The organism is Salegentibacter sp. (assembly GCF_036568425.1).
Classification (GTDB): domain Bacteria; phylum Bacteroidota; class Bacteroidia; order Flavobacteriales; family Flavobacteriaceae; genus Salegentibacter.
Genome location: NZ_DATCSO010000025.1, coordinates 1 through 50,252, shown reverse-complemented (window position 1 = coordinate 50,252; position 50,252 = coordinate 1). Strand labels below are relative to the sequence as shown.

Genomic DNA, 50,252 nt, shown 5'->3' with positions numbered 1-50,252 from the left:
GATTTTTGTAACATAAGTATTCGTTTTTTGATTAATGAATGATTGAAAAATTGATTGATAAATGAAATATTCCGGGTGTTAAAGGCGGTGTTGAGCAACTGCTCATAATAATTTCGCTTTTTAGTGGTTTTCACCACACTTGCATCGGCGATGAACTCGTGCAGGATTGCAATTCTATGCTGAAAAATATAAACCAGGGGATTAAACCAGAAAATGATCTTTAGTAGTTCGAAAAAAACCAGGTCCAGGCTATGTTTTTGCTTTACGTGAACCAATTCGTGCGAAAGGATTTGCTGCTTTTCTTCTTCGGAAAGCTGATCGCCCAGGAACACCGTTTTATAGAAAGTACAGGCAATTTTAGAGTTGGGGACTTCAACGATACTGAAGTCTTTTTCTTTTGAGATTCTCCTGAAACTGAAAAGTCGGCTAAGATTTTGATATTTCTTAAAAAACAGAAGGGTACTTAGTAAAACTCCGCTAAAATAAGCCACCAGCCACCAATTGATCTGAAATCCCTGCTGTTGGATCATCACTCCCGGTAATTGCACCTTTGCCTGCGGCTGACTTCCTATAAAAACCTCCGGTAACCATACCGTGGTAATCCCCTGCACAGCTTCAGTCGGAAACAAATTTTCCAAACCTTCGACTTTCAGGAAGGGAAGTAAAAGAGAAAGCACAGGCGTAAGCAGCAAATAAGCCCGGTTCGCATTGAAAAAGGTTTCTTTTTTCAGCAATAATTCGTAGGCCAGCAAAAAGACTAATTGAAATATTATTACCTGTAGGATATAATGTGTCATTAGTCCTCTTTTTTATCGATTTCCTTTAAGATTGCCTCCAGATCTTTAGTACTCATATCGTTATTTTTCATAAAAAACGAAAGCATACTTTTAAAAGACCCGTTAAAATAAGAGTCCATCAGCTTGTTGATGCTTTGATTGCTGTATGTTTCCCGTTCCAGCAACGGAAAATATAAATAGCCTTTCCCTTTCTTTTCGTGATCTACAAAACCTTTGTCTTCCAGGATGCGCACTATAGTTGAAACCGTATTGTACGCAGGTTTAGGTTCAGGCATTTCTTCAATTATCGCGGCAACATTGGCTTTTTCCAGTTTCCAGAGAATCTGCATGATCTCTTCTTCTGCTTTGGTAAGTTGTTTCATATTAATACTTTAGTCATTTCCGCCCCGATTTTTCATCGGGGCGGAAATCTGTTTAATTTATCCTATCGGGTTCAAGCTGTTTAATACATTCCAACCCTAAATTTTGAACCTTCTACTTATTCAATACTGCTAATATAAAACTAATTTATTAGTTCTACCTAAATTTTTAGTTAAAAATATTTTCTGCATACTTTCTTTTAATTTGTAACTTCACCTACAAATAGCATAAACCCTATGGATTTACTCTTTGTTATTCTTGGAGGAATTTTAATTATTACAGGGATTCTGGGAAGTTTTCTTCCAGTATTACCGGGAGTTCCGGTTAGCTGGGCAGGCTTATTACTCCTGTATCTAGCACCATCGGTGCCTGTAAATTATTTTTTTCTGGGGCTTACTCTGGCAATAGCTATCCTTATATATGTACTTCAGTTGGTGATTCCTGCTATAGGCACAAAAAGATACGGCGGAAGTAAAACCGGAATGTGGGGCGCTACCATAGGCCTGCTGATTGGAATCTTCGCTCCTATCCCTTTCGGAATTATTATAGGAGCTTTTGTGGGGGCTTTTATTGGCGAAATTATAAACAAGAGTGATTCAAGATCGGCAGTGCGGGCCGCTTTTGGATCTTTTGTGGGCTTGCTGGCCTCTACTTTTATGGAATTTCTTGTCGCTGTAGGTTTCTTATTTTTGTTTATTTATAAAGTATGGGAATATAACCATCTTTTGTTCTGATTATCCTAAAAGAAAGAACCCGGCTCTCACCGGGTCCCCAAAAAAATTAACACCTAAATTGATTAATGATGTTGAAAAACTGCTTTTCGTTTTTTAAGTTGTTGCTCCAGCTCGGTTACAGTATTTTTAACGGCTAATTCAAAATTGCTGGCCCTTGCTTCTGCAAAAATTCTGGGTCCCGGCGCACTAAGCTCTATTTCACAGATCTTATCCTTACCGATTGCCTGGCTTTCCCATTTGATAAAAACCTCAGCCCGGATAAGCCATTCATATTTATTCTGTAATTTTTCAAGTTGTTGGTTAATAAATTCAGCTAAAGCATCGCTGTTTTTAATCTTCACAAACTGTATATTGATTTGCATAGTAGATGTTTTAATGATCACTCTAATTTACGTTCCACTTCCCAAAATTAATATGACCGGCATCAGCTATAATTCATTTTGAGGTGAAGCTTTTTAACAAAAGATTATTGCAGGCTAAAATATATAACTTGATAAATATCATAGCTTTAGCGTTCAACTTTACTCATCTTTAATGGAGTTAAAATCAGCCTAAGAATGCCACCGGAAGTAAAAAAACATGGAATAATCCTGGAGAAGACTCCACACAACTTTGAGAATGAAGGAGTGTTTAATCCTGCAGTAATAAAAGAGGATGATACTGTGCATATTTTCTATCGGGCCGTGCGCATTGGAAACTATTCAAGTTTAGGCTATTGCCAATTGAAGGGGCCACTGGAGGTTATAAAAAGGAACACCTCTCCCATATTTTTCCCAACAGAAACCTATGAATTCCAGGGAACGGAGGACCCGCGTATTACCAAAATTAATGACACCTATTACCTTACCTATTCGGCCTATGACGGCATTAATGTTTGCGGAGCTTATGCTACCTCCCAGGATCTTAAAAATTTTACCCGCCAGGGAATACTCACTCCTGTATTTAATTATGAAGAATATGCAGAACTCATAAGGGAAAACTTCGAGAAAATAAGTGAAAAACACCTGCTGTTCTACGAGCTGTTTGTGCGGTATAAGTTCAACGAACTGATGAAGGGTAAAATCTATGTGTGGGACAAAAACGTGATATTCTTCCCGAAGAAAATAAATGGAAAATTTGTGGTACTCCATCGTTTGTGGCCTTCCATACAGATCTTTTATTTTAAGGAGAAAGAAGACCTCAGTCGGGCTTTTTGGCGGGATTATGTAAGGAATCTGCGCGACCATATTGTCATACGGCCGCGATACCATTATGAATCCAGTCATATTGGAGCCGGCTGTCCCCCCATTGAAACCGAGGATGGTTGGCTGCTTATTTATCATGCAGTAGAAACCACTCTTACCGGGTTGATCTACCACGCCTCGGCAGCATTACTGGACCTTGAAAATCCTGGCAGGCTTATTTCTAAACTAAAAACTCCCTTATTTTCCCCTTCCGAAGAGTATGAAAAGAAAGGAGTAGTAGACAATGTGGTATTCCCTACCGGAACGGCAATCTTCGGAGAAGATCTGTATATCTACTATGGAGCCGGAGATAGTTGTATTGCAGTGGCTTCGGTTAAGTTGAAGGATCTGCTAAATGAATTAAAACAATAGTCAAAATGAAAGCTTTAAACAATTCTTCCAAAGTCCTGTTTATGTCAACTTTTCCGCCTACCACCTGCGGAATAGCAACATATACCACCGACACTATGCAATCTATTCAGCGTAAATTTGGAAAAAGCTTTGTTTGTGAAGAACTTGAAATTGTAAAGAATCACAAGCCGGGGTTTTCTTATTATTTCAAACCGGAAGAAAAACCGGAGTATATACGTATCGCTGAAGAGATTAACAGGGATTCCGAAGTTAAACTGATCCATATACAGCATGAGTTTGGACTCTTTGGAGGAGATTATGGCAGCTACCTCTTTGAATTTCTCAAGAGGACTATTAAACCGGTAGTAATGACTTTTCATACGGTACTTCCCCGCCCGAATCCTGAATTGAAATCGGTGGTTCAGAAACTGGTGGAATACTCTCACCAAATTTTTGTTATGACCCAGCAATCAATAAAGATTTTAGTAAGCGATTATAATATCCCGAAAGAAAAACTTGCACTCATTGAGCACGGGACTCATATGGTAGCCTGGAAATCTCCGGAAGAAGTTAAAGAAAAATATGGCTTACAGGGGAGATTGGTCTTATCTACTTTTGGTTTACTGGGTGCAGGAAAAAGCATTGAAACAGCCTTATATGCTTTACCGGAAATTATAGAACAACATCCGGACGTGTTATATCTCATTATTGGAAAAACTCACCCGGGAAATATTAAAAACAACAAGGATGATTACAGGAAGTTTTTAAAAAGCCTGGTAGATCAGTTAGAACTTTCAGCCTATGTCAAATTTTACGATTCCTACCTGGAGTTAAATCAGCTTCTGGAATTTTTACAGGCTACAGATGTTTACCTGTTTACGTCCAAAGACCCGAACCAGGCAGTAAGCGGCACTTTTTCTTATGCAATGAGTTGCGCCTGTCCCATAATTGCAACCATCAATCCGCATACTATGGAAATCCTTAATCACGAACTCGGAATCCTCATAGAAATTGGAAATCACAAGCAATTAGCAGAAGCCGCTATAAAATTACTTTCAGATAAAAAATTACGGGAATTTATGGCAGTGCAGGCTTATACCAAAACCAGTTCCAGTGTATGGGACAATATTGCCATTAAACATGCCAGGGTATACCAGGATGTTTTAGACAAAAATGAACCGCTTAAATTTTCCAGACCAAAAATTAAGCTGGATCACCTTAAAAGACTTACCACGGAAAAGGGAATAATACAATTTTCAAAAATAAGTACCCCCGACCCGGCTTCGGGATATACCCTTGATGACAATGCCAGGGCACTTATTGTCATGTTGATGCATTATAAAATTTTCAGGAACAGCGAGAGTCTTAAATATATAGATCTCTATTTGTCATTCATAGAAGGATGCCAGACCAAAACCGGCAATTTTGTTAATTATATTGATAACCACAACAAGGTTCACATTAAAAACGATTATGTCAACCTGGAAGACTCCAATGCCAGAGCCATTTGGGCTCTTGGTCAGGTGGTTAGTGAAGCACACAATCTTCCTCCGGAATATATTAAAAGAGCAAAAATCTGTATGGATAAAGCCCGAACCTGGATACCCGGTGTTTTATCTCCCCGTTCAATTGCCTTTACCATAAAAGGCCTGTATTTATACCTTGAAAATTTTGAAGAAGACGAGTTTAAAAATACAATAGAAGACTTAGCCCAAAACCTTATAAGCAGGTATGACCTCAACAGGGAAAAAGATTGGGAATGGTTTGAGGAATACCTTACTTATGCAAACAGTATCCTTCCTGAGGCTATGCTACTTGCCTTTTTGACCACCGGGAAAAAAGTTTATAAAAAAACTTCTCTGGAATCTTTTGATTTCCTCTTATCCAAAATGTACAAAAACGGCGAATTCAGGCTGATCTCTAACAAAGGTTGGCACCAAAAGCATACGAAGCCCGAAAAATATGGAGAGCAGCCCATAGATGTTGCCTACACCATACAGACTTTGGATCTTTTTTATCAGCATTTTAAAAATCCAACCTATAAAATAAAAATGGAAAAAGCTTTTAATTGGTTCCTGGGAGACAATCATCTTAACCGCATCGTCTACAATCCCGTTACCGGAGGATGCGGGGATGGGCTCGAAAAAGAGAATGTGAATTTAAATCAGGGGGCTGAGTCTACCGTATGTTACCTTATGGCCAGGCTAACCATGGAATCGTATCCTGAAACCTCAATTTCCAGGCCTTTACCGGGTAATTCTTTAAAAACGATAAGGAGAAGAGTAAAAAAAACTTCGAGACCTGAGTTTCGTTAAACAATACATCCCATCAAATTATGGGACGTATTGCTAAGTTTAGTTTAATTAATTCCGGAAAAATCTTCGGTGTCTTTAAGGTATTCGGTAATCTTAAAAATATCCATCCTGTTTTTTCTGAAAGACTTCACGAAATCGGTCACCTCATTTTCAAGGTGTTCGTGTTCCAGCCGAAAAATCCTGGAATCTTCACTGTCTTTTTCAATCATTACTCCAAGCTGCTCTCTGTGTTTTCGTGTTTTATCGAGCAAGTCTTCACATCGCGAACGAATATTTTGAAGTTCAGACCTAAGTTTGGAAACTTCATTTATACTCTCATCATTGTCTATCCAGATAAAATATTTATCGAGAAGCTTATTGAGAAATTGTAGATCGTCTCTAAAAAATTTCAGATCAGATTCCCAGTGTTTTGTGAGCAAATAGAGTTGATCCCAATCGGCCTGGATCATAAAATCCCCTTTTGGTCTTTTCCTAAAATTTTCCATAATACAGCAAATTAGTTATTACTGAAATTAACTCATTCAACTCTAAAAAATAATGATTTTAATCATACAGCAGCAAGATTGACTTTTATCATTTCAGGACAGATGTTTTTATTTTAACTTCAAATCAAAACCATAGTAATGTTCACTAATAGGATAGATGCAGCCAAACAATTGAGCCGTGAATTAGCAGATTACAGGGACAAACCCGTGGTTGTTTTAGCTATTCCCAGAGGCGGACTTCCCTTAGGGTCGGTTATCGCAAAAAGCCTGGGAGCTCCTCTTGATGTAGTTTTATCCAAAAAAATAGGTCATCCCTACAATAAGGAATTTGCAATAGGTGCGGTGAGTTTAGAAGATATTACCCTAAGTCCTACAGAAAAAATCTCAGAAGAATATATCAATACTGAAACCGAAAAAATAAGGGATTTACTTCGCAAAAGAGACAGGGAATACCACAAAAACTCAAATCCGGCAACATTAAAGGATAAAATCATAATTATAACCGATGATGGGATCGCTACCGGGAATACGCTTTTAAGTACGGTTATGTTGGTCCAGCAACAAAAACCCCGGGAAATTATAGTGGCTATACCGGTAGCTCCTCCTTCCTCGGTAGAAAAGTTATCGAACACTCCCGAAATCAGTAAGGTGATCTGCCTTGAAACTCCATACAACTTTAGCGCAGTGGGACAGTTTTATGAAGATTTCAGAGCGGTGAGCGATGAAGAAGCTATAAAAATACTAAACGAAACAAACCGGAAATAGCAGAAATACTAAAATTTAGGGATTAATTCAATACAAATAATCATGAAAAAATTAGAGAACAAAGTCGCTTTGATCACCGGGGGAGCCGGTGGGATTGGATTGGAAACAGCCCGAATATTCCTGGCTGAAGGCGCAAAAGTATTTTTAACCGACCTGGAAGAAGAAAATCTCAAAAAAGCTGCTGAAAGCCTGAAAAGTGACAAGGTAGCCTGGTTGGCTGGCGATGTATCTAAAGCAGAAGACACAAAGAAATACCTGGAGAAATGTCTTTATAATTTTGGGAAGATCGATATTTTCTTTAGTAATGCGGGGATTGAAGGCAAAACAAGCCCTATCACCGACTATCCTGAAGAAGATTTTGATCGTGTTATAGCTGTTAACTTAAAAGGAGTATGGTTGGGTTGCCAACAAGTTATTCCCAGGATGGAAAATGGAGGCAGTGTCATTATTACCAGCTCGGTGGCAGGATTAAAAGGTTTTCCTAATCTAGGCGCCTATGTAGCTTCTAAACATGGGATTATTGGTATTATGCGAACTGCCGCCCTGGAGTTTGCTGAAAGAAAAATCAGGGTGAATTCCATACATCCCGGTCCTGTAGACAACCGCATGATGCGTTCGATAGAAGACCAAATGGGTCCTGATAATCCTGACAAGGTTAAGGGGGATTTTGAAAAATCAATTCCTTTTGGCCGCTATGCCGAATCAAACGAAATAGGACATCTGGCTCTTTTTCTTGCCAGTGATGACAGCAAATACATGACCGGAACCCAACAGGTTATTGATGGGGGAATGTTTATCAAATAAAACAAGGACTAATTTGTTAAGCCTATTTTTTTAAAAAGCTGTGATAACAATAAGGATGCAAAGGCGAAGACCCCAATTATCAGGAATTGCTCTTCATTTAAAGCTACCAGGGAAAGGGCCTCCTGAATAATGGGAATAAAATAGGCCATTACCATTATAAGAATTGAAAATACGAGAGCTGCCCAAACCCAGGGATTTTTGGTCACTTCATTTATCAGGAAGGAGGCGTTCCTACGCGGTAGGTTAAAAACATTCAGCAATTGGGCTAATATCAGGGTATAAAAAGCCATGTTATTAACTACAAGCGCAGAATAAGATTTACCTAAATGGGCGTAGACCACAATCCCTATCACTGCTGCAGTAATACTAAGTCCATACAAAACAGTAGAGGTCCATAATTTTTTGGTGAGAATAGGTTCCTGCGGATCCCGGGGTGGCTGCTTCATCACCTGAGGATCTCCCTTCCCTACTCCCAGAGCCAGGGCCGGAAAAACATCTGTTATCAAATTTAAAAAGAGAATTTGTAAGGGCAGGAGTGGCAAGGGTAGATTACTGAACGATGCCAATGCAACAGAAATGATTTCTGCAAGATTACAGGAGAGCAAAAAGACCACAAATTGTCTGATATTTTCAAAGATGGTTCGTCCCTGCCGTATAGCAAGCTCGGTTGAAGTAAATTTATCGTCCATAAGAATCACATCTGCCACTTCCTTGGCAGCCTCTGTTCCTCGTATTCCCATCGCTATTCCTATATCTGCTTTTTTAAGGGCGGGAGCATCATTTACCCCATCTCCAAGCATACCGACTACTGCTTTGTTTTTTTGGTAGAATTCCACCAGATCAAGTTTTTGCTTCGGAACCATTCTGGCAAATATCCCGGCGTGCATCAGTTTTTCTTTCTTTTCGGGTGACCAGGCTCCTAAATCTTCCAGTTCCCGCCCCAGAATCACATTAATTCCAGGAACATTTTCTTCAATTAAACCTATTTCCTCGCCAATTTTTCTTGCTGTATCCGGATGATCCCCTGTGATCATTACCACCCTGATGCCAGCATTTTTATAAGTTTCTATGGCCTGTCGGATATCTTTTCGTGGCGGATCTATAAAACCGAAAATTCCCAAAAAAACCAGGTTCTTCAACAATTGTTCATCTTCTGGTTTTTCCTGAACTTCCCGGTAAGCAAAGGCTAACACCCTAATCCCTTCAGCAGCGATCTCAGCAGCTTTTTTCAACCAAAATTTCTTATCGGTGAATTCTTTTTCTCCTTCCGGAGTTAAAATAAGATCACAATCCGGAAGCAATGCTTCCAGGGCGCCTTTTACAGTAATGAGATAATGATCTTCATAGTTTTGAAGTGTAGACATTTTCTTTATTTCTGCATCGAAGGGAATTTCCGCTACCCTGGAATATTCTTCCCGTAGTTTTTCATAACTAATACCTTGTTCCGTGAGGAATTCTACTAATGCGATCTCTACAGCGTCTCCCGTTTGTTTTCCATCACTTAGGCTGCTATCATTGCACAGCCCAGCTACTTCAGTGATCTTTTGAAAAGCTTTATCATCTTTAAGATTCTCTGCATTTATGTCACCGATAAGGTATTCTCCGGAAGATAGCACCATATAATGAATACTCATCTTATTTTCGGTAAGCGTCCCCGTCTTATCGGTGCAAATAATTCCGGTTTCCCCCAGGGTTTGAACGGCCTCCAGTTTTTTGATCACCACATTACGTCGGGAGAGCCTCAACATTCCTCTGGCAAGGGCTATGGTCGCCACAATGGGGAGTCCTTCAGGGATAGCCGCTACGGCCAGAGCGATCCCTGTTTTAATCATAAGAGGAAGATCTTTACCCTGGAAAAATCCGGTTATTACAATTATTAAGGCGAGTCCCAGAGTTAACCAAATCAACCAGTAACTCAGTTTCTTTAGCTTTTTCTCCAGCGGAGTTGTGTCCTTCTTTGCCTCCCGGGTGAGTTCACTAATCCTTCCGATCTCGGTTTGGGTACCTGTTGCCACAATTACCGCTTTGGCTTTACCCCGGGCTGCAATTGTTCCTTTATAAAGCATATTTCTCCGGTCTGCAAGCGGCGTGTCTTCAGGAAGTTCATCATCAATTTTTTCGATCTGGTTGCTTTCCCCGGTAAGAACTGCTTCCTTTACTGCAAAACTCCTGGATTCCAGTACACGGGCATCGCCAGGAATTACGTCTCCTGCTTCTAATTCTATAATATCGCCGGGAACCAGCAACATCGCTTTTATCTTTTCAGTACTGGAGTCTCTCAGGACATTTGCTACAGTTTGCACCATTTTTTGCAGGGCTTCTACCGATCTTATCGCCTGCCATTCCATAAAAAATCCGATGAGTGCCGTTATAAGGATTACTATTAACACGGCAAATCCTTCTAACCAATCGCTAAAAGCAAAGGCCAGCAACATCGCCGCAGCAAGTATGTAAATAATAGGATCAAGAAATTGTTCGAAGAGAATTAACCATATATTTTTGGACTTCGCATCCCGTAATTTGTTATGTCCATATTGTTTCAGGCGTTTACGAACCTCGGATGCAGACAGGCCCTTTACAGGATCTACAGAAAATTCAGAAAGAATCTCCTCTTTTGATCGCGCATATGCTTGTTTGGGCATTCTACCTGGGTTTAATTAAAAGTACGCATTCAATTTCCTTCTGCCTTATTAATATTTTCTATCCCTTTCAGCAGCGCATCGGGGTTAAAGGAAATACTACTAATACCTTCTTTCACCAGGAATGACGCATATTCGGGGAAATCGCTGGGCGCCTGGCCACAAAGGCCAATCTTTACTCCGGCCTTCCTGGCTTTTTTTATTGCTGTTGCAATCATTTCTTTGGCTGCCGCATCATTTTCATCAAAAACCTCAGCCATTACTTCAGAATCCCTATCTACCCCAAGGGTAAGTTGGGTAAGGTCGTTGGAGCCGATAGAGAACCCATCAAAAATTTCAGCAAATTCTTCAGCCAGAATCACATTAGAAGGAATTTCTACCATCATATAGATCTCGAGACCATTCTCACCCTGGACCAGTCCGAAATTCTTCATCAATTCTACCACGTTCCTTCCTTCCTCCAGGGTTCGGCAAAACGGAATCATCACCTTCACATTGGTAAGTCCCATCTCGTCTCTTAGTTTTTTAATAGCCTTGCATTCCAGTTCAAATCCATCTTTATAAAAGGGATGGTAATATCGTGCAGCTCCCCTAAACCCCAGCATCGGGTTTTCTTCTTCTGGTTCAAATTGATTTCCGCCTATGAGATTTGCATATTCGTTACTTTTAAAATCACTCATTCTTACAATCACCTCTTTGGGGTAAAAAGCAGCTGCCATAACTGCCAGGCCCCGGGATAATTCCTCTATAAAATAGTCCTTCTTATCCTTGTATTGCCAGGTGAGTTCTTCAATGGTTTTTTTTGTTTGAGAATCACTTATCTCTTCAAATTTCACCAGGGCCATTGGATGCACTTTAACAAGATGAGTGATTATAAACTCCATTCTTAACAAACCGATACCGTTATTAGGATAAAACGAAAGCTGAAAAGCCCTGTCGGGATCTGACAGGATTAATTTAACCTCAGTTTCCGGCAGATTGATTTTTCCAAAATCTATTTCAGTTTTTTCGAACTTCAGTTTTCCTTCATATACAAAGCCCGTTTTACCCTCACAGGAAACGGTTATTTCCTGTCCGTCTTTAATAACTTCGGTGGCATTATTAGTACCAACCACCGCAGGTACACCAAGCTCCCTTGCAACTATAGCTGCGTGGCTGGTGCGACCGCCACGGTCTGTTACTACCGCAGCCGATCTTTTAAGTAGCGGGTCCCAGTCCGGGCTGGTGGTTGAGGTCACCAGGATATCACCGGGTTTTAGTTTATTTGCTTCAGAGGGAGATTTAAGATAACGTGCAATACCCGTCGCGATACTGGAACCTATGGCATTCCCGCTTACCAACATTTCAGAATGCTCGGTGAGGTGGTACTCCATGTGATATCTACCTTCCTTCTCTCTATGAACGGTTTCGGGACGGGCCTGGGTAATAAAAAGTTGGCCGGTTTCACCATCCTTAGCCCATTCTACATCCATAGGTTTTGAATAATGATCCTCAATCACCAGGATCCATTTCGAAAGCTGGATTACTTCCTCATCGCTTAAAACATAAGAATCCTGTTTTTTCACAGGGGTATCCATTGTTACGGTAGAAGAATGCCCATTGGATTCAGAATAAACCATGGTGAGTTCTTTTCTACCCAGTTTTTTCTGAACTATAGGATTGTTATCTTTTTTCAGGGTGGGTTTAAATACATCGAATTCATCGGGGTTTACCAGCCCCTGTACTATAGTTTCTCCCAGGCCCCATACTCCGGATATATGAATAAGGTTTCGAAAGCCTGATTCCGGCTCCAGGCTAAAGCCTATCCCAGAGCAGCCCGTATCTGATCTCACCATTTTTTGAACTCCTACCGACACCGCAATATCGTGGTGTATAAAACCGTGATCTTCGCGGTACTTTATAGCGCGGTCTGTATACAGGGAGGCAAAGCAGTTTCTAACGGCTTTCAAAAGTGCTTCTTCACCGGTAATATTTAAAAAAGTATCGTGTTGGCCGGCAAAACTGGCATCGGGAAGGTCTTCGGCTGTGGCACTGCTTCTTACTGCCACGGGAATATTCCCCGATTCCCCTAATTCGTCATAGGCCTTACTGATTTTATTGGCAAATGCTTCTGAAAACTCTGAAGATTTTATAATTTTTCTGGCTTCTGCCCCAATTTCAGGAAGGTTATTAAAATTTTCTTTATCCAGATTCTTAATAAGATCTTTGAGTTTTTGTTCCAGATTATTTTCCTTCAGAAAAGACCAGAAAGCTTCTGAGGTTGTCGCAAAACCATCGGGCACCAATACGCCTTCTGAAGAAAGCTCATTAAACATTTCGCCCAGGGAGGCATTTTTACCTCCTACCTGAGAAAGATCGTCAAGAGATAAGTCGCTGAATTTTTTTATAAACTCCATAATTCATGAATTTTAATATAATACCAATTGGTAGCCCATATTCAATAAAAATATTCCCATTAGGAAGAGAATGATATAGACTACCTGAACAAGCCTGATGTTAAGGGTAGTTAACCGGCGGGTTGTAGAATCGGGAAATACAAAAAGCCCCAGTCCTATAAAAAGAGATACCCATCCCAGACCAGTTATAAGAAAGCGCCAATCGGGTACCCAGATATTATGAAAAAGAATGTTTAACAAGCCCAAAATTATTGCAGCAAAGGCGGCAAGAATCAGAAACTTTTGATCCTTCAGATCTTCAAAGATCTGTTTTATCCTTTGTGGATTGAAACTAAGGATAAAGAAAAAAATAAGCAGATACCAGCCCCAGAATTTGGCAAGAAAGACAGATGTTTCCATAACCTAAAGCGCATTGGTTTAATCCAAATTTACCAGTTATAAGCCAGAATTAATATGACAAATATCAGTGCAGCATGGCTAAATTTGAGTAGAAATGAGCAGTATTATAGTCTATCTCTATTATTTCCAGCTCCAACCAGGTAAAATCTCCCTCTGCCAGGTTCCAGGTAATTGTACATTTATTAGGAATTCTATACCCAGAAAACTCCTTAAAACCAAGCATCTCGATATGCCAGGTTTCTTCCCTGGCATCTTGTTCTCCACCATAAAAACGTTGGGTTTGGAAAGAAAGTAATTCCCCATCCTCAGAAAAATTAAAGATACCAGAAACCTTTTTTCCATATATTTCAAGTTCGGCCCGGGCGGCATTCCCATCTAAGGCAGACCAGCTAATCTGACTACTTAAGGCTGCTGTAGGAAACCAACAGATCTCGGCGAGAAAACGCTGCATAGCTCCTGAATCTATTTTATGGTTATTATATTCATTTACCAGAGGAAACAGGGAAAATAATTTGATAAGCATTTCTCCCTGGCCGTTTATCAGCTTATCTCTACCTTCAAAATAGATGAGAGAATCAGAGTTAACACGGGCGGCCCAGATAAAAGACTTCGCCTTGAGGTTAAAGTATTGGTTGGCTTGAAAAGGCATCCATTCTCCTTCGGGTTTAATCTTCATTCTGCCCTGCTGCTTAAGCCGAACAAAAGCAACTTCAGGCTTATCTTTTACTCCTGAATTCAACAACCATTTCCTGACGATTTCCGGAAGTTGGGTATTATTTTCCAGAATTACAGGCATCTCTGTTGAATCTTCAGTAAGTTGAACCAAACGCCTCACTTCTTTTTCTGTCTTCTTCTGGAAATAAAAACTCCCCAGGGCAGGAAGACTTATAAGCAAAATAATCAGGTTAAGCACACTGCCAAATTTGGCGTCCTGCCAGGAAAGAATAATAAGACTCTGAGAAATTATTACAGCCGCAATGGCAAAAAACGCCCACCAGAACTTACCCTGAAGAACCAGGTATAGTACAAACAAAAAAAGAAGTGCACAGAACAACCATAAATATCCCAGGGGCCTGGAAATTTCCAGTTGAAGCTGTCGTATTTCGGCCAAGTTGAAAGCCTTGAAAAAGCCAAGCAGATGAATGAGAGCATGAAGCAGTATAATTATACCAACAATAATTTTCATCTTTCCTGGATTACATCTTTTAAATTTACCGAAATATGATGAAAACCAACCAATTAAATCCATAAAAAACTACTCCTGCATCGCTTATTTTCTTTAAGTGTTAGTCTTTTGTGAAAGTCTGAAGACATCTTCCCTCCAAAGCAAAAATTCTATTATTTTTATTAACCTATGAAAGACCATTACCTTATCCTGGCAGGATTAGGGCTAGCCACCCTGGTTATGGCCTGGCTCCCCTCGATTTCGCGTAAAATCAAAATAAGCTCCCCCATTATATTACTATTAATAGGTTTTTTACTTTTTCACATCAACATTCCATTGAGTTGGCCAGATCCCTTATGGAATGATCGTAACCTGATGTATTTTTCTGAAATAATTGTGATCATCTCATTAATGGGGGCAGGATTAAAGATTGGTACCGAGTATAGCCTTAAAACCTGGAAACGCCCCCTCTTACTGGTTTTTGTCACAATGCCTCTCTGTATGCTCTCGGCCTACCTTCTGGGTAATCATTTCTTATTACTAAGTGTTCCATCTTCTCTGCTACTGGCGGCGGTTCTAGCGCCAACAGATCCGGTGCTGGCAGCTGAGACCCAGTTAGACGACCCAAAACGGGAAAAAAAGTTCAGGGAGCGGGTGAGATTTTCCTTAACCGCAGAAGCTGGTTTAAATGACGGGATGGCTTTTCCATTTACCTATATGGCACTGCTCGTAGCCCAGGCCGGTGGATGGGCTATGTTCGATTTCAGCCAATGGTTTTTGGATAAATTCCTGTTAAAAATTGCTATAGGTATTATTTGCGGAATAGCCATAGGCAGATTTATAGGTTTTCTTCTTGATAGGCTCCATCTGTGGACAAACATTAAAACTTTTGATGGATTCCTGGCATTATCGCTCACCATCTTTAGTTATGGAATTACAGAACTTTTGCATGGTTATGGTTTTCTTGCCGTATTCTTTGCCGGACTTAGCTTAAGATACTATGAAAAAATAAGCGGAGATTTTAAGAGAAAAATGCATGATTTTGTTCACGAAATCGAACGTTTATTGCTGGTGGTATGGATTATTTTATTTGGAGGCTCGCTCATGAATGGAATGCTGGAATTAACCGACTGGAAAGGAATATTTTTTGCTTTTATATTTGTTTTGATCATACGCCCTCTTGCAGGCTTAATTGGACTTATTGGGATTAAGGAATCTTTTAAAAGCAAACTGGCAATAAGTTTTCTGGGAATAAAAGGAATTGGCTCGGTCTTTTATCTTTCCTGGGCCTTTGTACAATTTGAAGGTTTTGATAATAGGAATGAGCTGCATTCTATCACGGCATATATTATCCTAATTTCAATGGTTATTCACGGCTTCACCGCTCCATCTATTATAAGGTATTTCAAAAAAGACAGATTTGGAAATGATGTTGTAGAAGAAGAGGAAAACGGAATTACAAAGGAATCAAAAAATTAATTCTATAAAATAAGGAGTTATCAAAGCGGTAATAATTCCATTAAGACACATCGCCAGGCCACTGTAAACCCCTTGAAGTTTCCCTTCTTCAAAAGCTCTCGCGGTTCCAATCCCGTGAGCTGCAGTTCCAAGGGCCGTTCCGATAGCAACTTTGCTTTTAATTCCCGATTTTTTTAGAATAAATGGCCCGAAAGCATTGCCAAATATCCCCACGGCTATGACTATTCCGGCAGTAATTTCCGGAATTCCATTCAGGAGCCGGGTTATTTCAATCGCGATTGGTGTGGTTACCGATTTTGCTGCAAGAGACCTGGTAATCACTTCAGGGGCTTTCAACAATATAAGAAAACCGGCAACACTTAGCACCCCTGTAACCCCTCCTGCCACCACTGACAGGATAAATATTTTTAAATTTTGTTTTACCTCTTCATATTTTTCATAAAAAAATACGCCTAAAGCTACCACCGAAGGCCCGAGGAAAAAACTAATGAATTTTCCTCCCACATTGTAGGTTTCAAAATCTATACGGAATATTAGCAGGAAACAAATAATTCCTGTTATGGCGATGAGTACCGGATTCAAAAGAATATAATTCCACTTCTTTTTGAGTTTTACCGCAAGGAAATATGCAATTAGAGTTATAAAAACCCCAAATATCGGAAGCTGGAAAAATTGCTGCATCATTTCCCTGATTTTTCGAGAATTATAGCTGTTACATACAGCGTAAGAATACTGCTAAAGATCACAGCCAGGGTAATGGGAAGCCAGAATTCAGCTATCATATTAAAATGAACCATCAAGCCAACGCCATAGGGTATAAAGAAAATCACGAGGTATTTAATCAGCTTATCTGATGCCGGTTTCACATCTTCCAAACTAATTAGTTTTAATTTTAAAGCGATAAAGATGAATAGCATCCCAAGAATATTCCCCGCCACAGGAAGTTGGAAAAGCCAGGAAACCAACTCACCAGCAATCAGAAATCCAAATATATAAAGCAGACTTTTCAGCATAAGAAACAGGGCTTATTCGTACATATCATCCAGATCGGCATGATGCAACTCCACTAGGAAGTCGGCGATCATATCGGTAGTTTTTTCAAAGAATTGTTTACCTTTTTCTGTGGTAGCTTTTTTAGGATTCCCTACCCCGGTATCTTCTGTAACCTTTGTCCAGGCTCTTTGAGAAGTGACCCACCCTTCTTTGAGTCCACGAATTTTAAATGTTTTTGACGCTCCATTACCGGCTTGTTCCAGGGGGAGCACCAGATTTGGTGTTAGGTGCATGACTGTAGCGGTTTCAAGTTCTCCCGCGTGATCTCCAGGCTCATCAAAATACTTTTTTGAATCTGAAAGTTGCCACCAGTTAATGGCACAAATAAAAACATTGGGATATTCCAGGCTTAGTTCCCGAATCATCTGTTTAAAATTATTCCCGCCATGGGCATTCAGAATAACCAGTTTATAAATATTATGAGTATCCAGCACCTGCACCACATCTTTTAAAACAGCATACTGGGTAGATGGGCTCATATTTATACAAAGCTTTACATCCATTTGGCCTGTGTTAACACCAAAAGGAATGGTAGGCAAGACAATGGGTTTTGCATTTTGCTCCCAGGCTTTAGCGGCCGCCTCGATGGCATTGGCTTCGCCTAAAATATTATCGGTGGCATAAGGGAGATGATAATTATGAGCTTCAGTAGCTCCCCAGGGAAGGATGGCTAATGTATAATTCTCATCTTTAACCTGTTTCCAATTGGTTTCGGCCAATACGTAAGGCCTTATTTTACTACTCATCACTTTAGCTTTTTTGGATCTGGATCAGTAAAATTAAGCAAAGCATAAGGTTTCAACCATCTGAAGCCTAAGAAAAAATGAATACGCTACTCCAGGTTATTTTTCAGATTTTTGGAATATTTACGCCATTTTTCAATACAATCCTGCATATCCTGAGGGATCTCGGTATCAAAACTCAGTTCTTCCCCGGTTTCGGGATGAATAAAACCAAGGGTCTTGGCGTGTAAAGCCTGCCGTGGAAGCACTTTAAAACAATTATCTACAAACTGCTTGTATTTAGAGAAGGTAGTACCCTTAAGAATCTGGTCTCCCCCGTAACGTTCGTCATTAAAAAGCGTATGCCCAATGTGCTTCATATGAACCCGAATCTGGTGAGTACGGCCTGTTTCAAGTTTACAGGAAACCAGGCTAACATAGCCAAAACGTTCCAGAACTTTATAATGGGTCACTGCCGGTTTTCCCTTAAGTTCATCTTCACCTTCATATACTGTATTCTGCAACCTGTTTTTGGGATGACGGCCTATATTACCTTCAATTTTGCCTTCATCTTCTTCAACATTACCCCATACCAGGGCCACATATTCCCGGTCGCTGGTTTTGTCAAAAAATTGTTTAGAGAGGTGAGTCATCGCATGTTCGGTCTTGGCAACAACCAACAGGCCACTGGTATCTTTATCTATACGATGTACCAGCCCCGGGCGCTCACTACTGTTATTTGGCAGGTTATCGATATGGTATATCAGCGCATTAATAAGGGTGCCACTGTAATTACCGTGACCGGGATGCACCACCATACCAGCGGGCTTATTAATAACCAGCAAGCTATCATCCTCATAAACAATATCCAGGGGAATATTCTCGGGGGTAAGTAGGAATTCATAAGGCGGGTGTTCAAACATCACCTGTACAATATCGCCTGCTTTCACCTTATAGTTTTGCTTTACCGGCTCGTCGTTAACATAGATATTACCGGTTTTGGCTGCTTTTTGAATTTTATTTCTGGTGGCATTTTCTATAAAATTCATCAGAAATTTATCTACCCGTAAAGGCTTCTGACCAATTTTTGCTACAAATTTGTGATGCTCATAGAGAGTTTCATCCTGTGCTTCAACTTCGTTGTTATCGCCTTCTTTCTTCATTAAAATTCCTGTTCTTCCTCATTCTCATCATCTTCTTCACTAACCGAATAACGGCCAGAGCCATCTCCCAACACAAGATCTATTTTTGAGGTCTTCATCAATTCGTCTCCAGCTTCTATTTCCTGGCCCTCATGTCTTAATTCCAGGACCGCATCTTTGGCGATGTCCGGTTTATAGGTAATGTCTCCTATTTCAAAGCCGAGGGAACGCAGGGTAGGCTCTACCTGGCGGCGGGTTTTCCTGATAAGATCGGGAATAATCACTTTTCTGTAACCCGAAGGATTAAGTGTTAGGTATATTTTTCGATTTTCTTTTACAAACTGTCCGGGTTCGGGAACCTGTTCGATCACCGAAAAGCGCGGGAAATCGGGATTGAAATTAGCCGAATCCAAAATTTCATACTGTAATTCCAGCGTAGCCAGGCGATCGTCTACTTTATCCAGTGACATTTTGGAAAGATCGGGTACCTCGATGCGCTGGTCCTGATTGGTAGAATAGTCAAGCCATTTTAATGCCAGAAAAGCGAGCACGATTAAGACGATCACAGCCAGTGCCAACTGAATTAAAAAAGTTTTGCTAAAGATAAATTTAAATAATCCCATACATTTGTTTGTGAGCGACAAAGATATAAAACCCGGGCTTTTGGTTGCAGGCCTTATTAATGATATTTTTGTTTAACGGAAATAAACTCCAAAAATTGAGGATGAAGAAAAAAATCGCCATCGCAATGGGCGGGTATTCGAGCGAATATCACATTTCTATAAACAGCGGAAATATGGTTTATAAACATTTAAACCGAGAAATATATGACCCCTATCGGGTACATATCTTACAAAACGGCTGGTCTGTGATAGATGAAAACGACAATCCATACCCAATAAATAAGAATGACTTCACGGTAAAGATAGGCGAAAAAACAATAAGCTTTGACTGCGTTTTTAATACTATCCATGGAACTCCGGGAGAAAATGGTTTATTACAGGCCTATCTCGAACTTGTGGGAATCCCTCAAACAACCTGTGGATATTACCAGGCGGCTCTCACTTTTAATAAAAGAGACCTCATAAGTGTTTTAAAAGCCTACGGGATTAAAGCAGCAACAAATTACTTTCTAAACAAAGAAGATAAAATCAATCCTGATGCAATTATTGAGCGGGTAGGCCTCCCTTGTTTCGTGAAAGCTAACCGTGCCGGAAGCAGTTTTGGAATCACCAAGGTAAAGAAAGAAGAAGATTTGATCCCGGCTACTAAAACCGCATTTAAGGAGGACAATGAAGTTATCATCGAGTCTTTCCTGGACGGCACCGAAGTTTCAGTTGGAGTGATTACCTGGAAAGGCAAGGTACGTGCATTACCGGTTACGGAGATTATTTCTGAAAATGAATTCTTCGACTATGAAGCCAAATATCTGGGTAAATCACAGGAAATCACTCCTGCGAATATTTCAGAAGAGAAAACGAAGAAAGTTCAGGAGATTGCCAGATTGATCTATAAGAAACTAAAAATGAGAGGCTTCACCCGTTCAGAATTTATTTTTCATAATGGGGAGCCACATTTTATTGAAATGAATACAACCCCGGGATTGAGCCAGGCCAGTATTTTACCTCAACAGGCAAAAGCTGCCAATATAAACCTAACTGAGCTTTACGGAAGCGCCATTGAAGCTGCGTTGAAGTAAGACATCCTGTGTGAAAATAACTATATTTACGAAGTTTCCCTTCCCTGTGGGAGAAATTTGAATATGGGATTTCCACCTTTACTGAATATAATTCAGCATAAGCTCAGGAAAAGACTGTATTAGTCTCTCGCCGGAATTTATTCCGACCTTGGAGAGGTGGAAGGTTGAAAATAGTTTTCCACTTGTGTGGAAGAGACTGAAATAGTTTTCCGCCGAAGTTTATCCCGATTTTTTATCGGGGCGGAAAAGACTAAATTGTGTTATTATGAGAAAAGCTGTATTTCCGGGATCATTTGATCCTTTAACCCTTGGGCACACCGATGTTATCGACAGAGCTTTACCTTTATTTGAAGAAATAATTCTGGCTATAGGAACAAATTCTGATAAGAATTATATGTTTTCTCTGGAAGAAAGACTTCATTTTCTAAAAGAAACTTATAAAGATATCCCCAAGGTTAAAGTAATGACCTACAAAGGCCTAACCGTTGATTTCTGTAAAGAACAGGACGCAGATTTTCTGTTGCGTGGTCTCAGAAGCGTGCAGGATCTGGAGTTTGAAAAAGCCATTGGACAAACCAACTACAAAATGGCTGGTATTGATACCGTATTTCTAATTTGTTCATCCGGGCACAGCCATATCTCTTCTACTGTAGTACGTGATGTCATCAGACACGGAGGGGATTATGAATTTATGGTACCCGATGTGGTTAGAAAAAAGGATTAAAACAAATAATTCAGTTGCATTCCCCCGTAATAATTTCTTGGATTTCCGGGATAATAATATCTTGGAGCAGCACCTCCAAACCCAACTGCATTGGTTAAAATACTTGCAGCGTAATGTTCATCAAAAACATTATTAATACCGGCATAAAAATTTACCCCGACATCCCTAAAAACATCGAAGGACCAGGAAGCCTTCAGGTTGAATAACTGATAGTTATCTGAATAACCTGAATTGGCATCATCCAGTGGAATCTCCCCAACTGCCCTGTAGCCCGCAAAGAGATCAAGCCCCAGGTCACTTTCAAGATTCAAGCCCAGATTAATCGTAGATTTAGGTACGCCCGGCAATTTGTTTCCCGAGAAATCCTGATCGTTATTTATGAATTCCTCGAATTCAAAAAAGTTGAATGCAGCGTTGAAATATGGTTTCGCAAAAATCCCGGGACTAAGTTTAAAATTATAGTTCAATAGAATTTCGAGACCGTTATGAATTGTTTTTCCGGCGTTAAGTCCTACATAACGATCTTCGGCAACACGTTGAGCAACCAATAAATCTTCTATTCTAATGGAATAAGCCGAAATTTCGGTATAGAGTCGGTTTTCCAACCAGTTTCCTTTAAAGCCCATTTCATAGTTAATGCCGGTTTCCGGTTGCAACGCGGTATTTATAAGTCCTTCAGGAGTTAAGGTTTCGGCTACTGTTGGAGTAGAGAAACCGTGGCTAAGTGTTCCATAAAGATTTTTTCCGGGACTAATTTCATAGGTAGTTCCAATACGGGGAGAAAAGATAAGGTCAAAACGGTAATCCCCCGATTGGTCTATTTCATCCTGAGCATAAAGATCGTTAAGCATATACTGGGTGGAATTGATATTAAATCCTGCTTCAAGCATCCATTTATTAGTAAGTTCCAGGTTCATCTGTCCGAAAAAATTGCTGTAATTCCGGTCTTGTTCATTCCCGCTAAGGCGTTGCCCCATCACACTTCCCTGATTCTCATATTCCCGGAACAAATTCTCAAAAGTGGCTCCGTTGTACCATTCATTATAATATTCGGCACCAAAACTAATTTGGGAAGGTAATTTAAACACCAACAGCTCAAGGTTAAACCTGGTTCGGGCTCCCGTCGAGACCTGTTCTTCTTTTAAAATATCAAAAAAACGAGGTTCATAGCCATCTCTGAAACTCAAATATATGCTTGTGGTATTGCTGAAATTTTCTGAAAAATTATGTTCATAAGAAGCTCCCAGCAAACCCCGTTCGTAAGATTCAAAACCTCTTGCTGCTTCCCAATTAGCATTGGCGCTTTGGGGATTATTAAGAAAATCATCTTCGTTAAGTGAGCTGGGAATATATGCTTTCAGCTTTGTGAAAGTAGCAAGAAGCGAGAGGCTGTTTTCTTCTGAAGTTTGAAGTCGGGCATTTATTAAGGCCGACTGGCGGTCATATTCCCCATTATCCCGATAACCATCGCTGGTTAACTCGGTGTAATTTGCATTAATAGCAGTATTCTTAGTAGCGTGCATTGCTCTTACCACATTCTTCAAGGTATTAAAACTACCAACCTGGGATTTCAATGCAACTTCAGTCTTTGGAGATTTGGGAAGAGCCGAAAAAAGATTAACAGAACCGCCAAGTCCAGCTCCATATACACTGGAAGTAGGGCCTTTTATTACTTCTATACGATCTAAGCTTTCAGGGTCTATATCGTCCAGGGTAAGATCCCCTTCAGCCGTTGTAAGCGGAATCCCATCAAAATAAGACTGAATACGATTGGTACTGTATTGCGAGCGTGCTCCAATACCGCGGATGTTAATCTTATTGGTATTCAGAGCCCCCTGATTGACGTACATCCCTGGCACATTATTAAATTTCTCCACCAGGTTAGTATTATCACCACGTTTGAGATCGCTGGCAGAGACCAGGCTAACAGCTGCGGGTAAATCCTGCATCCTGGCAGGAATTGCTGTACTTGTAATTATCACCTCAGATAAATTCTCCCGAGACGGACTTAGATAGAAAAGCCCGGGATGATCAGCGTTAAAAATCTCTACTTTAAGGTTTTTAAACCCAACCCCTGATATATTGAGACTGGCAGGAAAACCTTCAATTCCAATCTCAAAATTCCCCGAATCGTCAGAGAAAACGATGCTTCCTGTTTCCCGGTTTTCAATATGCGCATTTGGCACAGGTTCAGCAGTTGCGGCATTTATGACTTTCCCTTTAAAATTCTGACTTACAACCTGCTCTGTAATAGTTAGAACCAGGAGGAACAACAATAAATTCTTCAATATTTTTAAATTTAAATCTTCGGAATAATAATTTTTCAATGTAAAAATACCTCAAAGCCAGCAGGCACACAAGCCGAAATAGATTAATAATACTCAAAGGGTTTTGCTGCTAAAGGCCTTTTGAGTAAGTTTATGCCTAAAATATTTAGGTTTTTTTATGAAAAAACTCATTGTAGTATTTCTCGGGGCTTTTTTATTGATTTCCTGCGATCTGGAAAAATATCGCTTAGTAAACGATTTCGACTTTTTAACAAAATTTGAAAAATCTGAAGGTAAAGAAACGGGTACATATGAAGAAGTAATAGAATTCTATCAGGAACTCGCAGATGCCTATGAGAATATAAGCCTTGAAGAAATTGGCAGCACCGATAGCGGGGAGCCACTGCACCTTGCAATTTATAGCCAAAACGGCAAATTCAATTTTGATAATTTAAGAGAGGAAAACGGGATAATTCTTATCAACAACGGGATTCATCCCGGGGAGAGCGATGGGATAGACGCCACAATGCTCTTGTTCCGGGATTTAGCCGGGGATTCAATTTCAACCCCTAAAAACACTATTATCGCCACCATACCAATCTACAATGTTGGCGGGGCGCTTAACCGAAATTCTACCAGCCGCACCAACCAAAATGGTCCTGCCGAATACGGTTTCAGAGGTAATGCACGAAATTATGACCTAAACCGGGATTTCATTAAAGCCGATACCCGTAACACCCGTAGTTTTTATGAAATATTCCATAAAGTACAACCCGATGTTTTTATAGACACTCATGTAAGCAATGGGGCCGATTATCAATATACTCTTACTCATCTGTTCACACAACATAACAAACTTGGTGGGGAATTGGGCGAATATCTACACCAAAAAATGATGCCCGCCATAGAGGATTCTCTAAGGAAGAAGAACTGGGAGATCACTCCATATGTTAATGTTTTCAACCAGGTTCCAGAAGAAGGATTTTCACAATTTCTGGATACCCCCAGATATTCTACAGGATATACTACCTTATTCAATACCCTTGGGATGATGATTGAAACTCATATGCTGAAACCATATAAAGACAGGGTTCATGGAACCTATGAGTTTTTGAACACCGTTATTAATTATACCGATGCTGATAAAGAGAGCATAAAAGATCTGCGGGAAAGGGCCAGGAGAAAATACCTTACAGATCGCTGGTATCCAACCAATTTCAAACCCGATATGGAAAACCCTTCCAAAAGGGATTTTAAAGGTTATGAAGCAGAAAGAGTTACGAGTGAAATTACCGGTGGCCAACGTTTAAAATATAACCGCGCTAAGCCCTTTACCAAAGAGATTGATTATTATAATAATTATATAGCTGAAGACCGTATAGATATCCCGCGGGCTTATATCATTCCGCAGGGTTGGTGGAATGTCACAGAACTTCTTGAACTTAACCAAATTAAGTTGGAACCTCTGGAGAGGGATACCATAATACTGGTAGAAAGTTATAGAATTGCAGATTATGAAACTTCAGACCGGGTTTATGAAGGGCATTATATGCACAAAAACACCCAGGTTTCAAGTAGCATAGATTCAGTTCAGTTTAGAAAAGGAGATTATTATATAAAAACATTTCAGGACGGTGCAAGATATCTTTTGGAGACCTTGGAACCAACCGCTCCTGACTCATTTTTTAACTGGAATTTTTTCGATCCGATACTGCAACAAAAGGAAGGCTTTTCACCGTATGTTTTTGAGGATGAAGCTAAAGAGTTATTGGAAAAAGATTCAGAATTAAGAGAAGAGTTTGAGGAGAAAAAGCGCAGGGAACCAGATTTCGCAAATAATTCTTACGCCCAATTAAGCTGGTTGCACAAGCGATCTGATCACTATGAGAAATCTCATTTACGCTACCCTGTTTTTAGAGTTCCCAGATAGATATTTCTTTGGAAAGAGTTCCCTGATATTAGCATAGGATTTTTTAAGTGCTTTGCGGGACTTCTCAAAATTTTTCCACTTTGCTTTTTCAATTCCTTCCTTTGCCTCCGGAAGAAGCTCCCCGGTATAATCTGTGTGCATTTCGTACCAGTGGGTCACTTTTAACCTGAATTTACCTTTTCTCTTAAAAACATGATAAGTTTTAGCTAGAAATCCGGTGATGCTTAAGCCTTTAACTCCGGTCTCCTCTTCGGTTTCTCTTACCGCTGAAGCTGCAATATCCTCACCTTTTTCAGTTTTCCCTTTGGGCAAGTCCCAGCGCTTATTGCGGTAAATAAATAAGATCTCATTTTTATCGTTAAAAACCATTCCTCCACCAGCGGTTACCACGGGAAGTTTTTTAAACAAATGCTTCAGAAGTTTGCCTTCCTCTTCGTGATACAGGTTAACGTAGAGTAGTTCACCTTTATTAATTTGCTTAATGATGCGCTTAAGTTTCACCTTTTTAATTGGAAAAGATGTGTATTTTTCGCCAATATCTTTTTTAGTAGAAAGGATTATTGGAACATCATTGACAAAAACTTTATACATTTGTAATATGATTTTGAATAAAGAAACAGCAATCAAAACTGCTGAACTACTCCTGCAAATTAAAGCAATAAAATTAGAACCACAAGCACCATTCACCTGGGCCAGTGGTTGGAAATCTCCAATTTATTGTGATAATAGGATTGTATTATCCTATCCGCCAATAAGGAACTACATCAGGGAACATTTTGCACGTCAAACCGAGGAACTCTATGGGAAACCAGATGTGATAGCCGCCGTTGCTACAGGGGCTATTGGCATCGGGATGCTGGTTGCCGAGTATTTGAGTCTGCCTTTTGTGTATGTTAGACCCGAGCCTAAAAGTCACGGTCGAAAAAACCAAATAGAAGGCGTATTGGAAGAAGGACAAAACGTCGTAGTGATAGAAGATCTTATAAGCACAGGAAAGAGCAGTTTAAATGCGGTAAAAGCTTTAAAGGAAGCCGGTGCCAATGTAAAGGGAATGCTTGCAATTTTCACTTACGGCTTTGCTACTGCAGAAGATAATTTCAAGCAGGCAGAAGTACAATTGCACACTCTAAGCAATTACGATTACTTACTTGAAACCGCACAACGCACAAATTATATAAACGCTTCGGAAGCCGAAACCCTTAAGGATTGGCGGCAAGACCCAAGCAACTGGAAAAAATAAACAATGCATTTAGAAAGTAAAAAAGTTACCACCGGAAAGAATCAGCAGGAAATGTTTGATTTTTTAACCAATGTTAAAAATTACGAGCAATTAATGCCTGAAAGCACAGAGAAATTTGAGGTAAAAGCTGAAGATCGGTTTTTATTCGGTTTAAAAGGCATGCCGGAAATTCAATTGGAGATCAAAGAAACCAAAGAACCAGAATTGGTAGTTTTAGGGTCAACTTCAGATAAATTTAATTTTGCCTTGAATATTCATATTGAATCGGCTGGGGAGCAGCAAAGTGAGGTTTTTATGGAATTTGACGGAAAGTTCAATGCGATGATGGCGATGATGGTGAAAGGTCCGCTTCAAAAATTCATCAACACGCTTTCTGAAAACGCAGCCAAACTTTAAAGGTGGTCGAGTTCAGAAATATATTCAACCCCGGTAATGCCGGGGTTTTGTTTTTAATACAGGAGTTTAAGTTCTTTGAGGTCGAAGGTTTTAAAAACCGAATTCTCAATTTCCACATTGAGTCTTCCTGCAGTGGTAACTCCCCGAATGATTCCCGTTAGATAAGAGCTATCGGGATATTGAAAGGTGGAAACCACATCTTTTTTAAACATTCTTTCGGCATATTCTTCGAGCACCCGACTTTGATTTGTGGAGGAAATCGAATGTAAGTCCTTTTCAATCAAGGTCAGGATTCCATCAAGCACCTCCTCCGGTTCATAGGTAAGCCCTGTAAGCATTTTTAACGAAACAGCCTGGGGTAAACCTGGAAAGTCAACCTGGTTAACATTTAAACCAACTCCAATAACGGAGGCTGACATTTGATTATTTTTTAGAATATTTTCGATAAGAATTCCACCGACTTTAAAATTTCCTGACATTATGTCGTTTGGCCATTTCACCTTGAGGTTAGGGATATTGAAAGTTTCCAGGGCCTTCACCACTGCCACTGAGACCACTGCGCTAAGTAAAAACTGTCGGTCTACTTCTACCTTTATTTTTGGATAAAGAATACTAAAAGTAAGATTCTGCCCCGGGTTTGCCAACCACCCTGAACCGCGCTGGCCACGCCCACTAGTTTGATCGTGAGCCAGCACACAGCAAGGTTCAAAATTTGATTTTCCTCGGTATAGCTCCCGGGCAAAATCGTTGGTAGAATTGGTGGCATTAACTTTGATTATATGCATAGGTAATTAAGAAGTCGCAAAGGAGTTAAATCTTGTGTTAACAGGCTCTAAAAAAGCCTAAAAAGTAATAACTTTGCGAAAATAAAAAATTTTAATGGTAAAAAAGGAAACCAACAGCGATCAACTTATTGCACATATAATAAAAGGGATAGAAGAGGTAAAGGGAAATGACATAGAAATTCTAGACCTTAGAGAAATTGAAAATACAGTTTGTGATTATTTTATCATCTGCAATGGTACTTCAAACACGCAGGTAAACGCCATAGTCAACTCTATCCAAAAAACGGTAAGTAAAGCCCTAAAAGACAAACCCTGGCATATTGAAGGCAGTGAAAATGCCGAGTGGGTTTTAATGGATTATGTGAATGTAGTAGTACACGTTTTCCAAAAGCACATCAGGGAATTTTACGACATTGAAAGCCTCTGGGGTGATGCGAAGATCACCTCTATAGAGACTAATTACTAAATCTTATAAGACCTACCAGGTATGGCGAAAGAACAACCCAAGAAAAATATCGATCCGAAGAAACCAAAATTTAGTGCATACTGGATCTATGCCGCGATAATCTTAGTATTTTTAGGAATTAATTTCTTCAGTGGTGGCGGTTTTAATGAACCGGCCAAAACAAATCCAGCTGAATTTCAGACTTTCCTTAGAAATGGTGATGTCAAAAAAGTTGTCATCATCAATAAAAATCAGGCACAGGTGTTCCTAACCGAAGAGGCTAAGCAAAAGGAAATTCATAAAAAATCACAGGATCCTGAAATCTTTGCTACCGGCGAAACCCCGGCTTATACTTTTCAATTTGGAGATCTTCAGAACTTTGAAAACAGTATTTCTGAAATTAAAAAAGAGGAGAACCTGGACACGGTGGTCACTTATGACACGCAAAGTAATGTTTGGGGTGAAATTTTCATAACCTTATTGCCATTTGTACTTATAATTGGGATCTGGATCTTTATTATGAGAAGAATGAGCAGTGGCGGTGGCGGTGGCGCCGGTGGACAGATCTTCAATATAGGAAAATCCAAGGCTAAGCTCTTCGACCAGAATACCGATGTAAAAACTTCCTTTAAGGATGTTGCCGGTCTCGAAGGCGCCAAAGAAGAAGTGCAGGAGATCGTAGATTTCCTAAAACAACCCGATAAATATACTTCCCTTGGGGGTAAAATTCCGAAGGGCGCCCTACTTGTTGGTCCTCCGGGTACAGGTAAAACCCTATTGGCAAAAGCCGTTGCAGGTGAGGCCAAAGTACCTTTCTTCTCTCTTTCCGGTTCAGATTTTGTGGAAATGTTTGTGGGAGTTGGAGCCTCCAGAGTAAGAGACCTTTTTAAACAGGCGAAAGAAAAATCTCCATCTATTATTTTTATTGATGAGATAGATGCCATTGGTCGCGCCAGAGGGAAAAGTAATTTTTCCGGCTCTAATGACGAGCGTGAAAACACCCTAAACCAGCTGCTCACCGAGATGGATGGTTTTGGCACTAACACCAATGTGATTGTAGTTGCTGCAACAAACCGCGCCGATGTACTGGATAAAGCCCTAATGCGTGCTGGCCGTTTTGACCGACAGATTTATGTAGACTTACCAGATCTTAACGAGAGAAAGGAAATATTTGAAGTTCACCTTAAGCCTTTGAAAAAAGTGGCAGATGAACTAGATACAGAATTCCTTGCAAAACAAACCCCCGGTTTTAGCGGTGCAGATATTGCCAATGTATGTAATGAGGCTGCCCTTATTGCAGCCAGAAAAGGAAACAAGGCTGTTGGAAAACAGGATTTCCTTGATGCGGTAGACCGTATTGTTGGTGGTCTTGAAAAGAAAAATAAGATTATTACCCCAGAAGAGAAAAAGGCTATTGCCTTTCACGAGGCTGGACATGCTACAGTTAGCTGGATGCTGGAACACGCAGCTCCACTGGTTAAGGTAACCATTGTACCGCGCGGACAATCCCTGGGCGCTGCCTGGTACCTCCCGGAAGAAAGACTTATTGTAAGACCTGAGCAAATGCTTGATGAAATGTGTGCCGCTCTTGGGGGGCGTGCAGCCGAGAAGGTTATCTTCAACAAGATTTCCACCGGTGCCTTAAGCGATCTTGAAAAAGTAACCAAACAGGCGAAAGCCATGGTTACTATTTACGGATTAAACGACGCGGTAGGAAATCTTACTTATTATGATTCATCTGGACAGAGTGAATACAACTTCACCAAACCATACAGCGAAAAGACTTCAGAATTAATAGACAAGGAGATTTCAAATCTAATTGAAGCCCAATATCAACGTGCTGTAGCCCTGCTCACAAAACACAAGGACAAACTAACTCAACTTGCTGATATTCTGCTGGACAAAGAAGTTATTTTCAAGGATGACCTTGAGAAGATCTTTGGGGCCCGTCCTTTTGAAAAAGATAAGGATATGGCCAGAGCTGAACAGGATAAGATAGAAGCTAAAAAGAGAGCGAAAGCTGAAAAATCAGAAAATTCTAAAGATTCCGATAAATCTTCTGAAGATGGATCAGACGAGACAGAATCTGAAATTTCAGAAAACGACTCCGTTAATAAATAGTTTATAACCAAGCTTTAAAAAATCTTATTTTAATGTATGTTAAAATAAGATTTTTTACCTTTGGTTAAAATGAGCTTTAGAACCACACCCAAACTCTATGAGTCTATTTAGAAGATTCTTAAACCCTAAATCTAAATCAGACAAAAAACAGGAATCTCCTGAAAATGCTGATCGGGGCAAATACATGCCGGAAGTAAAGCTTCCTACCGATGAGCGCTTTATGCTTAATTTTAAAAATAACGGCGGGAAATTTCTGTATTGTGAGGATGAATCAGAGATTAGGGAAGCTTTTGATAATATTCTGCTGGAGAACGACTGGTACGAATCGGAATGTTGCTGCTTTGATCCTAATCTTAGGGATAGATTTAAAGGCTTCAACCTGGAGTTCACAAAATCTGGCACTGCGGCATTTTACCTTTCTAACAGTGAATTTCTTATCGCTAATGATGGTTCTATTTTAATCTCTTCAAACCAAATAAAAGAATGTAAACTTCATGAATTACCAGCTAATTTTGTGATTATTTCTTCTACCAGCCAATTGGTAGACACTATTGGTGAGGGGCTTAGAGGTATTAAATCACGTAATAAGCAGAGCATACCATCTAACATCACCACCATTAAAAATTTTGAAACACAAAAAGAAGGTGATTTCATGAGCTACGGAAGTAGCACGAAAAACCTATATTTGCTTCTGCTGGAAGATCTATAACACATGAGGGAAGCAATTATCAGGACAATTTCAGGATTATTGTATATATCCATTTTGGTTGCTTCAATACTTCATGACGAACTCGTGTTCATAAGTCTTTTCTATCTTTTAGGTCTGGTTTGTCTAATTGAGATGCAAAAATTACTGCATCTTAAAAGCTATGCTCTTTATGCTGTACAGGCCCTTCTATTTTATCTTTTTAGCTATCTGAAGTTTAATCCCGATGCAACGGTATTGCTGCTCTTTATCACCATTTTTGTGAATTTATTCCTGGTGAAGGACTTGATGGTAGTCCAGAAGATACCGGTTTTTGAAAAGAAGAAATATATAATTATTATTTTCTATCTGATATCTTCAGTAATATTTTTAACCCTTCTCCCCACTATTCACGGGTTCTTTAGACCTGATTTAATAGTTGGAATCTTTATTCTGATTTGGACTAACGATACTTTTGCATATATTGTAGGGAAGAATTTTGGCAGAAATAAGCTCTTTGAGCGTATATCGCCTAAAAAAACTATAGAAGGCTTCCTCGGCGGGCTGGTATTTAGTGCTGTGGCAAGTTTTTTTATTTTTTATTACACCCAATTTTTAAGTTTTCCTCTGTGGTTGGGAATGGCTGTCATACTAAGTGTTTTTGGCACTTTAGGAGATTTGATTCAGTCAAAATTCAAAAGACAGGCCGGTGTAAAAGACAGCGGAAAATTAATGCCAGGGCACGGTGGATTGTTTGACAGGCTAGATAGTATTATCTTTGCCAGCCCATTTGTATATGCATATCTATACCTATTAAATTATGTTTCATAAAGAAGGATATAAAATAATGGCCTTTACTGCAGTAATCCTTATTGCAATAAATGTGCTTTCTTATAGTTTAATAAACAGGTACTGGATTAAATTTTCAGTTTTACTGGTTTCCATTCTTTTATTCCTGCTGATTATCCAGTTTTTCAGAAATCCGAAAAGAAAAACCCAGCATAACGACGCACATATTGTTGCTCCTGTAGATGGAAAAGTAGTTGCGATTGAAGAGGTTTATGAAAAAGAATATTTTAAAGATAAAAGGTTACAGGTTTCTATTTTTATGTCACCTCTAAATGTTCACGTTACCCGGCATCCCGTAGGCGGAACAGTGATATACAGCAAGTACCATCCCGGGAAGTTTTTAGTTGCTTGGCATCCTAAATCAAGTGAAGAAAACGAACGCACAACGGTGGTTGTTAAAAATATTCTTGCCGGTGAAGTACTTTACAGGCAAATTGCAGGAGCTTTAGCCAAGCGCATAGTCAATTATGCTGAAGAAGGCTCTGAAGTTATCCAGGGAAGCGATAGCGGCTTTATTAAATTTGGTTCCCGAGTAGATGTTCTTTTACCCGTTGATACTCCATTGACGGTAAAATTAAATCAGAAAGTGAAAGGCGGTTTAAGCGTGATCGCAAAAATTGAGGAGGATTAACAATGTCAGATTTAATAGAAGAAAGATTCAATAGGGCATACGAATTGGCCAGTACAACAAACCTTAGTTTCCCACCGGATATTATGCTAAGTTTTTATGCTTATTATAAAAGAGCCACTGAGAAGAACGGCTTCTATTTACCCCCTTTTGAACAGGGTGACCTAAGAAGCGCTTTCAAGATAAATGCCTTGGTGCAGGTAAAAGACCTCAGGAAAAAAGACGCTCAGGAAAAATATATATCCCTTGTAGAAGAACATATTGGCAAAATAACCTAATAGGTTAGATCGCCAATATTTCTTCCTCCCATTAATATTATTTCAAGTTTTTCAAACTCGCTTCCAGAGCTTCGATCCTGGCCTCGGCATCAGCCTTTTTCGCTTTTTCTACTGCCACTACCTTTTCGGGAGCATTATTTACAAAACGCTCGTTTGAAAGTTTTTTGTTCACAGTTTTTAGAAAACCACGGGTGTATTCAAGTTCTTCTTCCATTTTAGTAATCTCGGCCTCAACATCCACGGCTCCGGTGATGGGGATATAGTATTCATTTGATCTTACCCGGAAGCTAAGCGCTCCTTCCACCTGTTTATCTACGGTTTGAAATTCGGCGATATTACCCATTTTCCTGATAATCGAATCGAATACTTCGGAAGTATTTTCGTTATTCAACACCATAAAATCTATGGTGTTTTTAAAAGATATATTTTTCTCTTTTCTTATTTTCCTTATTCCGGCAATCACTTCAGAAGCAATTGTAAACTCCTCAATAATAGTTTGGTCAAACTCATTTAATTCCGGCCATTTAGCGACGATAAGGGCCTCCTGAGGAGTTCGGGTGGTGATTTCCTGCCAAATTTCTTCAGATACAAATGGCATAAACGGATGAAGAATCTTAAGATTATCCTCCAGAATTGAAATCACCGCTTTATATGTCGTGGTATCAATAGGCTCACCATATGCGGGTTTCACCATCTCCAGGAACCAGGAACAGTAATCGTCCCAAACCAGTTTATAGGTAGACATCAAAGCGTCGCTGATACGATATTTTGAAAAGTGATCTTCGATTTCGGCAAGGCCTTTTCTGAATTTAGCGGTATACCAATTAATCGCGATTCTTGAAGTTTCAGACTGTTCTTTTTCTTCTGAAACTTCCCAGCCTTTCACCAAACGGAATGCATTCCAAATTTTATTACTGAAGGCACTACCCTGTTTACAAAGTTCTTCCTCGAACATAAGATCGTTTCCGGCAGGCGAACTCAACAGCATTCCAACTCTTACCCCATCGGCACCATATTGGTCTATCAATCCAAGCGGATCTGGTGAATTCCCCAAAGATTTAGACATTTTACGGCGTTGTTTGTCCCGTACAATTCCTGTGAGATATACATTTTTGAAGGGCTTTTCTCCACGATATTCGTAACCAGCCATGATCATACGTGCTACCCAGAAAAACAGAATTTCAGGAGCAGTAACAAGATCATTAGTTGGATAGTAATATTCTATTTCAGGGTTTTCCGGCTCCAGAATGCCATTGAAAACACTCATTGGCCACAACCAGGATGAAAACCAGGTATCCAGCGCATCCTTATCCCGGGAGAGATCTGAAGTAATTAGATTTTGATTTCCGGATTTCTCCTTAGCTTTTTCCAGAGCGGCAGCTTCGGTTTCTGCTACTACAAAATCCTCTTTGCCATTTCCGTAATACCAGGCCGGGATTTGATGTCCCCACCAAAGCTGTCTTGAAATGTTCCAATCCCGAACATTTTCCATCCAGTGCTTATAAGTGTTCAGGAATTTTTCAGGTACAAGATTAATATCCTTATTAACCACTGCTTCTAAAGCAGGCTGTGCCATCTCTTTCATTTTAAGGAACCACTGGTCACTCAATTTTGGCTCTATCACAGCACCGGTGCGTTCACTTGTACCCACTTTATTAATGTGTTCTTCGGTTTTAAGCAAAACCCCAAGCTCCTCCAGCTCCCCAATTATCTCTTTTCTAACAACAAAGCGATCTTTCCCTTTATAATGTAAGCCATAATCATTGAGGCTAGCATCATCATTAAAGATGTCTATAACTTCCAGATTATGTTTATCGCCCAGCATTTTATCATTCTCGTCGTGGGCCGGAGTAACCTTTAAGCAGCCGGTACCGAATTCCATATCTACATACTCATCTTCAATAATGGGAATTTCCCGCTTACAAACCGGCACTATAGCTTTTTTCCCTTTTAGATGTGTAAAGCGTTCGTCATTGGGGTTTATACACACAGCAGTATCACCAAGAATGGTTTCGGGGCGAGTTGTAGCAATAGTTACCATCTCTTCACTTCCGGCAATTTTATAATTGAGGTAATACAAGTTACCTTGTTTTTCCTGGTAAACTACTTCCTCATCAGACAAGGTGGTTTTTGCTTCCGGATCCCAGTTCACCATACGGTAACCACGGTAAACCAGATTTTTCTCATAAAGGTCCACAAAAACTTTTATAACCGAGGCCGACATTTTTTCATCCATGGTGAATTTGGTACGGTCCCAATCACATGAAGCACCCAGCTTTTTAAGCTGTTCCAGAATAATACCCCCATGTTTATGAGTCCATTCCCAGGCATGTTGTAGAAATTCCTCACGGGTAAGGCTATTTTTATCAATTCCTTCAGCTTTAAGTTTTGCAACCACTTTAGCTTCCGTGGCAATGGATGCGTGATCGGTTCCGGGCACCCAGCAGGCATTATAGCCTTTGAGTCTGGCCCTTCTTACCAGTACATCCTGGATAGTGTTATTCAACATATGGCCCATATGCAAAACTCCGGTCACGTTTGGAGGAGGAATTACAATAGTGTAAGGTTCTCGCTGGTCTACTTCAGAATGAAAATACCGGTTTTCCATCCAGTACTTGTACCATTTTTCCTCTACTTGTTTCGCGTCATATTTGGAAGCTATCGCCATAATTGGTCTGGTTTTTGAAAATAATGGCAAAAGTAACCATTAGTTAAGGAATTTAAAAGGAGTTGAATTGAATATAATTTTGTGAATAACTCTAATTCAGCTTATATTTACTGTTCCGAAAAAACTAAATTATCAAGCCTTCTTTAAGGCTGTGTTCAACCAAAGTTCTTTAAAAGCCCAGGCTTTCAAGACTTCTAAATCATGAGATATGAAAAAGTTAATTGCAATTGCTGTTTTTGTTTTAGCCGGAGTTGGTGTTGTTACCGCTCAGAATACTGCAAAAATGGAATTTAAAACAGAAACTATTGATTACGGTGAAATTAAGAAAGGTAGTGACGGGGTTCGTGTTTTTGAATTCACCAACACCGGAAATGCACCTTTAGTGATCGAGAATGTGACTTCCAGTTGTGGATGCACGATTCCGAAGAAACCCGAAGAAGCGATTATGCCCGGGGAAACCGGAGAAATCGAGGTAAAATACGATACAAAAAGGGTTGGCCCAATAAGAAAAACGGTTACCGTTTATTCAAATTCTGATGTTCCTACCAAAGCCCTTAAGATAAAAGGGAAAGTGGTAGACAACGATACTTTGTAAATACCCAATAAAATTCACTAAAAGCTCCTGCCTTTGACAGGAGCTTTTTTTTATAGAATTCGTTTAAGTTTGAAAGAGAATTTCATCTCTTTTAGGTCTCTTTCCACAAGCAATTTTATCTTTCTCCCCTCACGGGAAGTAAATAAATTTGATATTTTATCCAGAGAATATTTATGGGCGGGATTCCCATTAATTTCAAGGATTATATCTCCGGTTTGCAATCCGGCTTCTTCTGCCGGAGAACCTGGCCTGATCTCGGCAATTTGATATTGTGGTGCCAGGGAGAATTTAAGCCGATAGGTGCTTTCTGAGACCTCGAGACTATCTTCCCGAACTTCTTCAACATCAAAAAAGGGTGGTGGGGTATCATAATCCCTTACAAATCTTTGTCCGCTATGTTTCACCACTACCCCACTCATATTATATTCAAAAGACCTCCTGAAATCTGAATTTGGCTTAAGGCGAAGGTTCTTTCCGGGGTAATCCAGGGTATAGTGAAAACGTTTCAGTATCTGGCTTCCTATACTCCCATTGCGTTTATCGAAGAGTGAAATATTCTGGATATAAAGACTATCGGGAAAACTGGCAATAACTTTTTTGAGCTTCAAATCACCCAAACTTAAGGATTTTATCCTGCTCCTTCTTCCATAAACACTTCCACTTATGCTGTATCCAAGAAAATCTTCAAAAGATGGGGAGGGAACATTGACTCCAGACTCTTCATCAGTAAAAATCCAGACGGCATCGCCCGAACCGCTATCCAAAAGGAAAGTTAGGGTATGCTTCTGTCCATTCGATACAACTTCAGCCTCAAGATAAGGTTTGTTTTCGTCAAAAATCAAAGGAAGGTCCTCGCAACGTCTACACTTCTTATATTTATATTTCGCTGGAGCATATACCTTAATGAATTTCCTGCGATAATTAAACTCTACTATGAAATGGCGGAAGAAGTCATAGCCCAGAATCCCGTTTAACTCAATACCAAGCCGGTTGGAGAGACCTATCAATTCTTCATCAAGAATATAAAGAGTTTCGGTTTCGCTTATCGCATCGCCAAGTTTGACGGTGTTGTTTACAGCTTTCAAAGCCATAACCGGTTCCCCTGCTCCTAATCCCCTAAGAAAGATTCTCCTGGTATTTTTAACGTTAGGAATTTCCCCATCTATCGCAAAAATCAAAGTAGCGTTAACCCCTGTATCAAGCAAAAAAGATAGTTCGACACCATTGACACTCACAGGAACAATCACCAAGTCATTAATCAACTGAAAAGGTAATTTAAAATATGCTTTTTTATTATCTATTCGATATTCGTTTTGGGCTGTAAGAGGGGAGGTTAAGCCAGCCAACCAAATTATTAACAACCAGAAAATCACAATCTTTTTCATCCTGCGATAATTTATGAAATATTCACAAAATAATGACCATAAGCCGGCCAACTTTGTGACAATAATTTTGCATTTTTGCATACCATTAAAAATGTAAATCATGCCTAATATTTCTAATAAGGGTAGAAACATGCCCGAGTCACCTATACGCAAGCTGGTTCCTTATGCTGAAGCAGCTACCAGAAAGGGTCGTAAGATCTATCAGTTAAACATTGGACAGCCCGATATAAAAACTCCTCAGGCCGCCCTTGATGCAGTAAAGACCAACGATATAGAGGTACTGTCTTACAGCCATTCGGCAGGTTTTGAATCTTACCGAAATAAGCTGGCTGCATATTATAAGAAAAACGATATCCCGGTAAACGCAGATGAAATTATTGTGACCACCGGAGGTTCTGAAGCCTTGATGTTTGCCATGGGAAGCATTACCGATCCCGGAGACGAAGTGATTATTCCTGAACCATTCTATGCTAATTACAATGGTTTTGCTACTGCTTCAGGGGTAAATATTGTCCCAATAAAAAGTTCTATAGAGAACAATTTTGCATTACCTCCTATTTCAGATTTTGAAGCATTAATAAGCGAAAAAACCAAAGCAATTATTCTATGTAACCCGGGAAATCCTACCGGTTATTTATATACCAAAAATGAGATCGAGCAGCTAGCAGAGATCGCCCTTAAACATGATCTTTTTATCGTAGCAGACGAGGTTTACCGCGAATTCGCTTATGATGGAGTTAAACATCACTCTATTATGAGTATTCCTAAACTTGCTCAAAACGCTATTATGGTCGATTCTGTTTCCAAACGTTACAGCATGTGTGGTGCAAGGATTGGTTGTCTTGTATCAAAAAACCAGGAGGTGATGAAAACAGCAATGAAATTTGCCCAAGCCAGGCTTAGCCCTCCAACTTTTGCACAAATTGCCAGTGAAGCCGCCTTAGAAACCCCGCAGGAATACTTTGATGAAGTAATTGAAGAATATACCAGTAGAAGAAATATTCTAATTGAAGGACTCGAAAAAATTGAAGGAGTAAAGGTGGCAAAACCAAAAGGAGCATTTTACTGTATCGCCCAACTCCCTGTTGAAAATGCCGATGATTTTGCGCAATGGTTGCTGGAAGAATTCGAAATGGACAACGAAACCATTATGGTAGCTCCCGCTGCCGGGTTCTATTCCACACCCAATACCGGGCTTAATCAGGTTAGGATTGCCTATGTATTGAAAAAAGAAAACCTGATACGAGCTATTGAAATACTGGAAGTAGCCTTAAAGAAATACAACAAATAGGTTGATATGCAGGTTACTGAAAATACTTCTTTAAAGAATTATAACACTTTTGGCATAGACGCAAAGGCCCAAAAGTTTATTTCGGTTTCTTCTTATGAAGATTTAAGGAAGGCACTTCAGCAAACCTATGCATCAGAAATATTTATCCTGGGGGGTGGCAGCAATATGCTCCTCACCCAGGATATTAACAAAACAGTAATTCATATTGGCTTAACCGGCCGAAAGATCATTTCTGAAACAGAAGATGCAGTTGTGGTTGAAGCCAGTGCCGGGGAAAACTGGCATCAGTTTGTTTTATGGGCACTGGATCACGATTTTGGCGGACTCGAGAATCTCTCGCTCATTCCAGGAAATGTAGGCACCTCCCCTATTCAGAATATTGGTGCATACGGCGTAGAGCTGAAGGATGTATTTGAATCCTGCAATGCAATACATATACAAACCCTGGAAGAAGTTACCTTCAAGCCAAAGGATTGCGAATTCGGCTATAGAAATTCTGTTTTTAAGCAAAGATTAAAGGGGGAATACATCATTACTTCGGTTAGGTTTAGGTTGAGTAAAAACCATCATAAATTGCGTACCGGATATGGGGCCATAAAGGATTGGTTGACCGGAGAAAAGATTACGAAACCGGGCATAAAAGATATTTCCAATGCTGTAATTGCTATCCGGCAGTCTAAATTACCAGACCCGCGGGTGTTAGGTAATAGTGGAAGTTTTTTTAAAAATCCAATAATAAATAAAGAGGAATACTTAAAGCTTCAGGAAAAATTTCCGGAGATCCCTTCCTATTACATTGGTGAAGACCAGGTTAAAGTACCCGCCGGCTGGCTTATCGATAAGGCAGGTTTAAAAGGCTACAGAAGGGGCGATGCCGGAGTACATAAAAACCAGGCCCTGGTGCTGGTAAACTACGGCGAGGCCACAGGTGAAGAATTACTGGACCTTTCTCGGGAAATCAAAAATAAGATATATTCAGAATTCGGAATAAAGTTGGAACCCGAAGTGAATATAATCTAAAATTTTGTAAGAAAATATTTAACAACTCCTACGTCTTAAAAAGGATTTTTTAAGAGTTTCTTGTCAAATTTCCTTTTGTTATTTCCTATCTTTATTACATCAATATCGGGGTGCTTAGGCTGAGATCATACCCGCATAACCTGATCTGGATAATCCCAGTGTAGGAAATATTGAATCTTTCAAGGCTAAATGCCTTATTGAGGAGCTTCATTTCCTTTACAGGAAATGAAGCTTTTTTTATACCTCAACCTTTTACCCAATATTTCATAAAAAAACAACCTGCAATTGCAGGTTGTTTTTAAGTTTTAACTTTTTTTGATGATTAAGTCTCTAAGATTTTTTTCTCATAACCACTCCATCAATTTGATGAATTACACCGTTTGAGGCCTCTAAATCAGTTTTAGTAATTTTGGCAGTATTGCCGTTCTCATCTTTGAGAAGGATATCATCTCCACTCTTTAGAGCGGTTAGGGAAGCCCCACTTAAGGTCGTAATAGTATATTCACCGTTACCCTCATCAATCCTTTCAGAAAGCTCCTCTGCAGTAATCTCATCCTCCACTACATGATATTTAAGAAGCTCGCTTAATTCTTCGCGGTTTTCACTTTTCATTAGCGTATCCAAAGTGGCCTGATCTACCTTTTCGAAGGCCTCATTGGTAGGAGCAAAAATAGTATAAGGCCCCTCCTCTTCAGTAAAAGCTTGTGCAAGTTCGGCATTCTGTAAAGCACCAGCGAAAGAACTCAGGGAATCATCTTCCATGGTTTTTGCAGCAATACTATTAGCCTCCCATTCCATCCGTTCTTCTTCGGCCTGCAATTCAGCAGCCCTTTCGGCCTCCTGCCTTTCTAATTTCTCCTTTTCTTCTTCGGCTTTTTTCTTTCCATCTTCACAAGAGGTAAACACAAAGAGTCCTAAAAATAGTATACTAAAATCTTACTGATTTTCATAATAGATTTATTTAATTTATTAAGCGGCAAATTTATCGCGTAACAAAAACACAACCAGATATTTACGTATAATCTTTAGTTAAATAGTGTAAAGCTTTTCCTAATGTCCCGTCTAATTTTACCAATCCTGTTTTTATTGTTATTTTTGCAAAAGAAATTTATCACCATGAAACTAATAATTATAAGTATAGTATTGCTTGCTCTTGCTTTTGCAGGGCTTGCTATAAAGATTTGGAGTAAGAAAGATGGAAAATTTGCCGGAACCTGTGCAAGTCAAAGTCCATATTTAAATAAAGAAGGTGAGTCCTGCAGTTTTTGCGGAAAGATGCCTGAAGAAATGGGTAATTGCAGCACCGATAAAAGAGGGAAACAGATTTCATAACTGAATGGCCCTTACTTTACTCGGTTTCTATTTATTATTCAGTTTAATTAATATTGTTTTTTTTCTGGCCTTCCTATCTTTTGCCAACGCCAGGACCCGAAACTTGGAAAAAACCGGGTTCCCGGTTTCTGTAATTATCTGTGCAAAAAATGAGGCTGAAAATTTAAGAAGTTTTCTTCCCTCTATTCTGGATCAGGATTACCCCGATTTCGAGGTTATCGCGATAAATGATGCTTCTACTGATAGCACTCTCGAGGTTATCGAGGAATTTCAGAAAATAAATGGCCGAATAAAGATTGTGAATGTTCAGAATAACGAAGCTTTCTGGGCTAATAAAAAATACGCTCTTACCCTGGGCATAAAAAAGGCCAGAAACTCTCACCTCTTATTCACCGATGCCGACTGTGCTCCCCAATCAACCAAATGGATTGAAGGAATGGTCCAGAATTTTAGCGCAGAAAAAAGTATTATTCTGGGTTACGGTGGTTATTTTAAGCATAGAAACTCCTTTTTGAATAAATTAATAAGGTTTGAGACCCTGCTTACGGCCGTACAGTATTTTTCCTATGCAAAGCTCGGAAGTCCGTACATGGGAGTAGGTCGGAATCTTGCTTATACTTCAAAAGAATTTTATGCTCAAAAGGGTTTTGCAAGTCATTTACATCTGCGCTCGGGAGATGACGATCTTTTTATCAATGAAGCCGCCACCGCACACAACACAGCTATATGCTTTGATAAAGAAGCAATTACCCGAAGTGTTCCCAAGACAACTTTTAAAGAATGGTTTCAGCAGAAAAGAAGGCACGTTTCTGTTGCCAGACACTATCGGCCAAAACATAAAGTACTCCTTGGCTTATTTTTTATCTCGAAATTATTCTTCTGGCTTCTACTGCCTATCCTTTTGATTATACAAGTTTATCCGGTAATTGTTCTATCAACTTTAGGCTTTGTTTTGTTGCTGGAATTTTTAGTCTTTTACAAGTCGGCAAGAAAACTTGAAGAAACAGACGTGGTTTGGTTATTTCCGTTTTTAGAAGTATTTTTAATCCTATCGCAATTAAGTATTTTTATAGCTAATATTTTCTCAAAACCAAGCCATTGGAAATAAACCGGGAGGAGTTGCTCACCAAAATAAAAGCTGCCAAAGATGGGAACCAGACTGCTTTCAATTATCTCCTGGATAAATTCTGGAATGACGTGTACGGTTTTCAACTTAAAAAGACCAGGGATGAGTATGAGGCTGAGGACATCAGTATTCAAACTTTTTCCAAGGCTTTTAACAAGATCCATACTTTTGACGAGAGTTATTCCTTCAGCACCTGGTTAATTGCAATCTCAAAAAATCTTCATGTAGACCTAATTCGGAAAAAAAACGCTTCGATAAGATCTAAAACCACTTCAGAAAATGTTACGCAGGTTCACAGAATTGCCGATGAAACCCCTACCATTGAAGACAAGCTCATAAAAGACCAGCATCTTGACCAATTACTTACCGATATCAAGCAATTAAAACCCCATTACCAGGAGGTGATAAACCTTAGATATTTCCAGGAAAAATCCTATAAAGAAATTGCCGAGGCCCTAAATGAGCCCATGAATAATGTTAAGGTCAAACTGCTTAGAGCAAAGAAACTTCTGGCAGAAATTATTGAAAACAGAAACAGACTGTAAGCAATAAGAACAAAGGTTGTCTAATTTATGCAATTAGACAGATTATTGTATCTTTGACCAATTGAATTTTGCTATGAGTACAGAGACATTATCCCCTAAAGAAACCCGGACAAAATCAAAACCTAAATGGTTAAGGGTTAAGTTGCCCACCGGAAAAAAATACACCGAGCTACGTAACCTGGTAGCTAAATATGATCTTCATACTATCTGCACCTCTGGAAGTTGCCCTAATATGGGTGAATGCTGGAGTGAAGGTACCGCAACTTTTATGATTCTGGGAAATATCTGTACCCGCTCCTGTGGATTTTGTGGAGTTAAAACCGGAAGACCGGAGACCGTAGACTGGGATGAACCTGAAAAAGTTGCCCGCTCTATTAAACTCATGAAGATCAAACACGCGGTTATCACAAGTGTAGACCGCGATGATCTTAAAGATATGGGGTCCATAATCTGGGCTGAGACGGTAAAGGCGATTCGTAGGATGAACCCCGAAACCACCTTGGAAACGCTTATTCCGGATTTCCAGGGAAATGAAAGAAATTTAGACCGTATAATAGAAGTTGCTCCTGAAGTGGTCTCTCATAATATGGAAACCGTAAAACGTTTAACCCGCGAAGTTAGAATCCAGGCAAAATACGAGCGAAGCCTTGAAGTTTTACGCTACCTGAAAGACCAGGGCATCAACCGAACAAAATCGGGTATAATGCTAGGTCTTGGAGAACAGGAGGACGAGGTAATTCAAACTCTTCACGATTTAAAAGACGCAGGAGTAGATATTGTAACCATTGGCCAATATCTGCAACCCAGCAAAAAACATCTACCGGTGAAACAGTTTGTAACACCAGATCAATTCAAAAAATACGAGGCTATTGGATTGGATCTTGGATTCCGGCATGTAGAAAGCAGTGCTTTGGTACGCTCCTCTTATAAAGCACAAAAACACATAAACTAACAAGAGCCTTCAATGCCGGCAGAAATCAATATTGCTATAAATGGTTTTGGTCGTATAGGGCGCAACCTTTTTAGGTTATTAATTGATCACCCCTATATAAGGGTTGTAGCCGTTAATGATGTTGCCGATGCCTCCACCCTAATTCATTTATTGAAATACGATAGTATTCATGGAGTTCTGAAAAATAAAGTTGATGCTTCTAAAGATGGTTTTTTGGTTGACGGGGTTTTTGTGAAACTCCAGAATAAATCTCATCCTAAAGAACTTAACTGGCAGGATCTCAAAGTGGATTATGTAGTGGAGGCCTCAGGGAAATTTAAAACAACCGAAGATCTTCAGCATCATTTAAAAGAAGGCGTAAAGAAAGTGATTCTTTCGGTGCCACCACAGGACGACAAGATTAAAATGGTGGTATTAGGGGTTAATGAGGATATTCTTGATGGTACAGAGAGAATTATCTCTAATGCCTCCTGCACAACAAATAATGCCGCACCAATGCTTAAAATTATTCACGATAATTTCGAAGTAGAGCAGGCTTATATCACCACGGTTCACTCCTATACATCAGATCAAAGTCTACATGATAAGCCACACCGTGACCTTAGACGAAGCAGGGCAGCGGCACAATCTATAATCCCAACCACCACGGGTGCTGCTAAGGCATTAACCCATATTTTCCCAGGTTTACAAGATGTTATTGGAGGCTGCGGAATTCGGGTTCCGGTTCCCAATGGTTCCCTAACGGATATGACCCTGAATATTAAGAAAAAAACCTCAATTGGGGAAGTAAACAAACTATTTAAGGAAGCTTCTGAATCAAGTCTGAGAGACATTTTAAGTTATACAGAAGATCCAATAGTTTCAATAGACATACAGGGCAACACCCATTCCTGCATTTTTGACGCACAAATGACCTCTGTGATAGGCGGAAGACTAGTAAAACTTATAGGATGGTACGACAACGAAATAGGATATTCCAGCAGGCTTATCGATTTAATTTCAGCGGTTAATGATAATTAACTATATTTAACAACAAATTAGCTGCCAACCACCCCAAGTGATGAACTTTACACATATATGGGTATTTTTTATAATTTTCTCATCTACCTTACCATCCCAGGATGTTGATGAGGTTGAAGAAACCAATGCAGAAATCCAAAGGCTTCTGAGCGAGGCTGAAAAATCAATAAATGTTCTGGATTTCGACAAGGCTTTGCAGCAGCTAAACACCTCCCTGGAATTTTCTAAAGCTATCAACAATAAAAAGTATATTGCTCTCTCCAGTAGTATTCTGGCTAAAATGTACTACATAAGACATGAATATAGCAGAGCTACCACCGAATTGAACCGTGCTATTTCTATCCAACGGGAAATTGAAGATGAAATGGGTCTGGCCTATAGTTATATTACATACGCCAAGATCCTTAATTCAGAAAGAGATAGCAACCGGGCGCACAAGTATTTAAATCTTGCTGAAAGTTTATCCATTAAAAACAACAATACAGAATACTTTGGAATTATCCTCCTAAACCGGGGAATCCTTAATTTAAACCTGGATCAAAATCTATCTTTAGCACTTTCTAATTTTAATAAAGCTGAAGAATACCTAAAAAACGATGAAACTCCTGATCTTTACGAGATATCCCGCCTCCATTTTTATCGGGGCAGAACTCATGCTGCATTAAAAAACTTCAATTTAGCCCTCGCCGATCTCCAGGCAGCAAGTGATATTGGAATCGATCAGAATTTCACTGGAATGTTGATGAGTACCAACAAGGGACTTAGTGAGGTTCACGAAGAAATGGGCAACCCTGAAAAAGCCCTGGAATTTCTAAAAATCAGTAACATGATTAGAGATTCCACTTACAATATGAACAAGGAAGCCATAGCGGTAGATGCCACTACCCGTTATGGGGTTGATGCCATGAAAAGCAGCCTTAATGAACTGGCCTTGCAAAACGCCGAGCAGGAACGATCTTTAAAAGTAAATAAGCTCACAACGATTTTAAGTGTAGCTTTAATCACAATTCTTTCTCTACTAACTTTATCGCTTTACAAAAACAATAATTTAAGAGCAAGAGCTAACGAATTACTTCAGAAGAAAAACACCGAACTCACCAAAGCCAAAGAAAATGCAGAGAAAGCATCTATGGCTAAGGCGCAGTTTCTCTCTACAATCACCCATGAGCTCCGAACTCCGTTATACGCCGTAACCGGTCTAACCCATTTATTACTGGAAGAGAGCCCAACCGAAAACCAGAAAGAGCACTTAAATTCCCTGAAGTTTTCCGGGGAATACCTGTTATCGCTAATCAATAATATTCTGGACCTTAATAAACTTGAGGCCAATAAGGTGGAAATTATGGAGGCCAGTTTTAACCTGGAGAAAAGAATTTCAGATGTACTTATTGCTCTTAAGAATTCAGCCGATGATAAACACACAAAAATCCACTTTAATTTTGATAAAGAGATTCCTCGTAAACTAAAGGGAGACCCACTTAAGATCTCGCAGATTCTTATTAATCTAATAGGGAACTCCATCAAGTTTACCGAAGACGGAGATATCTGGATAAGTGTCAAAAAAGCTAAACAAGACGGTCCTTTTATTTGGTTAAACTTTGAAATAAAAGATAATGGTGAAGGCATCACCAAGGAAAAACAAAAAGCCATTTTTGAAAATTTCACGCAGGGTTCTACCCAGATAAACCGAAAATTCGGGGGTACCGGGCTTGGCTTGTCTATTGTTAAAAACCTACTTCATCTCCTGGGAAGTGATATTAATTTGGAAAGCGAACTGGGCAAAGGATCCTGTTTTACTTTCGAACTTAAATTTGAAGCCGAAGAATACCAGAATAATGAAACTTCAGAACTCCCTTCTACCATTGATAACACGGAGGTAATGAAAGGTAAAAAAATTCTGGTGGTTGAAGACAACAAGATCAACCAAATGATCACCAGGAAGATTTTGGAGAAGAACGACATTATTTGCGATGTAGCTGATAACGGTACCGACGCGATAGAAAAAATAAAATCTGAGGATTTCGATCTTGTGCTTATGGATATTCACATGCCGGGAATAAGTGGTATTGAAGCCACCGCCGAAATCAGAAAGTTTAATAGCAACATCCCGATTATCGCCTTAACGGCGGTTACTCTGGATGACAATCTTGACGAATTCTATGGGAATGGCTTTAGTGATATTATCCCAAAACCATACAAGACCGAAGAATTCTATAGGAAGATTAACAATCATTTAGCACTAAGAGAATCAACGGTTTAGCCTTTTGGCATATGCTTTGATAAACACGAGGCTAGTAAAATTATATATCGCAGAGTACAACATATATAGTTTGAATTAGCCAAAAAGAAAAATGGGGTGCCTGCGCACCTCATTTTTATTCCAGTTAATAACTTAATTACTAATGGGGTTAAGAATTAATTTTATTTTAATTTTTCTTCTGTATTTAGGAATGAGCACGGGATCTTTGATGGCTCAAAAAACAAAATCAGGGTCTGAATTTTATGAGCAAATTCGGGAGCTTGATTTTGAAAGAAGAGAATCCCTGATCTCTCAGGAATTGCTTAGTGGTAATTTTCCTGAATTTCTTCTAGATTGGAAAAAAATCACAACAATTCAAAAAGACGCTTTGGGTAAACCCCGGGTTCTTAACTTATTTGTCTCTCCCGATTACCTTACGGTCGGAAATGAAGAAGATTATTTCATTGTTCCCATCGGTCCATTAACAGCCCAAAAAGTGGCAAATACTTTCAATGCTTCACTACCTACGCCCAAAGTAACAGATATAATCTATCGTCACGCCGAATTAAAATTAGAGCCCTTTAACTACATACCCAGAAAGAACAGAAATGAAACTGTAGATATTTTTTACGATCACTCCAGGGTAATCCAGGCTCAGATAACAGCAGCAGGTTTTCTTCCCGGTACCTTCGTTGCCGGGACCAAAAAAGACATCGTTATTTCTCATAAACTCCGCGATACTATCCGAACCAGGCATGTGAATATTTACGGTTGGCATAACTTAAACGGAGAGCCTATTCAACCCCTTTATAACGGCCACATCAACACCTATGTAGATTACAGTCACGGAGCGAGACTAATCTCTGACCGTGTTCTTATTGATGGAAAGGAGTTTAATTACCGGGATATCCTTAAAGATAAAAAGCTTTTTAAATTACTTAGTTACGATAAAGAACCTCTGGTAAAAACTACCTATTCTCACTAAGAACATTATGGTTAACAAAGTCCAGAATTTCTTCAAGAAATTCCATTTCCCCATTTAAAAAGGACACTTCAATGGGCAGATAAAACAACTTCTCTTTAGATATTCTTTTTTCAAGTCGCATATAATCTTTCTCGGTGGTAAGTATCAGATTTTTCTTTTGCAATTCAAGGATTTCAGAAGAATTAAAATTATGATGGTCCCCAAAAGCTTTATGCTCAAATTTAAGATTTTCCCCTCCCAGATATTTCAATAAAGGTTCGGGCCTGGCTATACCGGTAACCAGAGTGAATGGCGAAGATTGTAGATCCTTAAGCATTATTCTTTTTTCTTCGGAAATGATTTCTTCTGAATACCTGATTGAAGTAAAAAACAGCTCCTGGTAATTACGCAACTCAAGTTTCGTTCTAATATGCTCCTGTTCAGTTTTGTTAAGATTTGAGGGGCATTTTGTAACCACTATAATATCTGCCCGTTCAGCTCCAAATTCAGGTTCCCGCAAATTCCCGGTAGGCAACATAAAATCATCGGGATACAGATCTCCAAAAGCCGTAAGCAAAATATTGAAACCGGCTTTTACCTTCCTGTGCTGAAAGGCATCATCCAGCAATATCACCTCAGGATTTTCTTTAAGTAAATTCGAAATTCCATTTTGGCGGTTCGCATCTACAGCTACCAGAGCTTTCGGAAATTTTTTCTTGAACTGAAGAGGCTCATCCCCTACTTCAGCGGCGGTTTCGGTCCCTTTTAAAAGTCTATATCCCCTGGTTTCTCGTTTATATCCACGACTAAGGCTAGCTACTCGAAATTCCTTTTCCAGTACTTTCAGTAAAAATTCAATCATCGGAGATTTCCCAGTGCCGCCGGTATTGAGATTGCCCACACAAACAACCGGAATCTCATAAGATTTCGATTTCAGGATTCCGCTATCATAGAAAAAATTCCTGATAAGCATTATAAATCCATATAAAAGTGAAAAAGGCAACAGGATTTTTCGGAAAAGTTCCATAGGGCGAACTATAATATTTATATTTGAGGTTAGGCTATTTCAAACAAAATTAACAAAAGCAGGCTTCTGCTTTCAATATAATTAAATTAAATGCAGATTCAGGAAGTTATAAATATTCTCGAAGATTTTGCACCTATCTCCTACGCAGAAGATTTTGATAATGTAGGTCTTCTCACTGGAGATCCCACTAGCCAGGTAAAAGGAGCGTTAATCACACTGGACACCCTTGAAGAAGTGGTAGATGAAGCAATAGAAAAGAATTGCAACCTTATTATTAGTTTTCATCCCATTATTTTTTCAGGATTAAAAAAATTAAACGGGAATAATTATGTGGAGCGCACGGTAATAAAAGCTATAAAAAATGATATCGCGATTTATGCAACTCACACCGCCCTGGACAATCAGCATAAAGGAGTGAATGATATGATTTGCGAAAAACTGGGATTAAAAAACAGGAGGATCCTTATTCCGCGGAAGCAAAGCATAAAGAAACTCACCACATTTGTCCCTAATAAAAACGCCGATGAAGTTCGTAAAGCCCTTTTTGATGCCGGCGCCGGAAGCATTGGAAATTACGACAACTGTAGCTTTAACCTAAAAGGATCGGGGAGTTTTAAACCAAATGAAGAGGCGAATCCGGTGATTGGCGAAAAAGGAGAATTGCACTTTGAAGAGGAAACGGAAATAGGCTTAACTTTTCCTGCTCATATTGAAGGAAAGATACTCAAAGCACTTTTCAACAGCCACCCTTATGAGGAAGTCGCTTATGAGGTAACAACTTTAGATAATTCCAATCAACATTTGGGGATGGGAATGATAGGCGAACTCGAAGAGGAGCAGGATGAAATACAATTTCTTCAATATGTAAAAAGGACCTTTAATTCTGGCTGCATCCGGCATTCCGAATTACGACAAAAACCTATAAAAAAAGTGGCTGTACTGGGTGGCAGTGGCAGTTTTGCCATCGAAAACGCTAAACGTGCCGGTGCCGATGTTTATATTACTGCAGATCTCAAGTACCACGACTTCTATAAAGCCGAGAAAAGGCTGGTGCTTGCAGATATTGGACACTATGAAAGTGAGCAATACACAAAAAATCTGCTACATTCTTATTTGACAAAAAAAATTAGTAATTTTGCACTTATTTTAGCAGAGACAAATACCAATCCTATCAAGTATATTTAACTATGGCAAAAAAAAACGAAGTTACTG

General features: G+C 39.5%; 48 protein-coding genes and 1 riboswitch. Of the genes, 28 read left to right on the top strand and 20 right to left on the bottom strand.

From position 1 onward, the window contains the following. The coding region (locus VIM94_RS02975) for a M56 family metallopeptidase (RefSeq protein WP_332037805.1) at nt 1-797 on the bottom strand (797 nt) is incomplete at its 3' end. Next, nucleotides 797-1,159, bottom strand: a complete 363-nt coding sequence (locus tag VIM94_RS02970; protein ID WP_332037804.1) for a BlaI/MecI/CopY family transcriptional regulator — start codon at nt 1,157-1,159, stop codon at nt 797-799. The genes VIM94_RS02970 and VIM94_RS02975, both read right to left, overlap by 1 nt. A 234-nt stretch (nt 1,160-1,393) precedes the next feature. Here VIM94_RS02970 and VIM94_RS02965 point away from each other — a divergent pair, with 234 nt between their 5' ends. Then, nucleotides 1,394-1,891 (top strand): DUF456 domain-containing protein, encoded by a 498-nt coding sequence (locus tag VIM94_RS02965; RefSeq protein ID WP_332037803.1) that lies wholly within the window; start codon nt 1,394-1,396, stop codon nt 1,889-1,891. A gap of 62 nt (nt 1,892-1,953) precedes the next feature. Here VIM94_RS02965 and hpf read toward each other — a convergent pair whose 3' ends face one another. Beyond that, on the bottom strand, nt 1,954-2,253 hold the full coding sequence (gene hpf / locus VIM94_RS02960) for a ribosome hibernation-promoting factor, HPF/YfiA family (protein ID WP_332037802.1): 300 nt from the start codon (nt 2,251-2,253) through the stop codon (nt 1,954-1,956). A 195-nt stretch (nt 2,254-2,448) separates the two neighbouring features. Here hpf and VIM94_RS02955 point away from each other — a divergent pair, with 195 nt between their 5' ends. Both VIM94_RS02955 and VIM94_RS02950 read left to right on the top strand, forming a co-directional pair. Next, complete coding sequence (locus VIM94_RS02955) at nt 2,449-3,486, top strand: pesticidal protein Cry7Aa (RefSeq protein WP_332037801.1); 1,038 nt, start codon at nt 2,449-2,451, stop codon at nt 3,484-3,486. 5 nt (nt 3,487-3,491) lie between these two features. Then, nucleotides 3,492-5,780: a glycosyltransferase gene (locus VIM94_RS02950; protein WP_332037800.1), complete on the top strand. Its 2,289-nt coding sequence runs from the start codon at nt 3,492-3,494 to the stop codon at nt 5,778-5,780. Between the two features lie 44 nt (nt 5,781-5,824). Here the strand turns inward: VIM94_RS02950 and VIM94_RS02945 are convergent, their stop codons facing one another. After that, nucleotides 5,825-6,265 (bottom strand): hypothetical protein, encoded by a 441-nt coding sequence (locus VIM94_RS02945; protein WP_332037799.1) that lies wholly within the window; start codon nt 6,263-6,265, stop codon nt 5,825-5,827. Nucleotides 6,266-6,403: 138 nt separating this feature from the next. On the opposite strand from VIM94_RS02945, the gene VIM94_RS02940 reads away from it, so the two are divergent. Both VIM94_RS02940 and VIM94_RS02935 read left to right on the top strand, forming a co-directional pair. Beyond that, on the top strand, nt 6,404-7,030 hold the full coding sequence (locus VIM94_RS02940) for a phosphoribosyltransferase (RefSeq protein ID WP_332037798.1): 627 nt from the start codon (nt 6,404-6,406) through the stop codon (nt 7,028-7,030). Between the two features lie 42 nt (nt 7,031-7,072). Then, the gene (locus VIM94_RS02935; protein WP_332037797.1) at nt 7,073-7,834 is read left to right on the top strand and encodes an SDR family NAD(P)-dependent oxidoreductase; all 762 of its coding nucleotides are present in this window, start codon (nt 7,073-7,075) and stop codon (nt 7,832-7,834) included. A gap of 8 nt (nt 7,835-7,842) precedes the next feature. Here the strand turns inward: VIM94_RS02935 and VIM94_RS02930 are convergent, their stop codons facing one another. From VIM94_RS02930 to VIM94_RS02915, 4 genes are all read right to left on the bottom strand, one after another. Continuing rightward, nucleotides 7,843-10,476: a cation-transporting P-type ATPase gene (locus tag VIM94_RS02930; RefSeq protein WP_332037796.1), complete on the bottom strand. Its 2,634-nt coding sequence runs from the start codon at nt 10,474-10,476 to the stop codon at nt 7,843-7,845. Nucleotides 10,477-10,505: 29 nt separating this feature from the next. Next, on the bottom strand, nt 10,506-12,869 hold the full coding sequence (ppsA, locus tag VIM94_RS02925) for a phosphoenolpyruvate synthase (RefSeq protein WP_332037795.1): 2,364 nt from the start codon (nt 12,867-12,869) through the stop codon (nt 10,506-10,508). A 12-nt stretch (nt 12,870-12,881) separates the two neighbouring features. Beyond that, nucleotides 12,882-13,268, bottom strand: a complete 387-nt coding sequence (locus tag VIM94_RS02920) for a hypothetical protein (RefSeq protein WP_332037794.1) — start codon at nt 13,266-13,268, stop codon at nt 12,882-12,884. 64 nt (nt 13,269-13,332) lie between these two features. Continuing rightward, the gene (locus VIM94_RS02915) at nt 13,333-14,454 is read right to left on the bottom strand and encodes a DUF6544 family protein (protein WP_332037793.1); all 1,122 of its coding nucleotides are present in this window, start codon (nt 14,452-14,454) and stop codon (nt 13,333-13,335) included. Nucleotides 14,455-14,622: 168 nt separating this feature from the next. On the opposite strand from VIM94_RS02915, the gene VIM94_RS02910 reads away from it, so the two are divergent. After that, nucleotides 14,623-15,912: a cation:proton antiporter gene (locus VIM94_RS02910; protein WP_332037792.1), complete on the top strand. Its 1,290-nt coding sequence runs from the start codon at nt 14,623-14,625 to the stop codon at nt 15,910-15,912. Here VIM94_RS02910 and VIM94_RS02905 read toward each other — a convergent pair. From VIM94_RS02905 to VIM94_RS02885, 5 genes are all read right to left on the bottom strand, one after another. Further along, on the bottom strand, nt 15,901-16,596 hold the full coding sequence (locus tag VIM94_RS02905) for an LrgB family protein (RefSeq protein ID WP_332037791.1): 696 nt from the start codon (nt 16,594-16,596) through the stop codon (nt 15,901-15,903). The genes VIM94_RS02910 and VIM94_RS02905 overlap by 12 nt on opposite strands. Continuing rightward, nucleotides 16,593-16,925 carry a CidA/LrgA family protein gene (locus tag VIM94_RS02900; RefSeq protein WP_332037790.1) on the bottom strand — a complete coding sequence of 111 codons (333 nt, stop codon included), beginning with the start codon at nt 16,923-16,925 and terminating at the stop codon, nt 16,593-16,595. Before VIM94_RS02900 ends, VIM94_RS02905 begins: the two co-directional genes overlap by 4 nt. A gap of 12 nt (nt 16,926-16,937) precedes the next feature. After that, nucleotides 16,938-17,711, bottom strand: a complete 774-nt coding sequence (locus VIM94_RS02895; protein ID WP_332037789.1) for a creatininase family protein — start codon at nt 17,709-17,711, stop codon at nt 16,938-16,940. Nucleotides 17,712-17,797: 86 nt separating this feature from the next. Beyond that, the gene (locus VIM94_RS02890) at nt 17,798-18,850 is read right to left on the bottom strand and encodes an RluA family pseudouridine synthase (RefSeq protein WP_332037788.1); all 1,053 of its coding nucleotides are present in this window, start codon (nt 18,848-18,850) and stop codon (nt 17,798-17,800) included. Then, a complete protein-coding gene (locus VIM94_RS02885; protein ID WP_332037787.1) occupies nt 18,850-19,452 on the bottom strand; it encodes a PASTA domain-containing protein in 603 nt (200 codons plus the stop codon). Before VIM94_RS02885 ends, VIM94_RS02890 begins: the two co-directional genes overlap by 1 nt. Nucleotides 19,453-19,553: 101 nt before the next feature. On the opposite strand from VIM94_RS02885, the gene VIM94_RS02880 reads away from it, so the two are divergent. Together VIM94_RS02880 and coaD are read left to right on the top strand one after the other, a co-directional pair. Continuing rightward, nucleotides 19,554-20,528 (top strand): D-alanine--D-alanine ligase, encoded by a 975-nt coding sequence (locus VIM94_RS02880; RefSeq protein ID WP_332037786.1) that lies wholly within the window; start codon nt 19,554-19,556, stop codon nt 20,526-20,528. Nucleotides 20,529-20,793: 265 nt separating this feature from the next. After that, nucleotides 20,794-21,252, top strand: a complete 459-nt coding sequence (gene coaD / locus VIM94_RS02875) for a pantetheine-phosphate adenylyltransferase (RefSeq protein WP_332037785.1) — start codon at nt 20,794-20,796, stop codon at nt 21,250-21,252. Here the strand turns inward: coaD and VIM94_RS02870 are convergent. After that, nucleotides 21,249-23,540 carry a TonB-dependent receptor gene (locus VIM94_RS02870; protein ID WP_332037784.1) on the bottom strand — a complete coding sequence of 764 codons (2,292 nt, stop codon included), beginning with the start codon at nt 23,538-23,540 and terminating at the stop codon, nt 21,249-21,251. The genes coaD and VIM94_RS02870 overlap by 4 nt on opposite strands. Nucleotides 23,541-23,697: 157 nt before the next feature. On the opposite strand from VIM94_RS02870, the gene VIM94_RS02865 reads away from it, so the two are divergent. Further along, on the top strand, nt 23,698-25,449 hold the full coding sequence (locus tag VIM94_RS02865; protein WP_332037783.1) for a M14 family metallopeptidase: 1,752 nt from the start codon (nt 23,698-23,700) through the stop codon (nt 25,447-25,449). On the opposite strand, the gene VIM94_RS02860 is transcribed toward VIM94_RS02865, so the two are convergent. Then, nucleotides 25,417-26,040 (bottom strand): NUDIX hydrolase, encoded by a 624-nt coding sequence (locus tag VIM94_RS02860; protein ID WP_332037782.1) that lies wholly within the window; start codon nt 26,038-26,040, stop codon nt 25,417-25,419. The genes VIM94_RS02865 and VIM94_RS02860 overlap by 33 nt on opposite strands. Before the next feature lie 7 nt (nt 26,041-26,047). Here VIM94_RS02860 and pyrE point away from each other — a divergent pair, with 7 nt between their 5' ends. Continuing rightward, on the top strand, nt 26,048-26,689 hold the full coding sequence (gene pyrE / locus VIM94_RS02855; protein WP_332037781.1) for an orotate phosphoribosyltransferase: 642 nt from the start codon (nt 26,048-26,050) through the stop codon (nt 26,687-26,689). A 3-nt stretch (nt 26,690-26,692) separates the two neighbouring features. Continuing rightward, nucleotides 26,693-27,085 (top strand): SRPBCC family protein, encoded by a 393-nt coding sequence (locus VIM94_RS02850; protein ID WP_332037780.1) that lies wholly within the window; start codon nt 26,693-26,695, stop codon nt 27,083-27,085. A 53-nt stretch (nt 27,086-27,138) separates the two neighbouring features. Here the strand turns inward: VIM94_RS02850 and VIM94_RS02845 are convergent, their stop codons facing one another. Next, nucleotides 27,139-27,870 (bottom strand): biotin--[acetyl-CoA-carboxylase] ligase, encoded by a 732-nt coding sequence (locus VIM94_RS02845; protein WP_332037779.1) that lies wholly within the window; start codon nt 27,868-27,870, stop codon nt 27,139-27,141. 94 nt (nt 27,871-27,964) lie between these two features. On the opposite strand from VIM94_RS02845, the gene rsfS reads away from it, so the two are divergent. From rsfS to VIM94_RS02815, 6 genes are all read left to right on the top strand, one after another. Further along, nucleotides 27,965-28,336, top strand: coding sequence for a ribosome silencing factor (gene rsfS, locus VIM94_RS02840; RefSeq protein ID WP_081209067.1), 372 nt, complete (start codon nt 27,965-27,967; stop codon nt 28,334-28,336). 21 nt (nt 28,337-28,357) lie between these two features. Continuing rightward, on the top strand, nt 28,358-30,436 hold the full coding sequence (gene ftsH, locus VIM94_RS02835) for an ATP-dependent zinc metalloprotease FtsH (protein ID WP_332037778.1): 2,079 nt from the start codon (nt 28,358-28,360) through the stop codon (nt 30,434-30,436). A gap of 97 nt (nt 30,437-30,533) precedes the next feature. Beyond that, nucleotides 30,534-31,145: an LUD domain-containing protein gene (locus VIM94_RS02830; RefSeq protein WP_332037777.1), complete on the top strand. Its 612-nt coding sequence runs from the start codon at nt 30,534-30,536 to the stop codon at nt 31,143-31,145. Between the two features lie 3 nt (nt 31,146-31,148). Beyond that, nucleotides 31,149-31,952 (top strand): phosphatidate cytidylyltransferase, encoded by an 804-nt coding sequence (locus tag VIM94_RS02825; RefSeq protein WP_332037776.1) that lies wholly within the window; start codon nt 31,149-31,151, stop codon nt 31,950-31,952. Beyond that, nucleotides 31,942-32,601, top strand: coding sequence for a phosphatidylserine decarboxylase family protein (locus VIM94_RS02820; RefSeq protein ID WP_332037775.1), 660 nt, complete (start codon nt 31,942-31,944; stop codon nt 32,599-32,601). Before VIM94_RS02825 ends, VIM94_RS02820 begins: the two co-directional genes overlap by 11 nt. A 2-nt stretch (nt 32,602-32,603) precedes the next feature. After that, nucleotides 32,604-32,876, top strand: a complete 273-nt coding sequence (locus VIM94_RS02815; protein ID WP_332037774.1) for an acyl-CoA-binding protein — start codon at nt 32,604-32,606, stop codon at nt 32,874-32,876. A gap of 37 nt (nt 32,877-32,913) precedes the next feature. Here the strand turns inward: VIM94_RS02815 and VIM94_RS02810 are convergent, their stop codons facing one another. Beyond that, the gene (locus tag VIM94_RS02810; protein WP_332037773.1) at nt 32,914-35,544 is read right to left on the bottom strand and encodes a valine--tRNA ligase; all 2,631 of its coding nucleotides are present in this window, start codon (nt 35,542-35,544) and stop codon (nt 32,914-32,916) included. Between the two features lie 208 nt (nt 35,545-35,752). Between VIM94_RS02810 and VIM94_RS02805 the strand changes: the two genes are divergently transcribed. Then, nucleotides 35,753-36,139, top strand: a complete 387-nt coding sequence (locus VIM94_RS02805; RefSeq protein WP_332037772.1) for a DUF1573 domain-containing protein — start codon at nt 35,753-35,755, stop codon at nt 36,137-36,139. Between the two features lie 50 nt (nt 36,140-36,189). Here VIM94_RS02805 and VIM94_RS02800 read toward each other — a convergent pair whose 3' ends face one another. Continuing rightward, nucleotides 36,190-37,524, bottom strand: coding sequence for an aspartyl protease family protein (locus VIM94_RS02800; protein ID WP_332037771.1), 1,335 nt, complete (start codon nt 37,522-37,524; stop codon nt 36,190-36,192). A 100-nt stretch (nt 37,525-37,624) separates the two neighbouring features. Here VIM94_RS02800 and VIM94_RS02795 point away from each other — a divergent pair, with 100 nt between their 5' ends. Both VIM94_RS02795 and murB read left to right on the top strand, forming a co-directional pair. Further along, on the top strand, nt 37,625-38,815 hold the full coding sequence (locus VIM94_RS02795; protein WP_332037770.1) for a pyridoxal phosphate-dependent aminotransferase: 1,191 nt from the start codon (nt 37,625-37,627) through the stop codon (nt 38,813-38,815). A 6-nt stretch (nt 38,816-38,821) separates the two neighbouring features. Beyond that, entirely contained in the window at nt 38,822-39,835 is a 1,014-nt protein-coding gene (gene murB / locus VIM94_RS02790) for a UDP-N-acetylmuramate dehydrogenase (RefSeq protein WP_332037769.1), read from the top strand. Between the two features lie 96 nt (nt 39,836-39,931). Further along, nucleotides 39,932-40,019, top strand: a riboswitch (TPP riboswitch). Between the two features lie 146 nt (nt 40,020-40,165). Here the strand turns inward: murB and VIM94_RS02785 are convergent. Further along, nucleotides 40,166-40,741 (bottom strand): fasciclin domain-containing protein, encoded by a 576-nt coding sequence (locus tag VIM94_RS02785; protein ID WP_332037768.1) that lies wholly within the window; start codon nt 40,739-40,741, stop codon nt 40,166-40,168. A gap of 210 nt (nt 40,742-40,951) precedes the next feature. On the opposite strand from VIM94_RS02785, the gene VIM94_RS02780 reads away from it, so the two are divergent. From VIM94_RS02780 to VIM94_RS02750, 7 genes are all read left to right on the top strand, one after another. After that, complete coding sequence (locus VIM94_RS02780) at nt 40,952-41,167, top strand: membrane or secreted protein (protein WP_332037767.1); 216 nt, start codon at nt 40,952-40,954, stop codon at nt 41,165-41,167. Between the two features lie 4 nt (nt 41,168-41,171). Then, nucleotides 41,172-42,275, top strand: a complete 1,104-nt coding sequence (locus VIM94_RS02775; protein ID WP_332037766.1) for a glycosyltransferase — start codon at nt 41,172-41,174, stop codon at nt 42,273-42,275. After that, nucleotides 42,266-42,838: a sigma-70 family RNA polymerase sigma factor gene (locus VIM94_RS02770; RefSeq protein WP_332037765.1), complete on the top strand. Its 573-nt coding sequence runs from the start codon at nt 42,266-42,268 to the stop codon at nt 42,836-42,838. Before VIM94_RS02775 ends, VIM94_RS02770 begins: the two co-directional genes overlap by 10 nt. A 73-nt stretch (nt 42,839-42,911) precedes the next feature. Then, complete coding sequence (gene lipA, locus VIM94_RS02765; RefSeq protein ID WP_332037764.1) at nt 42,912-43,790, top strand: lipoyl synthase; 879 nt, start codon at nt 42,912-42,914, stop codon at nt 43,788-43,790. A gap of 12 nt (nt 43,791-43,802) precedes the next feature. Beyond that, complete coding sequence (gap, locus tag VIM94_RS02760) at nt 43,803-44,810, top strand: type I glyceraldehyde-3-phosphate dehydrogenase (RefSeq protein ID WP_332037763.1); 1,008 nt, start codon at nt 43,803-43,805, stop codon at nt 44,808-44,810. A 40-nt stretch (nt 44,811-44,850) separates the two neighbouring features. Further along, nucleotides 44,851-47,070 carry a tetratricopeptide repeat-containing hybrid sensor histidine kinase/response regulator gene (locus VIM94_RS02755; protein WP_332037806.1) on the top strand — a complete coding sequence of 740 codons (2,220 nt, stop codon included), beginning with the start codon at nt 44,851-44,853 and terminating at the stop codon, nt 47,068-47,070. 142 nt (nt 47,071-47,212) lie between these two features. Then, nucleotides 47,213-48,034, top strand: coding sequence for a hypothetical protein (locus VIM94_RS02750; protein WP_332037762.1), 822 nt, complete (start codon nt 47,213-47,215; stop codon nt 48,032-48,034). Here the strand turns inward: VIM94_RS02750 and lpxK are convergent. Beyond that, a complete protein-coding gene (gene lpxK / locus VIM94_RS02745) occupies nt 48,018-49,040 on the bottom strand; it encodes a tetraacyldisaccharide 4'-kinase (protein WP_332037761.1) in 1,023 nt (340 codons plus the stop codon). The genes VIM94_RS02750 and lpxK overlap by 17 nt on opposite strands. 90 nt (nt 49,041-49,130) lie before the next feature. Here lpxK and VIM94_RS02740 point away from each other — a divergent pair, with 90 nt between their 5' ends. After that, the gene (locus tag VIM94_RS02740; protein ID WP_332037760.1) at nt 49,131-50,225 is read left to right on the top strand and encodes a Nif3-like dinuclear metal center hexameric protein; all 1,095 of its coding nucleotides are present in this window, start codon (nt 49,131-49,133) and stop codon (nt 50,223-50,225) included. Nucleotides 50,226-50,252: the final 27 nt, after the last annotated feature.

Excerpts from the sequence above, each read along its gene's own strand:
- VIM94_RS02970 (WP_332037804.1), bottom strand. The coding sequence starts at position 1,159 with ATGAAACAACTTACCAAAGCAGAAGAAGAGATCATGCAGATTCTCTGG.
- VIM94_RS02965 (WP_332037803.1), top strand. The coding sequence starts at position 1,394 with ATGGATTTACTCTTTGTTATTCTTGGAGGAATTTTAATTATTACAGGG.
- hpf (WP_332037802.1), bottom strand. The coding sequence starts at position 2,253 with ATGCAAATCAATATACAGTTTGTGAAGATTAAAAACAGCGATGCTTTA.
- VIM94_RS02955 (WP_332037801.1), top strand. The coding sequence starts at position 2,449 with ATGCCACCGGAAGTAAAAAAACATGGAATAATCCTGGAGAAGACTCCA.
- VIM94_RS02950 (WP_332037800.1), top strand. The coding sequence starts at position 3,492 with ATGAAAGCTTTAAACAATTCTTCCAAAGTCCTGTTTATGTCAACTTTT.
- VIM94_RS02945 (WP_332037799.1), bottom strand. The coding sequence starts at position 6,265 with ATGGAAAATTTTAGGAAAAGACCAAAAGGGGATTTTATGATCCAGGCC.
- VIM94_RS02940 (WP_332037798.1), top strand. The coding sequence starts at position 6,404 with ATGTTCACTAATAGGATAGATGCAGCCAAACAATTGAGCCGTGAATTA.
- VIM94_RS02935 (WP_332037797.1), top strand. The coding sequence starts at position 7,073 with ATGAAAAAATTAGAGAACAAAGTCGCTTTGATCACCGGGGGAGCCGGT.
- VIM94_RS02930 (WP_332037796.1), bottom strand. The coding sequence starts at position 10,476 with ATGCCCAAACAAGCATATGCGCGATCAAAAGAGGAGATTCTTTCTGAA.
- ppsA (WP_332037795.1), bottom strand. The coding sequence starts at position 12,869 with ATGGAGTTTATAAAAAAATTCAGCGACTTATCTCTTGACGATCTTTCT.
- VIM94_RS02920 (WP_332037794.1), bottom strand. The coding sequence starts at position 13,268 with ATGGAAACATCTGTCTTTCTTGCCAAATTCTGGGGCTGGTATCTGCTT.
- VIM94_RS02915 (WP_332037793.1), bottom strand. The coding sequence starts at position 14,454 with ATGAAAATTATTGTTGGTATAATTATACTGCTTCATGCTCTCATTCAT.
- VIM94_RS02910 (WP_332037792.1), top strand. The coding sequence starts at position 14,623 with ATGAAAGACCATTACCTTATCCTGGCAGGATTAGGGCTAGCCACCCTG.
- VIM94_RS02905 (WP_332037791.1), bottom strand. The coding sequence starts at position 16,596 with ATGATGCAGCAATTTTTCCAGCTTCCGATATTTGGGGTTTTTATAACT.
- VIM94_RS02900 (WP_332037790.1), bottom strand. The coding sequence starts at position 16,925 with ATGCTGAAAAGTCTGCTTTATATATTTGGATTTCTGATTGCTGGTGAG.
- VIM94_RS02895 (WP_332037789.1), bottom strand. The coding sequence starts at position 17,711 with ATGAGTAGTAAAATAAGGCCTTACGTATTGGCCGAAACCAATTGGAAA.
- VIM94_RS02890 (WP_332037788.1), bottom strand. The coding sequence starts at position 18,850 with ATGAAGAAAGAAGGCGATAACAACGAAGTTGAAGCACAGGATGAAACT.
- VIM94_RS02885 (WP_332037787.1), bottom strand. The coding sequence starts at position 19,452 with ATGGGATTATTTAAATTTATCTTTAGCAAAACTTTTTTAATTCAGTTG.
- VIM94_RS02880 (WP_332037786.1), top strand. The coding sequence starts at position 19,554 with ATGAAGAAAAAAATCGCCATCGCAATGGGCGGGTATTCGAGCGAATAT.
- coaD (WP_332037785.1), top strand. The coding sequence starts at position 20,794 with ATGAGAAAAGCTGTATTTCCGGGATCATTTGATCCTTTAACCCTTGGG.
- VIM94_RS02865 (WP_332037783.1), top strand. The coding sequence starts at position 23,698 with ATGAAAAAACTCATTGTAGTATTTCTCGGGGCTTTTTTATTGATTTCC.
- VIM94_RS02860 (WP_332037782.1), bottom strand. The coding sequence starts at position 26,040 with ATGTATAAAGTTTTTGTCAATGATGTTCCAATAATCCTTTCTACTAAA.
- pyrE (WP_332037781.1), top strand. The coding sequence starts at position 26,048 with ATGATTTTGAATAAAGAAACAGCAATCAAAACTGCTGAACTACTCCTG.
- VIM94_RS02850 (WP_332037780.1), top strand. The coding sequence starts at position 26,693 with ATGCATTTAGAAAGTAAAAAAGTTACCACCGGAAAGAATCAGCAGGAA.
- VIM94_RS02845 (WP_332037779.1), bottom strand. The coding sequence starts at position 27,870 with ATGCATATAATCAAAGTTAATGCCACCAATTCTACCAACGATTTTGCC.
- rsfS (WP_081209067.1), top strand. The coding sequence starts at position 27,965 with ATGGTAAAAAAGGAAACCAACAGCGATCAACTTATTGCACATATAATA.
- ftsH (WP_332037778.1), top strand. The coding sequence starts at position 28,358 with ATGGCGAAAGAACAACCCAAGAAAAATATCGATCCGAAGAAACCAAAA.
- VIM94_RS02830 (WP_332037777.1), top strand. The coding sequence starts at position 30,534 with ATGAGTCTATTTAGAAGATTCTTAAACCCTAAATCTAAATCAGACAAA.
- VIM94_RS02825 (WP_332037776.1), top strand. The coding sequence starts at position 31,149 with ATGAGGGAAGCAATTATCAGGACAATTTCAGGATTATTGTATATATCC.
- VIM94_RS02820 (WP_332037775.1), top strand. The coding sequence starts at position 31,942 with ATGTTTCATAAAGAAGGATATAAAATAATGGCCTTTACTGCAGTAATC.
- VIM94_RS02815 (WP_332037774.1), top strand. The coding sequence starts at position 32,604 with ATGTCAGATTTAATAGAAGAAAGATTCAATAGGGCATACGAATTGGCC.
- VIM94_RS02810 (WP_332037773.1), bottom strand. The coding sequence starts at position 35,544 with ATGGCGATAGCTTCCAAATATGACGCGAAACAAGTAGAGGAAAAATGG.
- VIM94_RS02805 (WP_332037772.1), top strand. The coding sequence starts at position 35,753 with ATGAAAAAGTTAATTGCAATTGCTGTTTTTGTTTTAGCCGGAGTTGGT.
- VIM94_RS02800 (WP_332037771.1), bottom strand. The coding sequence starts at position 37,524 with ATGAAAAAGATTGTGATTTTCTGGTTGTTAATAATTTGGTTGGCTGGC.
- VIM94_RS02795 (WP_332037770.1), top strand. The coding sequence starts at position 37,625 with ATGCCTAATATTTCTAATAAGGGTAGAAACATGCCCGAGTCACCTATA.
- murB (WP_332037769.1), top strand. The coding sequence starts at position 38,822 with ATGCAGGTTACTGAAAATACTTCTTTAAAGAATTATAACACTTTTGGC.
- VIM94_RS02780 (WP_332037767.1), top strand. The coding sequence starts at position 40,952 with ATGAAACTAATAATTATAAGTATAGTATTGCTTGCTCTTGCTTTTGCA.
- VIM94_RS02775 (WP_332037766.1), top strand. The coding sequence starts at position 41,172 with ATGGCCCTTACTTTACTCGGTTTCTATTTATTATTCAGTTTAATTAAT.
- lipA (WP_332037764.1), top strand. The coding sequence starts at position 42,912 with ATGAGTACAGAGACATTATCCCCTAAAGAAACCCGGACAAAATCAAAA.
- gap (WP_332037763.1), top strand. The coding sequence starts at position 43,803 with ATGCCGGCAGAAATCAATATTGCTATAAATGGTTTTGGTCGTATAGGG.
- VIM94_RS02755 (WP_332037806.1), top strand. The coding sequence starts at position 44,851 with ATGAACTTTACACATATATGGGTATTTTTTATAATTTTCTCATCTACC.
- VIM94_RS02750 (WP_332037762.1), top strand. The coding sequence starts at position 47,213 with ATGGGGTTAAGAATTAATTTTATTTTAATTTTTCTTCTGTATTTAGGA.
- lpxK (WP_332037761.1), bottom strand. The coding sequence starts at position 49,040 with ATGGAACTTTTCCGAAAAATCCTGTTGCCTTTTTCACTTTTATATGGA.
- VIM94_RS02740 (WP_332037760.1), top strand. The coding sequence starts at position 49,131 with ATGCAGATTCAGGAAGTTATAAATATTCTCGAAGATTTTGCACCTATC.